Here is a 57,671-nt window from a genome sequence, read left to right as displayed (position 1 = left end):
TATTCATGCGAAAACAGAGATTTATATGTAACATATATTTTTGGTGCAAGCGGAACAGGAAAAACAAGAAGTATATATCAAAGGCACAATGCCAAAGACATTTGCAGAATAACAAATTACCGAGCAGGTAAAGGAATCAATTTTGATGGATATACAAATCAGGAGGTTTTGGTGTTTGAGGAATTTAATTCACAGATTCCCATTGAAGAAATGCTGAACTACCTTGATATCTATCATCTTAACCTGCCCGCAAGATATAACGACAGAACTGCGTGTTATCAGACAGTGTATATTACATCAAATATTCCTCTTTGGGAGCAATACAAGAATGTACAAAAAGACAGACCTGAAACCTGGAATGCATTTTTAAGAAGAATACACAAAGTTTTGGAATATAAAAAAGACGGAACGATTATTGAAGGGAGTGCTGACTTATGGACAATAACGAAAAATTCCTGATTCAAAGAAAAACAAGACTAAGATATCAGTGGTTACGATTTAAAACGGGATTATATGGCATACTTACCGATTGGCTTAAAGCTGCAGTTGCAGGATTATATATACTGCTCGTTATTTTGTTTTGGAATTTCAAAGAAAAATTCATATACATAAATGATGTAGATATATTTGGTGCAGCCAATAAGATAACAATTGAATTAGTATTCCCGTTTATATTTATAGGGCTATTTGTAGTCTTAATTGTTTTCCTTGGCACACCATTTGGAGCAAAGGAAATAAATGAAGGATTACTTAGAACGGGCCTTATAAATCACGCAGGTGAAACGCCTCTCCTAATCAGAAGAAGTTTTGATAAGGCAGCAAGTAAAACGTTGATGGAATTTGAATCCAATGGCATTCCTCTATGCGATTGGGAAAACAATAAAGAAAGCATTGAGGCAATTTTAAATGTATATATTGATGAAATTATGCAAGGTAAGAAAAGAAACAGGATTATATTAAAAACTGTTTCCGGCAATATTCAGATTCCATGGGCTGTATATTGGAATGATGAATTTTTAAGTCATAAAGATTTTGAAATAGTTTTAGGGAAAAGTTTGCTTGAAGATGTAAAAGTCGATCTTAACAAAATCCCCCATATTTTAATAGGCGGATCCACAGGATCAGGAAAAAGTTTTCTGCTTAAACACTTGCTTTTACAATGTATTAAAAAGGGTGCCGAGGTTCATATTGCAGACTTTAAAGGTGGCGTTGACTTTTGCAAAATATGGCGTGAAAAGTGCATATTTATTACGGACAAGAACAAGCTTTTAGAAGATTTGGATAGCTTGATATATGAACTGGAAAAAAGAAAGAAAATACTAAGTGACGCCTCGTATTCAAATATCAGCGAACTGAATAAAATGCAGTACGATTCTGATAAATTAAAACGCATTATATTTGCTTGCGATGAGATAGCAGAACTTTTGAATAAGACAGGACTATCTAAAGAAGATAAGGAGTTTATTTCACAAATTGAAAATAAGCTTGCCATTATTGCAAGACAGGGCAGAGCCTTTGGAATACATCTTATCCTTGCTACACAGAGGCCTGATGCAAATATTTTACCAGGACAAATTCGAAATAATATCGATTTCAGAGTATGTGGCAGAGCAGACACTGTATTATCACAAATTATACTTGATAACACAAAAGCAGCAGACGAAATTCCCAAGCACACACAAGGCAGATTTATTACTCATGACGGAAAGGTATTCCAAGGATACATGTATGATGAATCGACAATCTAACTGATATCTGTAGTCGGCGAAAGGAGCGCCGATATGGCAGAAAAGAAAATAAAAATACCACAATATGAAATTGAAGCTTTAGCTCGCTGTTTTCTTCCTGACATATTGGCGTTCTATGAATCCGAGAAAGGTCAGAAAGAATCAGACGAGTTGGAAGAAGCAAAGCAAAAAGAGGTAGCCGGATGACTACCTCTTAAATCTTTTTATAAAGAAAAAACAAATCCGAATGTTTCTCCTATAAGGAAAAAGTTCGGATTTGCTTTCTTTGGTGAGCCATCGGCGATTCGAACGCCGGACAACTTGATTAAAAGTCAAGTGCTCTACCGACTGAGCTAATGGCCCATATTGAGTTGTTAGAAAATTGGCTGGGATGGCTGGGCTCGAACCAGCGAAATGCAGGAGTCAAAGTCCTGTGCCTTACCACTTGGCTACATCCCAACATCTTCAGTTATTTTCCGTGGTCGAATTTATCATTTGTTTTTAAAAATGGGGTGGATAGTCGGCTTCGAACCGACGACCCCCAGGACCACAATCTGGTGCTCTAACCAACTGAGCTATACCCACCATATAAAGTGGCGCGCCTGAAGAGATTCGAACTCCTGGCCTACTGCTTAGAAGGCAGTTGCTCTATCCAACTGAGCTACAGGCGCACAATGTGGAGCGGGTGATGGGAATCGAACCCACGCAATCAGCTTGGAAGGCTGAGATTCTACCATTGAACTACACCCGCTTATGAGGCGCTCAATAAAATCGACTATATTATAATAACAACATTTCCCTATTTTGTCAAGAGTTTTTTTGAAATTTTTAAAAAAATTTTTACTTAACTATTATTAACCGATTTTTTATATATTATTCAGGTTAAAATTAGTTAGGAATTAGTTTCAAATGCGAAGTTCGAAATGCGAAATGATGGTACGCAAAAGATGCTATACAGCCTTTTGCGGTTGCTTGTTTCATTTAACATTAAATCTATTGGAATTATTTTAATTGTTGCGAATATAGAGATGCAATTGCCGTATGGCATAATTGCATTTCCTTCATTCCTAACTTCGCATTTCGAACTTCGCATTTGAAAGAAGCTTCGCATTTTAAGTTTACTAATTCTCTTTATTTAATCGATTTCTTGCCTTTGCCCTCAAATCACTATTTAATATTTTCTTTCTGAGTCTTATAGATTCAGGGGTAATTTCAACAAGTTCGTCATCTGCAATAAACTCTAAGCATTGCTCTAAACTTAAAACATCGTGAGGAGTCAGTCTTAAAGCGTCATCGGAGCCTGATGCACGGGTATTTGTAAGTTGCTTTTTCTTGCATACATTTAAGACTATATCTTCGCTTTTCGCATTTTCCCCTACAACCATACCTTCATATACTTTGACACCGGGACCGATAAAGAGCCTTCCTCGACCTTGTGCATTATAAAGACCATAGGTAATACTTTCCCCATCTTCCCAAGCAATAATAGAACCTCTTTGTCTGCCCTGTATTTCGCCTTTATGTTCCTCATATCCTATTAAAATTGAGTTCATAACTCCATTACCCTTAGTATCGGTTAAAAACTCATTACGATAGCCTATAAGGCCTCGTGACGGGATTTTAAATTCTATTCTTGTATAACCACTTGCATTAGCGTGCATATTTATCATTTCGCCTTTTCGGGAGCCTAATTTTTCAATAACACTTCCGACAAATTCTTCCGGCACATCAACAATAAGATGCTCAACAGGTTCACACAAAACGCCTTTTTTCTCTTTCATAATAATAACAGGTTTTGAAACCTGAAACTCAAAGCCTTCTCTTCTCATTGTTTCAATTAAAATAGAAAGATGAAGTTCCCCTCTACCTGAAACTTTGAAAGAATCAGCACTGTCAGTTTCCTCTACTCTTAAACTAACATTTGTTTCGGTTTCTTTAAATAATCTGTCTCTTAAATGACGGGAGGTGACATAAGTCCCCTCTCTTCCAGCAAAAGGACTGTTATTAACAATAAAGTTCATAGAAATAGTAGGCTCATCAACCTCTATTACAGGAAGTGGATCAATATTATTTAAAGAGCATAAAGTTTCTCCTATATTAAAATCTCCAAGCCCTGCAATACAAACAATTTCGCCTGCTGATGCAGATTCAGTTTCAGTCTTTTTAAGACCTGAATAAGTGTATATTCTTCCTGCCTTTGCGTTTTTAACCGTACCATCTTTTTTTACTATGGCTATTTGCTCGTTTACTTTAATTTTACCTCGTTTGATTTTACCTACTGCGATTTTACCCACATATTCATCATAGTCGATATTTGATACAAGCATCTGAAAATCTTCGTCACTCTTTCCTGAAGGTGCCGGAACATAATCAATTATAGTATCAAAAAGAGGTTTTAAATTGTCATTTTCTTTTTCATAATCAAAGGTAGCAAAGCCCTCTCTCGAAGACGCATAGATAACAGGGAATTCAAGCTGTTCATCAGTTGCGTCAAGGTCAATGAATAAATCAATTATCTCATCTATAACCTCGTTAGGTCTTGCATCTTTTTTATCAATTTTATTAACAACAACAATGGGTTTCAAATCAAGTTCGAGTGCTTTTTTTAACACAAAACGTGTCTGAGGCATTGCACCTTCAAAAGCATCAACTAAAAGAACTACACCCTCAACCATACCCAAAACACGTTCAACTTCGCCTCCGAAATCGGCATGGCCCGGAGTGTCAACTATATTAATTTTATAATCTTTATAAACAACAGATGTATTTTTAGAAAGAATGGTAATCCCTCTTTCTCTTTCTAAGTCATTAGAATCCATTACCCTGTCTTCCACCTGTTCGTTTACTCTGAATGTTCCGCTTTGCTTTAACATTTCGTCAACCAAAGTAGTTTTACCATGGTCAACATGCGCAATTATGGCAATATTTCTTAATTTTAAATCACTCATTTAAAATCCTCACTCTCAAAATTATCCTGTGTCATATAACACAGGATAACTTTAAAATCGTTTTTAATTATTCTTCAGTTGTTTCTTCAACTGTTTCTTCAACTGCTTCTTCAGTTGCTTCTTCAACTGTTTCTGCAGGTTCTTCTTTAAGAAGTGCTCTTATGCTAAGAGAAATCTTTTTAGCTTCCATATCGATTTCAATAATTTTTGCTTCAACTTCGTCTCCGACATTAAGAACGTCTGCAACCTTTTCAATTCTCTTATTGGAAATCTGAGAAATGTGAATAAGTCCGTCAACAAAAGGAATGATTTCAGCAAAAGCACCAAATGGAACAAGTCTTACGATTTTACATTTTATAACATCGTCAACCTTGAAATCTTTTTCGATTTTAACCCATGGATTGTCTTCTGCTTTTTTAAAGCCTAAAGAAATCTTTTTCTTTTCATTATCTATTTCTTTAACAAAAACTGTAATCTTATCGCCTAATGCTACAACTTCTGATGGGTGTTTAATTCTTCCCCATGACAATTCGGAAATATGAACTAAACCGTCAACTCCGCCTAAATCAACGAATGCGCCGAAGTTAGTAAGAGATTTAACTATACCTTCATATACTTTGCCTTCAGAAACTTCAGCCCAGAATGCTTCCTGTACTTTCTTTCTTTCTTCGTCAAGAACAGCTTTGATAGAGCCGATTGCTCTTCTTTTTCTTTCATCAAATTCAATGATTTTTAAAGATACTTCAGTATTAAGAAGTAAATTCTTGTCATCGCTCATTCTTTCAGTTGCAAGAGAATTAGGAACAAAAATTTTACAAGAGTTAACGCTGACGGTAACACCGCCTTTATTAACATCAATAACCTTACCTGTAAGGATTTCTTTAGATTCAAATGCAGCTCTTAAAATTTCAGAATTTTTGTGAGAGTCAACTTTCTTTTTAGAAAGTAAAACTGTTCCTTCCACATCATTCTTTTTAATAACCATTGCTTCTATTTCATCGCCCACTTTAAAATGTTCTTCAGGCTTAAATTGCGAATCATCTGATAAATTATCAAGTGAAATAACCCCTACTCCTTTATATCCGGGAATGTTGATATTAACTTCATTTGAAGACACTCTGTCAACAGTTCCTTTAATAATTTGACCACTATGTAGTGATGAATTTAAATAGTTTTCCAACATATCGGCAAAATTTTCTTCGCCCATTGGCATTATTTTTTCTTCTGACATAATATTCAGAACCTCCTTTATAATATACGCAGGCGTTGAAGCACCTGCAGTAATTGCAATTTTTTTATTTTTAAAAAGGCTTACGTCAAGCTGTTCCTTAGTTTCAATCATATACGTATCATCAAGCACTTCTTTGCACTTAAGATAAAGTTCATTAGAATTGGAACTGTTCTTACCGCCGACAACAATCATAACATCTGCTTCTTTTGCAAGAAGAACTGCTTCTGACTGCCTTTCGTATGTCGCATTACATATTGTATCAAAAACCTCTATAGTTTTACAAGTGTTTTTTAAAAATTTAACATAATTGTAAAATTTCTGTTTATTAATTGTAGTTTGTGCAACTACACATAAATTATCTTTATCTTTAAAAATATTTTCTAATTCTTCGTAATTTTCCTCATAAATAACTATTGCTTTTTCATCGCACCAACCGTTAATCCCAATGACTTCAGGATGATTTTTTTTGCCGACTAACACAATAGTTTTCCCTTTTTCGAAATTTTCTTTAACTATATTATGAATTTTCTTAACAAAGGGACAGGTTAAATCTACATATTCAATATTATTTTTATCAAAATAATCATAAACTTTTTTTGATACACCATGTGCACGGATAATAACAAGACTTCCTTTTTCAATCTCGTCAAGACTTTCTGCGACATTGACACCATTCTTTTTTAAGTCTTCTACAACTTGTTCATTATGAATAATAGGCCCGTAAGTCACAATTTTTTTATTATTTTTTTGTGCTAATTCATAAGTTTTTTCTACCGCTCTTTTTACGCCGAAACAGAACCCAGCCGTCTTTGCTAATTTAACACTCAAAAATAACACCGCCTTCTTGTCACACTAAATTATATAATACATAAAAATAAGCATTTTGTCAATAGTAATATTAGCAAATAATGAATATTTTCGACATTTTTTGCATAATTATAAATTCTATAAATTTCTAATTTTTACATTGTTTTTCTTGACTTAAGAAAAAAACTTTGATATAATAACTCTATATTGTGCCGGTGTGATGGAATTGGCAGACGTAGTGGACTCAAAATCCACCGGTGGCGACACCGTGCCGGTTCGAGTCCGGCCACCGGCACCAAAACAAAAAAATCCTGTCGTAAGATGGGATTTTTTTGTTTTGTATTCTTCATTATTCATTTTTCTGACAGGATTTTTTAATGAATAATTAATAATTGTATTTCGTTGTAACCAATGATATAATTTCATCAATTACTTTTCTCATCAACCTTCTTATTAACATATTCCCCGTAAACAGTATAAATTACTGCCATTAAAGGTACTCCTAAAAGTATTCCAAAAATACCGAACAGTCCGCCTCCTAAAGTTACTGCCAAAAGCACCCAGAATCCGCTTATTCCGATAGCACTTCCGACCACTCTCGGATAGATAATATTTCCTTCAAATTGCTGAAGAACAACTATAAATACAACAAACCATATTGCCATCATAGGATTTTCAAGAAGAATTAAAAGAGCACAGGGAATTGTTCCGACTATTGCTCCAATAACAGGAACAATGCTTGATATACCTATAATAACACTGATAAGAGGAGCATAAGGCATTTTAAATATACTCATTCCTATATAGCACAATATACCAAGAATAACCGCTTCGCTAAGTTGCCCTCCTACAAATGAACGGAATATTTTGTTTGCTCTTCTGAAAACATCAATAACACCTGTTGAAAAATTCTCTTTTGTATGAGCACGAAGAATCTTTTTTAAGATTCTTACAAGTTTTTCCTTAGATAAAAGCATATACACGGAAAATACAAAACCGATAAACACATCAAATACACTTGATGTTACAGTTTTTGTGACACTGAATATTTTAGGAAGTGCAGTATTTAAAAACTGAGTCGTATTTGTTATAATAAGATCAAAATTTTCAATTACCTTATTCCATAACTCCTCTGTTATTTTATGTTCCAAAGTAAGACCGTAAAAGAACTCACTCACAGAATTTACATAAGCAGGAATACTGCTTGTAAGAGTTTTAATACTTTCTTCAAGTCTTGGTGATATGAATTTTACGATTATAAACAGTATCAGAAAAAAAGTAAGGTAAGAAAGTATAACGCATACAGGTCTTCTTAGTTTTTTCCATTTTTCCTTTATATTTACAAATACTTTCTTTTCGTAAAATCTTAAAAACAGATTTATGATAAATGCTAAAATTCCACCTATAATAAGAGGCGCTATGACTTTAAAGAAAGAAGAAACATACCCTGAAAAAGTCGTCAGATTATTTACTATAAAATACAAAACTATAGCGTAGGATACAATAATTATTGGTTTTTTGATGTTATCCGTTTTCATATTTTTGCCTCCTTAATATTTCGTACATTACTACCGAGCCTGCCACCGATGCATTTAAAGATTCTATGCCGTCTTCCATAGGAATTATAATCTTTTTATCGCAACATTCTATTAAATCCCTATCCATTCCCGAAGCCTCGTTTCCTATTATAAAAGCAACATTTCCCTCAAAATTTTCTTTATATAAATTTACTGAATCGCTGTCAAGCAATGTTGCGCAAACTGAGAAACCTTTACTTTTTAAAAATGCAATATCTTCTTTTAAAGAGGAAGATAAATAAATATTAAGATTAAAAAGCGAACTCATAGAACTTCTTACAGTTTTTGAATTATAAAGATCTACACATTCAGAGTCTAAAATTACATTGTTAAACCCTGTTGCTTTCGCGGTCCTTAAAATTGCGCCTAAATTGCCCGGATCCTGAAGCCTGTTTAGTATAACTGTATTACAAGGTGTTATCTCCTCTATATTTTTTATATCAGTTTTAAAAATCGCCATAATTCCTTGCGGAGAAACTGTTTCGGAAAGTTTTTTAAAAATGGTTTCGGTAACCTCATAAGTTTTATATGGAAAATCTTTTTTATAAAAACTTTCGGATACTATTATGTATGAAGGTTCTCTGAATTTTATCGCATCGAAAACAAGCCTTTCTCCCTCGCAGATAAAAAGCCCTTCCTGTTTACGAAATTTCTTTATTTTAAGAGAATTTGTAAATTTTATTATTTTATTATTTACACTTTCTATTCTTTCCATAATAATTCTCTTTATTAACTCTTAAATATAATATCAGTTTCGTTTATATAGCCTGTAAGTTCTGAAAGCCATTTAGGCATAACATCGCAATCTATCTTAAAAACGTTACCGCTAAACGATGCAACTTTCATAAATCCGTTGTCATTATCATAAAACTCAGCTTCATCACAGTATGGTAATACTTTCATAAGTGCTTCAAAACGCTTTTCAAATCTGCGTACAACATCCTCTAAAGGAATACCGTGCCTTCCTTTCATAACACGATTTTGAATTCTTACAATGCTTTCTTCTGCAGTATTTAAACCTACATAAAACATTCGGATATAAAATCCAAGTTCTTTGGCACGCTTAATTCTTGCTTCAACTCCATATCCCGACAATGTACTTTCCTGAGTAAAAGATATTCCTTTTTCAAGGCAATCATCTATCATACCGAGTGCTGTTTTTGCTCCCTCTATTTTTCCTTTTTTGTTATCGTAGGTTATTTTATCAACATCGATAATAACACCTAAGTCAATACTTTCTTTCTTTACTCCTGTGAAACTGCTCTTGCCCACTCCATTTACGCCGGCAATAATTGTATATATTTTCATTTTATTTCACCCTCTTACGCAAACACTATATTTTGCTAATTTTATAGTACCACATATAAATTAAAATATCAATAAATTTATATAAAACTCCCTGAATAAATATCGGCTTTTAAAAGAGGACAGGAAAATTGTTCAGATTGAACGAAAGCAAGTTTTAATGAATAATGAATAATGAATGATGAATAATTGTGGTATAAATTCCTTGCGGAATTTATGAAATTAAAAAACGCAAAACACCGTATGGTATGTTTTGCGTCCTTAACGTTTGCCTTTTAAGGCAAACATATCACGTGCGTAAGCACATATCACATTTACGAAGTAAATATATCACGTTCCCGCAAGGGAACATATCACTGTTTGACCAAATGTCAAACCAGGAAAAATTATCCGTAGTTGTAAACAACCGAACTCTAAAAAGCCTGAAATTTTAGGCAGATTTTTCTAAAACAAATCACGGCTATATCTTTTTATATGCCGGATTTGTTTTAGGAAAAAGAAAAAGCAAGGCTTCCCTTGCTTTTTCGTTCTGTCAAAATTTCAGGCTTTTTAGAGTTCGGTTGCTTCCCAAAGACCATTTATATATGTCGCTCCTAATGCTCTGTCATAAAGTCCGTAACCCGGTCTTCCTGTTTCTCCCCAAATCATTCTGCCATGGTCAGGACGGATAAAACCGTCAAAACCGTTTGTTTTTAGAATTTTAACTATTTTTTTGATATCTAAGGAACCGTAAGCACCAAAATGTGCAGTTTCTTCGAAACTTCCGTCCTCATAGTTCTTAACGTTTCTTATGTGCATAAAGTGAATTCTTCCCTGTTTGGAATACTTATCAACAAGATGAGGGATATCGTTAAAGTTACAGCATCCCAAAGAACCTGTGCAGAATGTTAGACCATTATATTCATGGTCATATAATTTTAAGAAACGGTCTAAATTCTTTTCGCATGTAATAATACGAGGAAGTCCGAAAATAGGATACGGAGGATCATCAGGATGGATTGCCATTTTTACATCTGATTCTATTGCAACAGGCATAATCGCATCAAGGAAATATTTTAAATTATCAAACATATCCTCTTCGGTAACATTTTTATATTCATCAAAAAGATTTTTAAGGTCTTCTTTTTTATAACTTGAATCCCAGCCCGGCAATGCTAATTCCCCTGTTAGCGGATCCATTTTTTCTAACTGGTCTTTATAATAAACAAGTGCATTTGAACCGTCAAACAACTCTTTATCAAGTTGCGTTCTTGTCCAGTCAAAAACAGGCATAAAATTATAGCAGATACATTTTATCCCTGCTTTTCCAAGCCTTCTTATATTTTCTTTGTAATTTTCAATGTACCTGTCTCTTGTAGGTTTGCCAAGTTTAACATCTTCATGTACGGGAACACTTTCGATTACATCAAATTTAAGACCTGCATCTTCAACAGTTTTCTTAAGTTCCAAAATTCTTTCTTCCGGCCATACTTCCCCAACCGGCACATCGTAAACTGCAGTTACGATAGATTCCATATTAGGTATCTGCCTGATGTACTCTATTTTAACAGGGTCATCATAGCCATACCAGCGAAATGACATTTTCATGGTTTTTACTCCTTTTATTCTTTTCTTTTTATATATTGTTTAGGCGGAACGCCTACAATATTTTTAAATGTTCTTATAAAATGTGAGTAATCGTTAAAACCGCATTTTTCACAGGTATCTTTAACGTCAAACCCATCATTTAAAAACTTTTTTGCCTCTGCAATTCTTCTTAAAGTTATGTAGTTTACAACAGTTGTGCCTGTATGCTTTTTAAAAATTCTGCAAAGGTGGTTTTTTGATATAAAATGCTTCTTTGAAAGTTCGTCAAGATTTATATTGGAAAATAAATTGTCATTTATATAAGAAACAACTGATTCAACAACTGCGTTGCTTGTATAAGAAGACTCAGTATCTCCTCCTTTTGAACTTAATAAATACCTGTTTATAAGAACAACTGCTTTTATAGCATTTAGGTTTGATATTATATCGTCACCAAGTTCATCACTCTTTTTAAAGGAATTAAATATATCAATAAGTTCCATCGCCTGCTCATTGGTAAGAGAAACCTGCCTTTTAAAATTAATACGGTCATAAAAACACGCAGAAAGATCAGTCGAAGATGTGGAATTTAACAGAAGAAATCTCGGATGCAGTTTGAAAACATATCTTTCACAAAAAGCACCCTGTTTTTCCAAAAGTTTATGAATTTCAAACTGGTTAACAACAAGCATATCATTTCTGTTAGCAGAAAACATGGAATCTCCGATAAGAAATTCCTGAGAGTTGCTAAGACACAAAAAAACCTCGCAACAATCGTGAATATGCATATTTTTAACTTGCTCTTCCTTATTCGAATAAAAGACAGCAAAAGTTTTGGAATTGACACATTCATCCGTTCCGTCCTGCATAAGTTTATCAAAATATTTAGGCATACTGCTGTCTCCTTTCGCTTTTTTTACATTCATTTTATCACAGGGTCTTTAAAATTTCAATAATGCAATTTTCATAATCAAAATATGCAATATTTTTGTATAAAAATAGCAAGACTTTGCGTAAATAATATTGTATAATTATGTCAAAGGATGAGATGTAAAAAAACTCAGACCATCAAAATAAAAACGAATTATAAAGAAAAGGTGATTTAAAATGAAAAAAGTTGTTACTTTTGGCGAAATCATGTTAAGACTTAAAAGTCCGGGTATGGAAAGATTTTTCCAGTCTCCAAGTTTAGAAGCGACTTTCGGAGGGGGAGAAGCAAACGTTTGCGTATCTTTGGCTAACTACGGTATGGAAACAGGATTTATTACTGCTTTACCTAAAAATGATATTGCAAATGCATGTATAAGAGAATTAAGAGGTTTTGGCGTTGATACATCTTCTATCGTATTCAATGACGGAAGAGTTGGTATTTATTTCTTAGAATCAGGCGCTAACCAAAGACCTTCAAAAGTTATCTACGACAGAGCAAATTCTTCAATCGCTATCGCAAAAGAAGATGAAATTGACTTTGTTAAAGCATTCCAGGGTGCTACATGGTTCCACATTACAGGTATTACACCTGCTATTTCAGAATCAGCATCGGTTCTTGCACTTAAATCAGTTAAAACCGCTAAAGAACTTGGCATCACAGTTTCTTGTGACTTAAACTACCGTAAAAACTTATGGAAATACGGAAAAGAAGCAAAAGAAGTTATGAGAGAACTTACAAAATATGTTGATGTTATTATTGCCAACGAAGAAGACTGCCAGAAATCACTTGGAATTGAAAACAATTCTCATGTTGAAGGCGGCGTTTTAGATACTAAAAAATATGAAGAATTAGCAAAAGAAGTTTTAAGACAGTTCCCTGATACAAAGAAAATTGCTATTACTTTAAGAGAATCAAAATCTGCTACACATAACGACTGGTCAGCATGTATCTACAACGGAAAAGAATTCTATGTTTCTAAAAAATATGAAATTAAGAATATTATTGACCGTGTAGGCGGCGGTGACAGTTTTGCAGCTGGTCTTATCTATGGTTTAAATAACTACGAAAAAGATTCAGATGCTTTAGAATTTGCAGTTGCTGCAAGTTGCTTAAAACACTCAATTTTAGGTGACTACAACAGAGTATCAGTTTCCGAAGTTACATCTTTAATGGGTGGCGACGGTTCAGGAAGAGTTCAAAGATAATATAAATATTGCCCGATGTCAAAAAAGACATCGGGCAATTTTATTGCTACGCAGTTATATTGTCATTGCAGGCAGTTTTATTTTTTGATTTTTCTTTTATCTTCATATTCAAAAGCCCCAAAACTGATACTGAAAGTGCGCCTATTGCATCAATTATAATATCGTGCATTGTATCTTTAAGGGCATTGTTTCCAATTAAAAGAGTTCCGTCTTCCAGTCTGAATTTCTGCATATTAAGTCCAAATAAACTGTCCCCCATAAATTCATATATTTCCCAGATTGCTCCTACTGCCATTGCAAAGCAAAAGGCAAAAAGACAGATAAAATAAGGATTAAGTTCCACTCTTACCCGTTCTGAATCGTTAAGTATTGCAACCAAAGTAAAACCAAATGCTCCAAGCATCGCACCGCTGAAACAATGAAGAATATCATCCCAATGAGGAATGAGATAATAAAACTGACGCACTTCGCCTAAATATATCGCACAGTATAAAAACACAAAATATGCAATTGACATAGAGTTTGGAAGTTCAAACGAAAATCTCTTCTCAAGTACGCTCGGAAGTCCTATAACGACTGTTCCCAAACAGCACTGAATAAGCATCAGTATGTAATCACTTCTTATATGTACACCTTCACTCGTAGTTTGAGAAGATGTTGTAACAATCTTATAAACTGAATATATGATTGACAACAATAGAATTAAATAAACAATAATTCCTATTCTCTTTCTCCAATTTGTTTTCACATTTTCACATCCATTCAATAAAAGAATAACTGTCCATAATCTGAAAAAATTTAGCAAGGCGTTCATAAACCGGTTGTGCCTTATCGCCAAACTTTTCTTCGACTAATTTACCAATTTCCCCTATATCCCTTATACCATCTGAACATAAAATTGCAAAACTCCCAAGTTCATCAAGATGAATATAACTTTTTTTTGGTTTGTTAAACAGTTTTTGGAAAATCTTATTAACAAATCCTTTATTTTCTATTTCCAAAGTAACTATATCGTCTTTTATTGTAAAGCCGATGTGTGAATTTAACATCGGCTTTTTATCAAGATAATTTTCTTTTTTCATATTTCTTATTTTCTTTTCTTAAAGAGTGAGAATTTAAGCAGACTTAAAATAATGAGTCCGAAAACAACAAGACTTAATACGGTTGATGCCCATGAAGGCAACGAAAGAAGTCCTGAAATATTTATAAGTCCGTCAATTCCTGCCACTGCTAAAAGTGCAAGTATAATTCCGACAATACCTTCCCCTGCTATCATACCCGAACAGAACAGGATACCATCGTTTACAATTTCTTTTTTAACCTTTTCTTCTTTTTTCATCTTATCAAAGAATAATCTTACAAGGCCACCAACCATAATACAAGCATTAAGCTGAACAGGAAGGTAAATACCAATAGCAAAAGGAAGAACAGGAATGCCAAGCATTTCTATAACTATTGAGATAAATACTCCTATAAATACCAGTGTCCATGGAAGGTCTGCATTCATAACACCTTCGATAATCATTTTCATTAAAGTAGCCTGAGGTGCGGCAAGTTCTTCTGAGCCAAATCCCCATGCAGCATCAAGAAGATATAATGTTCCGCCTATTGCAAGAGCCGAAGCAACAACACCGATTATTTCACCTATTTGCTGTTTCTTAGGTGTTGCACCAAGTAAGAAACCTGTTTTTAAATCCTGAGATGTATCCCCTGAAATTGCGGCAACAATACAGATAATTGAGCCAATAGCAATTGCAGCCTGCATACCATGCGCACCAACATCGCCTGTAACTTTTAAAATAAGTGTTGATATTAAAAGTGTGGCAATTGCCATTCCTGAAACAGGGTTGTTACTGCTTCCGACAAGCCCAACCATTCTTGAAGAAACTGTTGCAAAGAAAAATCCGAACACGACAACAATTATCGCACCTACAATTGATACAGGGATTGCAGGAACAAGCCATACAAGAAGAGTTAACAGAACAATAACAGTTATAACAATTTTCATGCTTAAATCCTGTTCAGTTCTTAATGTTCCGGCGCTGCTTCCCTGTGCCATACCTTTCATAGCGCCTTTAAAAGTAGAAATAATAAGAGGTAAAGATTTAATTAAACTTATAATACCTCCGCATGCAAGCGCTCCTGCGCCGATATAACGGATATATGAAGACCATATAGCACTCGCTCCGCCATCTGCAAACATTTCTCCGATTGATACCGTGCCAGGATATAAAACTATATTTTCACCAAACAATACGATTAACGGAATAATAACAAGCCAGCTTAATACACCGCCCGAGAACATATAAGAAGAAATACGAGGTCCGCAAATATAACCTACACTCATAACAGCAGGGTAAACTTGAGTTCCTATTTCTCCTGCAAATCCTTTTACTCTTAGCGATATTTCTCCCGGAACTGCTTTAAGTCCGTCAATTATAAACTTAAATATTGCAGCAAATCCCATACCTGCAAAAACTGTTGTAGCATTTGCACCGCCTTCTTCACCTGCAAGTAAAACTTCTGCACAGGCTGTACCTTCAGGATAAGGAAGAATATTGTGTTCTTTAACTATAAGCGCATTTCTTAATGGCACCATGAAAAATACCCCTAAAAGACCGCCAATCAGGGCAATAAGAGTTATTTCTACAATACCGGGCTTATCCATAACACCTTCTGCTGCCCATAAAAATAAAGCAGGCAAAGTAAATATAGCACCTGCGGCAACTGATTCGCCGGCAGAACCTATAGTCTGAACAACATTGCTTTCCAATATGGAATTCTTACGCATTATAACGCGTATAACTCCCATAGCAATTACGGCAGCAGGAATTGAAGCTGAAACTGTCATCCCAACTCTTAGTCCAAGATAAGCATTTGCAGCACCAAAAACAACTGCCAGTAAAATTCCCATTATGATAGAAGTAACCGTAATTTCAGGCGTTACTCTGTCAGCAGGAATATAAGGTTTAAATTCTTTATTCTGCATAAAATAATCCTCTCTCTTTTTTAGTATTATGTTATCTTAGAATATTATACTTTAAATATCTTTAATTTTCAAGTAAAACAGTTAAAAATAAAATCAAAATCTAAAAATTTATCATTATTAATTACTCTTAATACAGTAAGAGTTTCATAGACTTTTTTTGCCTCAATCCACAAAAAAAAAGACCCGGCTAATGCCGGGTCTTTAAAAACTTTGTTTTACCCTTTTACTGCACCTAATGTTAAACCTTTTACAAAGTATTTTTGTATGAAAGGATAAATTAGTAAGAATGGTAATACTGATACGAAAATTGTCGCATTCTTAAGTGCTTCAGGTGTAAATCTGCTTTCTTCAAGGTCGTTTGCGTTCTGACCTGTCATATTAATTAACATATCTCTTAAAATAACCTGTAGAGGATATTTTTCAGCAGTTGTTAAGTAAATTGATGGTAGTAAGAAACTGTTCCACTGACCTCTTATGTAAAATAGTGAAATAGATGCGATAGCAGGTTTTGCAAGAGGAACAAAGATTGATGTTAAAATCTTAAATTCACTTGCACCGTCAACAACCGCTGCTTCATATACTTCATTTGGTATTGTTTCAAAGAAACTTCTCATAACGATAAGGTCATAAGTTGCTATTAAAGAAGGAAGAACAAGTGACCACATTGAGTCTAAAAGTCCAAGTTCTTTAACAAGCAAGAACGAAGGAATCATACCACCTGAGAAGAACATTGTAATTGTTACCATAATCATAAGAGGTTTTCTGAATACAAAGTTTCTTCTTGATAAAGGATAAGCAAAAATAACCGTCATAACAACACTGCAGAATGTACCAACACCTGTATAAATAAGTGTGTTAAGATATGCTCTTGGAATTTTTGGTGTATCAAGAATTTCAAAGTATGCATCAAAGTTAAATCCAACAGGCCAGAATGTAACTGCGCCCTGGTTGATTGCTGCGGTAGAACTTAGTGAAACACAAAGTACATACCAAACAGGATAAAGTGTTATAAATATAAGAACAAGCATTATAAATGCATTTAAATAATCAAAAAGAGTCCATCTGTCAAGTCTGTTCTTTTTGTTATGGAATTCTTTTTCTTCTGCATTCTTTTTAGTAAATAAGCTCACTGTTTCTACCTCCTATTACCATAAACTTGTTTCATTAATCTTCTTACTAAGTGTATTAGAACAAATAACGAAGAATAACGCAACTATTGATTCAAATAAACTTACTGCAGTAGAGTAACTGTAGTTAGTTTCCAAAATACCTTTTCTGTAAACGAATGTTCCAAAGATATCGGCAACTTCGTAGGTAGCAGCATTGTACAGTAACAATACCTGTTCATAACCTACTCTTATAATGTTACCTGAACTCATAATGAACATAAGAACAACTGTTGGTAAAATAGCAGGTATTGAAACGTGCCAGATTTGTTTTAATCTTGAGCAACCATCAATTCTGGCAGCTTCATAAAGTGATGGGTCAACACCGCCAAGAGCAGCAATATAAATAACTGCACCACTACCGAAACCATGCCATATATGTATAAGAATATATACAGTTCTGAACCATTCAGGTTTAATCATAAAGTAAACCGCTTCTCCGCCTAAGGCAACGATAAGTTTGTTTATAATACCTGAACTTGGAGATAACATATCAATTGCCATCGAACAAACAACAACCATTGATAAAAGCGAAGGCAGATATGTAATAGTCTGTGTCAGTTTCTTAAATTTAATATTCTTTACTTCATTTAAGAAAAGAGCAAATATAATCGGTACAGGGAATGAGAATAAAAGTATATATGAACCGAGCGTAAATGTATTTCTAAGAAGCGGCCAGAAGTCCCCTGAAGTGAAGAACATCTGGAAGTTATAGTACCATGGATCTTCCCATGGGCTTCCGAAGATACCTAAAAATATACCATAGTCTTTAAAAGCAATTGTCACCCCGTACATCGGTCCGTATCTGAATATGATGTAAAAAATTAAACCGGGAAGTGCCAACAGTATAAGCTGCCAGTCATCAAGAACTCTTCTAGCAAAAGATTTCTTATTCATGACAACTGTTGTAGAAGTTTTTACCATTTTTTTGTCCCCCTTATTTTAGTCGACTGAAAAATCGTCATATTTGATGTTATCATTATAGTTGAAAACATTCCACTTGTAAACAAAATATTTTCACAGCCATCAAAAAAAATCTTCATTTTATAAAATAACCGTCCTAAACCCCTTTGCTTATGGTTTTTTTGGAGTTGTGGATTTTTTTAAGTTTGTAGATTTTTTTTATAATTTTTTGTAAAATTTCAGCCACTTTTAATAATTTCTACTTTTAATATATCACAATATACCAAAAATGTCAAATACATTATTCAAAATACAATTTATATGGAATAAAGTAAATAGATTACCATGCTTTATCGTCCATAGTGTTAAATACTTTATCCATATATTCGATACTTTTTTCAACAAGTATTTTTGTAATTCTTTCGCCTTTTTCTTTACTGCCAAGTGATGGTTTGCCCCATACTCCCGTATCACTTAATTTAACAAGCGATACATAATTTAAAAAATCTCTCGGATAAGGCGGAATAAAATCCGCTTCTTTGATTTTGTCTTTTTTAACACTATCTTCCTTTAAATAAAGCATAAGAGATGTTTCATATTCACATGCATGGAGGTTGTCGGAACACTCTAAAACTTCAAGCATTTCTTTTGTTCCGAAAAACTGAAGAAAATCTATTTTTGCAACCTTAAGCCCGTCATACATAGCGTTAAGTTCCCTGATAGCAGGCGTTGCAACAAATATTCCTCCATGACCGAGTACAACTGCAACTTTTGTAAATCCCTGATCTTTTAAACAGAGAACTATATCCTGAATAACTTTATAAAAAGTATCGGGTTTCATCCACACACTGCCTTTTTTACCTTTATGCTCATAGCAGGTGCTTATCGGCAAAGTCGGAAGAAGGTATGCTCCTGTTTTTTTTGCAATAAGTTTTGATATTTCAGTTGCAACAGTATAGTCTGTGCACATAGGCAGATGAGGTCCGTGCTGTTCCGTTGAGCCTATAGGCAAAATGGCAAGGTCGGAAGATTCATTTACTATATCGTCTGCCGTTTTTGTAAAATCAAGCATTAGAAAAACTCCTTTATATTTTATTTATCCTTTATTATAAATCATTTTTTCTATTCTTACAATAATTTCTTACAATTTTCACAACAAAATGTGTAAAAATATAACATTTTTCTCTGATTTGAAAATTGACTTTACATTTACAAAGTGATATAATAAACTGAGCAATGGGCGCTCGGGAGTCGAACACCTTATGGTTTAAAATTATAAATTTCGCTTAATCCTGTAGAAATTCCTGCGAATATACGTAAGTATTATCCTTGAAATTTCTTTGACTTAAACAAAATTTCTCAATTTTAAACTCTTCGACCTTAAACGCAGGGAAATTTCTAAGATTTTTAATGCGAAGGACGATGTCAGGCTAACGCCTTACGAGGGCGCCAAGTTAAAAAGGTTAAAATTTAACAAGTTTAAGGCATAAGGGGTTTTGGCTCCCGAGTGCCCAAGGGGGATTTAAAATGGAAATTGCACAAATTATTGCAGTATTAATTTTTATTGTTATGTTCCTTGCCATTGTAAGTGATAAGATTGAAAGGCATATTGTTACACTTGTATGCGGCTTACTTATGCTTGTTCTGGTTTTTGGAATATGTATGAAAAGTTTTCCTGCAATATGGGACACTCTTAATTTAAAAAGTTTCTTTACTGCTCATTTCTGGTATGCAAACGGCGAAAGTGCCGGAGTATCAGCAGGGATTAACTGGGAAACAATTGTATTTATTGCCGGTATGATGGTTATGGTAGAAGGAATGGGCGAATCAGGATTTTTCCGTTGGCTGTGCTTAGGTCTTGCCAAAATTGTTAAATACAAAACTTTACCTTTATTTATAACCTTTATGGTAATGTCAACCATACTTGCAATGTTTATTGACAGTATTACAGTTATTTTATTCTTAGCATCTGCTACTTTAGAACTTGCCAAGATACTGAAATTTAAACCTGCTCCTCTTATTATCGCAGAAATATTCTGTGCAAATCTTGGAGGAAGCGCTACAATGTGCGGGGATCCTCCGAATATAATAATCGGAACATCTTTGGGTTACAGTTTCTTTGATTTTATAACCAACACAGGTCTTATAGTTTTAATATGCGTACCTTTTATTATTTTGTACTTTTGCCTTATATTCAGAAAATATATGAAAACATCATCTTCTGACAGCAGTAATGCAAGTCTTAATGCAAAGGATGCAATAAAAAACAAAAAAGATTTCATAATCAGTGTAATTATTTTCTTAACAGCAGTTGTGATGCTTGTAACTCACTCTATGACAGGACTTACAGTTTCAACAATCGGAGTTTTTGTAACAATCGCTACCCTTATCTTTGCAGGTAAGAAAACAATGATTATTCTTAAAAAAGTTGATTATAAAACTTTGCTTTTCTTCATAGGATTATTTATAGTTGTAGGTGGTTTAGAGCAGACTCATGTTCTTGAACTTATAGCAGAATATATTAAAATATTAAGCGGAAACAGCAAATACCTGCTTATTATAATTATTATATGGCTTTCAGGACTTGCAAGTGCATTTGTAGATAACATACCATTTGCAGCAACAATGATTCCTGTTATACGTACACTTTCACTTTCATCAGGAGTTTCACTTGATACACTTGCATGGTCGCTTTCAATGGGTACGGATATCGGAGGATGTGCAACACCAATCGGCGCATCTGCAAACGTTGTCGGAATTTCTGCCGCGGCACAGGAAGGTCATTTTATAGGTTGGGGTAAATTCTGCAAATATTCAGTACCTGCCACAGTAATTGTACTTTTAATATCAACAGTATTTATTTGTGTAAGATATATATAAAGGAGTTTAATTTATGGATAAACAACTTATTATTTCAATAGGCAGAGAATTTGGCAGCGCCGGTCACGCTATTGCGGAGGAACTTTCTAAAAGATTTGATATTCCGCTTTTTGACCACAACTTACTTGACAGTATGGCAGAAGAATTCGGAATTGATGAACACGAATTTCACAAGTTTGACGAAAGACCAAAGTTTTCTTTATTTACAAGAAAAATTAACGGCCACTCAACATCAATGCAGGAACACCTTGTAAATATGCAATTTAAATTTTTGCAAAAAAAAGCAGATAACGGAGAATCTTTTGTTATAGTAGGAAGATGCGCAGAACATCATCTTTCGCATAATAAAAACATGGTAACTATTTTCATTTTGGGAAATAAAGAAGAAAAAGTCAAAAGAATTATGGAAATATATAACTTGAACGAAAAAGAAGCCGAAGCATTAAGAAAGAGAAAAGACTTTGCAAGAAAAACCTATCATAACAACCACTGCAAAGGTAAATGGGGAGATTCAAGAAACTATCATATTTCTATCAATTCAAGTATTCTCGGACTTGAAAAAACCATTGACTTTTTAGAAAGTTACATAAAAGAAAGATCTGAACTTAATTAAAAGGATTGTTCGTTTTAAACTTAAATGGACGCAAAAGGGTCTGTCCCTTTTGCGTCCATTTTAATTCATTAACAAAATCTACAAATGTATTCATTGCAAGTTATTATTTCCTTTAAATATACATATTAAAAGTTTTATCAAGCATTTTGTCGTAATTAAATCTTCCCTCTATTGCTTTTATTGCATTCTCAGACATTCTTTCATACATATCTTTATCATTCATTAAAGTATTTATAGCGTTTGCCATTTGCTCATTGTCAGGATAATCAACAATTATTCCGCAGTCGGTATCAGGATTTACTATATCTGAATTTCCTCCTACATTTGTTGCAACAAGAGGCAACTTTTTGGATAACGCTTCAAGCATTGCAAAAGATAATGCCTCCAGGCAACTTGCAGAGTTAACAAAAAGGTCACAACCTGATAAGATATTATCGGTATCTTTTCTGAATCCTAACTGTAAAATAGTATCCGAAAGCCCCTCGTTTTTAATTTTTTCAGTTATTTCGTCCCACAGTTCCCCGTCGCCCACAATTAAAACTTTAAAGGGAACTGTTGCAATTTCTTTTAATTTTTTTATTGAATCAACTAAAAACGGAAGTCCTTTTGCAAAATGATATCTTGCAAGTGTAACTATTAAAAACTCGTCTTTAAGACCAAGTTCTTCTCTTATAGTAGAATTAGTTTCTTCCTTATCAATAGTCATCGCATTAAAAATAACTTCAATTTTTTCTTTCTTAACTCCGTTTCCTATAAGAAGTTCTTTACCATGATTACATACTGAAATTATTTTATGATTAAAAGGAGTCATAAATTTATTTGTTATTTTCCATAAAAAGTTAGTTTTTATAGTTAAGTGTGAGGTGAAAACAACCTTTGTTTTTTTATAGAATAATTTTGATAAAAGAGCAATGTAATTTTCTCTCGGATACTGAGCATGGACAACGTCGATCTCATTTTCCTTTAAATACTTTGCAAGTTTTTTTGCTGCTTTAATATCAAAAGGGTGCTTCATTTCAAACTGAAAACAAGGCACATTTTCCTCTTTCATTTGTGAAAGCAAAAGCCCCTCTTCATTGTAAGCAAAAAAACATTCACACTTTTTATCCTTATATGCTTTAACTAAATTATACACATATTTTTCAGTTCCTGCTTTTCCTGCATGATTTATAAGATATAAAACTTTCATTTTATTCTTCCTTTCTTTTGTTTTCCATATTTTTATTTTAACAAAATATTAAATATTTTTCAAGTAGTATTCACAAACCTTGATTTTTATGTTATAATATTTTCATATTTAAAAAATTTACAAAAAAGTTAAGGTGACAGCATATGAAAAAGACATCAAAAATACTTATTTTAGCATTGATTTTAAATTTTGCCCTTTCAGTAAGCGGCTTTTCAAAAACAGTTTATGAAGATACAGTAAGTTCATATATATCAAAGGGTATTTTACGAACGAATATTAAAAAACTCACTTCATCGGGTTGGCTTAACATTAATTATATAACGGTTGACTTAAACGAAGAAGGTGTGGGTCTTAAAATATTATCTGAAACCGACCCTAAAATCAAATCTACCGTACTGGATTTTGCAAAAGCCGAAGATGGTGTAGTTGCCGCCATCAATGCAGACTTTTTTACAACTTATACATCTACTGCATCTTCTGAGGGAATGATGATTAAAGACGGTGTTCTTGTTACAACTCCGTCAAACGACCCATCGTATGCAACTTTTACATTAGATAATGATTTTGTTGCAGGCTTTTCTCATTTTACGTTTGATATAATGGTGACTTCAAAAAGAACCAACGATTCAAGCAAAATATTATTCTATAATAAAAACGCAGACCCAATGTATTTAAAACTCTATGATTCTTCATTCGGAGAAAAAACTCCCGGCTCTATGAATGACGGATACGAGGTTGTAGTAGAAGACGGTATTGTTACCGAAGTGCTTTCCAACAAAGAAGGGGTTGCCATTCCAAAAAACGGATATGTTCTTCATAATTCTTTAAGGCACTCTTTATTCTTATCCCAGAACTTTAATGTGGGCGACGAAGTAGAACTTTCTTTTAGCGTTTCTCCCGATATAGAAAACATAAAAGAAGCTGTAGGCGGAGGAACTATTCTTTTAAAGGACGGAGAAATTGCGGATTTTACATTATCTGATTCTTTAGCGCCTATGACTGCAATCGGAGCAGATAAAACAGGCAAAAAACTTATTCTTTTTACTGTTGACGGAAGGCAGACATACAGTCGCGGAATGACTTTTTCTGAAATTGCATCCTTTTTAAAAGATTTAGGATGTGAAAACGCAATGAGTTTTGACGGAGGCGGTTCAACCACAATGGTTGCCTCAATGGACGGGGAAGAAATTAAAAATATAAATCTTCAGTCATCATTTAGAAAAGTTATAAATGCAATAGGAATTACTGCCGAACGTAAAAAGAGTGACTTTTACGGTATGGAAATTTCTTTATCCTCCGACAAAGCATTTAAGGGCGAACCTGTTGAAATTTATATTGACAAAGCATACGATGAATATGGAAATCACTATACAGTAGATTTTAACAATGTTAAATTTTCTTCTGATAAAAAGGGAAAATTTGATAAAAACATTTTCTATCCTGAAGAATCGGGAGAAGTTACTTTGTATGCTTCATATAAAGGCGTAAAAAAAGGCAAAACAATTACTGTATATAATGAGCCTCAAAAAATTAAATGTTCGGTTTCTTCATTTGAGATTACTGACAAGCCCCAAAAAGTTTCCTTTTATCTTGCAGACAGTGAAGGATATTCAACTTACCTTTCAAGTGAAGATATGAAATTTTCGTTTGAAGGTGCAAAAGGATATTTTAAAGACGATTCTTTAATTTTAACAAAACTTAGCGAGGGCGAAATTACGGCAACCTATAAAGACCTTTCAATTACAATTCCTGTCGGAAAAGAACCGACGGCAGAGGAAGAAAAAGATATATTTGAAAGAACAACCGATGCTGACGGCTTTAACTACTCGGTTTTTGGTATAAATAATCACGGCGACACTTTATTTTCAAATTATATAACAACCAAGCGTAATATAATTGCAAACGAATGTGATTTTTCGGCATTTAAAGTTATTCCCGAAGACGTTGCATCTCCTGTTATAAGAGTTTCAAATTACGGAAGAGAAGATACAGAACATTCTTTGTTTTTAAAACTTGACAACTCTAAAGGCAGTATCGTTTCAACAAAAGGCGAACAATGGGACTGGCTTTTAAATGTATTTAAAAAAGGGGTAACCCAAAAGAATGTGTTTATAAATATGCCTCTTGATATTTCAAAACATAAAGACAAAGAAGAACTTAAAATTTTAACTGATATTTTAAAGAAAAATCTTAAAGATAAAAACATATTTATTATAACTTACGCAGACGATAACACCTATACTGTAAGCGAAGGAATAAGATATATAACAGTTTCGGATATTCCGGAGTTTTCTTACAAAGATCCTAAAGGAACTTTAGAAAAGTTAAAATATGCAAAATTCACGATAGTTGGTGAAGAAGTATATTTTGAGTTTGCTTCTTTAATATAGTTTTTACTTGACTAAAAAAGCATTATTATATAATATAATTATATAATATAATTATATAAACTTTTTAAATAAAGGAAATTATTATGAACGAAAACAAAATTGTTAAAACAGCCACCGTTGTTTTAATTATCAATGTGTTATCAAGAGGTCTGGCTCTTATTGCCAACAGTCTTATAACCTCAAAAATAGGTGTAAACGATTTAAGCAGTGCCTATTCTTATGCGCTTTCTTTAAGTAATATAATAACAACTATTATAGGTACAACCCTTACCACATCAGTTATACCTATTTATACCGATTTAAGAGAAAATCACACGTTAAAACGGGCAAACTACTTTATAAACAATACCATTTCATTTACTGCTGTAATATCACTTTTTCTGATATTTTCAGGGCAACTTTTAGCACCCCGCATTTTAACAATATCACAAAGCGGAGATGTAAGTTTTGGTATTTTTGCGATAAGGATTTTAATTATATCGGTTATATTTATTTCGATGTATTATATTTTCAGCAGTTTACTTCAGGCAAACGATAAATTCTATCTTGCAGCAGCAGTCAGTTTGCCAAGCAGTATTGTAAGCATTTTATACCTTACTACAATATCCGAAAAATATGGTGCATACGGACTTACTTTTTCAACGCTTTTAGGCTTTTTCCTGCAGGCAGCCTTTTTGATTCCTGCACTTAAAAATACAGGGTTTAAATTCAAACTAAGTTTTGACTTTAAGAATGAAGATATGCTAAAAATCTTCAAAGTTGTTGCACCTGTTATCGTCGGAGTTTGTGCATATCAGGTAAATATGCTTACAAATAACTCTATCGCATTTTCTTATGACTCTGACAGATACATAGTGCTTAATAATGCTCAGAATTTAGGTATTCAGATTGTTATGACGATTGTTCTTGCAATCGCTTCGGTAGTTTATCCTAAACTTTCTTTAGATGCAGCAAGAGATGATAATAAAACATTTTCCGAAAATCTTATCACTACATTAAATGGTATGATTCTTCTTCTTGTTCCCCTGTCCTTTGCTTTTTATATTTTCTCTTATGAAATAATGGATTTAATTTACGGATACGGGAAATTTACCGAAGAATTTTTAATTCTTGGCTCAGACGTTTTTAAAATGTACTCTTTCGCATTTTTAGGAATAGGATTTAAGGAAATTACCGACCGTGCATTCTATGCGGTAAAAAACACTAAAACCAGTGCTTATAACGGTGTTGTAATAATGGTTTCAAATATTTTACTTAGTATAATTTTAGTAAAATATATGGGGCTTTCAGGTATTGCAACTGCGTACTCTTTAGCATCGATAATCGGTGGTATAAACATTTTAATACTTTTTAAAGCAAAAACAAAAAAACTTTTCATAAAACCTTTATTTGTTACGCTTGTAAAATCGCTTATAGCATGTATTGTTATGGCATTTGCAGTTAATTTTATAAAAAATATCGGTTTTGGGGAAGGTAAAATAAATTTAATTTTAAAACTTGGAGCATCGGGAGTATGCGGTGTACTCGTTTATGCCCTTATGCTTATTGTTTTAAAGACCAAAGAAATAACCAAATTTTTAAAGAGAGGTAATTAATTATGATTATTGACCAAAAAGGAAAACTATTCGGAAAAATCAACATTATTGACCTTGCAATTATAGTTGTTATTATTGCAGTTGTCGGAATATTAGGATTTAAATTCTTAGCACCTTCACAAGGCGGTCAGGACGCTCAGGGTGTATGCGAAGTTAAATATTATATTGAAGAAGTATCTGATTTTGTTTCACAAAAAGTGGATATAGGCGACAAACTTATGGACGAAGCAAAAAATGTAAGTCTTGGCGTTGTTACAAATGTTGAAATTTCTGATGCAGTATCTTACGGAACTGACGCAGAAGGAAAATGGGTTAAATCTTCTAAACCTGATTGCAAATCAATGATAATAACAAGTGAAGTCAATGCTACTAAATTTGACCATGGTATGATAGTAGGCGCATCAAAATATTACGTAGGACATACCTTTGTTTTACTTGCCGGGGAAGCAAAACTTTACTTAAGAGTTTATGATATAAATTTTAAATAAACGCTTCGGTCACTCTGAGGCAAAGATTTAACAGGAGATATTATGTTTAAAGAAAGTATTATTGGCAAACTTTTTTATTTTGTTTTGTCACTTTTTAGTACATTTAAATACAGTTTTATCTATACTTTCCTTTCTTCTTTTAAAAATGCATTTGCGAAGGTATTTTACGGGAGCATTATATACAAATTCTTTTACCATGAAGATAAAATTCAGTATTTTTGCGAAAAATCTTTAGTTTTTAAATTTATTGATAAGATTATAATTTCCGTAGTTTCTTCGATATCTAATGTATATAAAAGCTTAAAAAAGATTAATAAGGGCAGTATAAATAATTTAATCTATAATTTTTTAAACAGAAATTCATATTTAAGATTTCAGAATATTCTTGCAGTTTTAATTGTGATTATGGTTTGTGTGCCTGGTAACAGATGGAATAACCTCTATGGGCTTATAATTGCCATGTTTGTTTTATTCCTTTATTTTGCTGTTCTTATATCAGGGAAAAACTTTTCAATAAGAATTGCAAAGTTTGACTTTTTTATGATTATATTTATGCTCTCAACTTTACTTGCTGTTATAATATCAAATGCAGTTGGTGACAGTATAAGAGTATTTATGTTCTTTGTTACCTCATTTATATTTATGTTCGTTATATGGGGAAGTATCAAAAAAGAAGAAGATTTAAACAAGTTTGTGGGAATTATCTCAATCGGTCTTATACTGACATCTCTTTATTGTATATATCAAGGTATTGTTGGCGTTGAAATAGACGTAAGGCTTACTGACCTTAATGCAAATCAGGGAATGCCGGGCAGAGCATATTCAACATTTGAAAACCCGAATAACTACGCGGAATACCTTGTTATGTTTATGCCTTTTATGGCAGCATTTGCGCTAAACCAGAAAGATAAAAAGAAAAAAGCACTATGGCTTATAATGCTTTTAGTTCCGTTTATGGCACTTTTATATACTTATTCGCGTTCATGCTGGGTATCATTTGCCATTTCTGTAGTGGTATTTATAGCATTTTATAACTATAAACTTATTCCTTTGATTGCACTTTTAGGGATAATAGCAATACCATTTTTACCTGAGTCTATTCTTAACAGAATTCTTACTATAGGAAGTATGAAAGATACTTCAAATCAGTATAGAATTCTTATATGGGAAGGTGCCTTAAAAATGCTTAAAGGCAACTTTGTAACAGGAATAGGGTTAGGCCCCCAAGCTTACTCGCTTCTGTATCCGAGTTTTGCGCACGCAAGTGCAGTTTTAGCACCACACTCTCATATGCTTTTTATGGAAGTGCTGGTTGAAATGGGGTTACTCGGTTTTATCTCATTTATGATTTTCTGGGTAATTACCTTAAAAAGACTTATAACTGTCAGAATAAGACATACACTTTCACCTGAGATTAAAAATTACGTTTGCGCATCCCTTGCATCTTTTACAGGAATTATATTCGTAAGCGGTGTAGAATATATATGGTTCTATCCAAGAACAATGTTTATGTTTTTTACAATGGCAGGTATTATTCTGGCTACTCTTAATATATCAAGAAAACAAAAGCACAAGATATAAGAAAGGTTAAAAACAAATGAAAATTCTTCACATGATAAGCGGTGGGGACAGCGGAGGTGCAAAAACTCATGTTTTTGCACTTTTAGATGCATTAAAAAAATATGCTGATGTTAAAATTATCTGTCTTACACCCGGTATTTTCTATCAGGAAATATTAAAAAAAGATATTGATACTGTTTTAATCGAGCAGAAAAACAGGGGCGATTTGTCAATTATTTCAAAAATATCCGATATAATTGAAAAAGAGGGATTTGACCTTCTTCACATTCATGGGGCTAGGGCTAATTTTGTGTCCTCTCTTTTAAAAAGAAAAATTAAAATCCCCATTGTTTCAACTGTTCACAGTGATTATAAACTTGATTTTACCGAAGGTTTTTATAAAAAATATGTGTTCACTCTTTTAAACCAGATAGCATTAAAAGATATGGACTACTATATCGGTGTGTCAAACAACTTTAAAAATATGCTGATACAAAGAGGTTTTTCTCCCAATAAAATCTTTACTGTTTATAACGGTATGGATTTTAAAAAACCTCATAGTTTTATTTCAAAAAAAGAATTTTTGGAAAAATATAATATACCTTATGAAGAAAACACAACTTATGTTGGAATCATAGGCAGATTTGATTTGGTTAAAGGTCATAAAATCTTTATAGAAGGAGCAAAACACGCACTTTCTCAAAATAATAATTTAAGATTTTTACTTGCAGGAGAAGGTCCTCTTCTTTCTGATTTAAAAAAGCAGGCAGAGGAATATAACATTTCAGACAAAGTACATTTTGTAGGCTTTTTAGATAACATTTATGATTTCATAAATGCAATAGATATAAATACTCTTACCTCACTTAGTGAAAGTTTCCCTTATGTTCTTTTAGAGGGTGCTAAACTTAAAAAACCGACCGTTAGTTCAGATGTCGGAGGTATTTCAGACCTTATAGAAAATGGTGAAAACGGATTTTTGTTTGAAAATGGAAACGGTAAAGATTTTGCCGATAAAGTCTTAACCCTTGCAGAAAATAAACTTATGCAATTAAAATTCGGGGAAAATCTCTTTAACAAAGCAACCAATGAATTTTCAAACGATAATCTTGCAAAATCTCATATAAAAATATATGAAAGAATTTTAAAAGACTTTTATGATAACAAAAAATATGACATCGTTTTGTCAGGATATTACGGATTTAACAACAGCGGTGACGATGCGCTTCTTACAGCAATTATAAATAATTTAAGAGTATATAAAGAAGATGTAAGAATTCTTACTCTTTCAAAAAATCCTAAGCAAACAAAAAGATTATTTAAAGTTGATGCTATAAACAGATTTAATCCGTTTATAATTTATAAAAGCCTTAAAAAATCAAAACTGTTTTTAAATGGCGGAGGTACTTTAATTCACGATGCAACAAGCAGCCATTCTCTTTATTATTATTTGTATCTTATGAACCTTGCAAAAAAACTTAACCTTAAACTTGTAGTTTATGCAAACGGAATTGGTCCGTTTAAAGAAAAAAACGAAAAAATTTCAGCACTTGTTACGAAAAAAGCAGACCTTATAACTTTAAGAGATGAACTTTCCAAAAAAGAATTAAGAAGAATAGGAGTAGATAAAAAAGAAGTGTTTGTTACTGCCGATCCTGCAATAACTTTAGATGCCTGTTCGGATATTGAAACTTTAAAACTTATTAAGGAAAACAATATCAATGAAAACGGAAAATATATGGCAGTATCAGTAAGAGGCTGGAATAAAAACGATAAACTCTTTGAAGCAAAAATTGCCGAAATCTGCGACTATGTTTATGAAAAATATAATATTGAAACGATATTTATTACAATGCGTCCGAGTGAAGACCTTTTAATATCACAAAACATATTACAAAGAATGTCCCATAAAGGTTATATAATAAAAGACGAACAATCAGCTGAAAAACTGATGGGCATAATATCAAAATGCGAACTTGTTATCGGAATGCGTCTTCATTCTTTAATATATGCAACAACAATGTGTGTTCCTCTTATCGGTATTATTTACGATCCTAAAATAAAAGGATTTTTAGACTATATAAAACAGGATATGCTTGTTGATGCAGAAAATATTGACTCTTCATATTTAAGGGAAATGATAGAAAAAATTATAGATAACAAAGATGAGATAAGAAAAAATCTTGTTACTTATAAAGAAGAACTTTCTAAAAAAGCACTGTCAAATGCTGAGATGACGATAAAACTTCTTGAAGAAAGTTAGAAATAAGTAAAATAAGGACCTCGTTTAATCAAAACGAGGTCCTTATTTTATGATTTATGCTTTTTTTGCTGTTACTTTTTTTATTATAAGAAGTGTTACAACCAAGATAATAATACTTATCGGAAGTGTTATTAACCAGTTAGGAATAAAACCTGTTATAATATATCCGACAAACGAAATTCCTGCAACTAAAAGCGCATAAGGAAGTTGAGTGGATACGTGATTAATATGATTACACTGTGCACCTGCTGATGCCATAATTGTAGTATCAGAAATTGGTGAGCAGTGGTCTCCGCATACAGCACCTGCTAAACATGCAGAAATACCGATAACAAGCATTGAAGCATCAGATGCAAATACAGCTGTAACAATCGGGATTAAGATACCGAATGTACCCCATGATGTTCCTGTTGCAAAAGCAAGTGCAACTGCAACTAAGAAGATAATAGCAGGAAGGAATATTGTAAGTCCTTCTGCTGCACCTTCCATTAACTCTGCAACATAAGTATCAGCACCAAGTGAACCTGTAAGACCGCTTAGAGTCCATGCAAATGTTAAGATAAGTATTGCAGGAACCATTGCGCAAAATCCTTTTGGCACACAATCCATTGCCTCTTTAAATGAAATAACTCCTCTTAAGGTTAAGTATATAATTGTTACAACCAGTGCAATTAAAGCACCCCATGAAAGCGCAACTGAAGCATCACATCCTGCGAATGCATCAACAAAAGATGTTCCGCTAAAAAATCCGCCCGAATAAAGCATTCCAAGAATACAGCATCCGATTAATACAAGTACAGGTATTACAAGGTCAAATATTTTGCCTTTTGATGAAACTTCTTCTCCGTCAACTTTTTCATATCCGCCTTCGCCTGAGAAAATATCTCCGTTTTGGGCATTTATTTCGTGCTTTCTCATTGGACCGAAATCCAGTTTCAAAAGACATATTGTTATAATCATAACGATTGTAAGAAGTGAATAGAAGTTATAAGGAATAGCACTTATAAATAATTCCAGACCATTTCTTCCTTCAACAACCCCTGAAACAGCAGCAGCCCAAGAAGAAATCGGCGCTATCATACAAATAGGAGCAGCAGTTGCATCAATTATGTAAGCAAGTTTTGCTCTTGAAATCTTATGTGAATCAGCAACAGGACGCATAACCGAACCAACAGTTAAGCAGTTAAAATAGTCGTCAACGAAAATAAGTACGCCAAGTGCAAAAGTAGCAAGTTGCGCTCCTACTTTAGTTTTAACATGAGCCTGTGCCCATTTGCCAAAAGCGATAGACCCACCTGCTTTGTTAATCAGTGCAACCATAATGCCTAAAAGAACAAGGAAAATTAAAATCCCTACGTTCCACTCGTCAGCAAGACTTGCAATAAATCCGTCACTTAAAATTGTATTAAGTGTTCCGACAGGATTTAAATTTGCACATAAAAGTCCGCCTGCAACGATACCGATAAATAGCGAAGAATAAACTTCTTTGGTAATAAGAGCAAGTCCGATGGCTATAATCGGTGGGACAAGTGCCATAAATGTACCTGCGTATCTGCTTGTTGCCTCCATATCTCCATTATTAACGATGGCACACAAAAAGCCAAAAATACCAAGAGCGACTGCCCCTAAAATCGCTCCTAAAATGTGTTTTCTTTTCATTTGTTTCTCCCCTTTTTTATTTTTCTTAAGTTTTTATAATATTACTTAAGTTTTCAATTATATCGTTAACCTCCATATCTATCTGCCTTGATAACTCAAATAAGAACTCATATGTTTCCTCATCTTCCATTAATATCATACCAAGATGCCTAACTCCTCTTACAAAAGAAGGATTAAAATCTTTCAAGTCTTTTTTGTAAAGCGGACATACAGTTCTTCCTCTGGGGTCAACTATTACTTTTAAATCTCCCTCAACTGTTATATAAGGAAACAATGGAAAAATTCTGCAGGATAACGGTCTTTCATTTCTTTTGCAATAAGGTTTACAATAAAGAATGGCAGCTTTTTTTCCTGCATATTCAAGGTCAGTTTTTTCCACTTTAAAATTGTCCTTACCTAAAAACATCTCTTCTTCATAAGGAAAAAGGTACATTCCAAGTTCCTCGCCATCTGTATCAACACAGCATGCATTGGAACAAAGAGCACCGCAATCAGTTTTTAAGGGAGTTCTTTTATTTAATTTTTTATATAAGTATTTATAATCTAACATATTTTTTTGTTTTAAAACCCCGAATGAAATTCGGGGTTTTACTGTTTTTTATTTATTATTCTTTTCCTTTTTAAATGCTACCCAAGTAGGTGCGGCAATAAATATTGAAGAATATGTTCCGGCAAGCAGACCGATTATAAGTGCAAGTGAGAAATCTTTAATCGCATCTACACCTAAGAAATAAAGTAAAACAATTGTAACTAAAGTTGTTATAGATGTATTTATTGAACGTGTGATTGTCTGATTTACTGATTTATTTGCAATTTCAGCATAAGTTTCTTTTCTTGCAAATTTAATATTTTCTCTTATACGGTCAAACACAACGATTGTATCATTGATTGAGTAACCGATAATAGTAAGAACTGCGGCAATAAATGCAACATTTAAAGGCATTCTGAAAATCATATATGCAGAAACAATAATAGCTACATCATGGATAAGCGCAATAATTGCTGCCATACCTGATAAAAATTCAAATCTTATTGTGATATAGATAAGCATTAAGATAACTGCTATAACACAGGCAACAACTGCAGTCTGAGTAAGTTCCTTACCGATTGTAGGAGATACGGTATCAACTGATAATCTCTGACCGTCTTCTAAAGTATATTTTGTTTTGATTGCGTTCCATAGACTTTCTGACTGCTCAGTTGTAAGAGTCTGAGATTTAATTGTCATCTGGTTTTCATTAGTTATAGACTGCTGTACAGCAGATGCCTTAAATCCTAAAGTATCGTTAAATAACTGTTCGATTTCTGCTTTTTCAACAGTTTTTCCAAAATCAACAACGATTTCAGTACCGCCTGCGAAATCAATGTCAAGAACAAATCCGCCGCATGTAATACCAACGATAATTGCGGTAATGATAATAAGTGCAGGAAGAATAAAGAAACGCCATTTTTTAGTACAAATATCTAAATTAAACATTTATTTTTCCTCCTTTACTTTCTTTGTAGATAATCCGTATAATGCAGGATTTTTAACATTTAAGTCAAAGATTGCTTTAAGTAAGAATCTTGTTATTACAACTGCAGTAAATAAACTTACTACAATACCAATTCCTAAAGTAAATGCAAAACCTTTGATTGTTCCTGTACCGAATATATAAAGTACAACTGCAATGATAATTGTTGTAATGTTAGCATCCATAACTGCAGATAACGCTCTGTTAAAGCCTGCTTTCATAGCAGCACCTGTTGTTTTGCCAAGTTTTAATTCATCTTTGATTCTTTCAAAGATAATAACGTTAGCATCAACAGCCATACCGATTGAAAGGATAATACCTGCGATACCAGGTAAACTTAAGTTTGCTCTTGTTGCAACCATTACAAGTAAAACGATTACTACATATGCAGCAAGAGAAATACTTGCTACAAGACCCGGTAGTCTGTAAATAATAATCATAAATAACATTACAAGTAAGATACCGATAATTGCTGCTAAAATACTTGTTGATAACGCGTTATCCCCAAGAACAGGACCTGCACTTCTTCTTTCAACATCTTTAAGTTTGAAAGGAAGCTGACCTTCTTTGATTGTAGTAGCAAGGTTTTTAGCAGTTTCTGCAGTAAAGTCACCTGTGATAACTGCACTGTCAGAATTAATAGGTTCATCTACTCTTGGTGAAGAATAAACTTCATCGTCAAGCATAATTGAAATAAAGTTTTCGCCTTCAGGTTTCTGACTCATTCTTGTTGTTGCATCAAAGAATGCAGCCTGAGCGTCAGCGTTAAGTTTTAATTCAACATAATGCTGATTTGCACCATTTTCACTAATAGGACCGTAAGTTGCAGAAGCATCTTTAACATTTTTTCCTGTTAAAACAACATTACCTTCCGAGTCAACAAATTTAAGTTCTGCAGTAGCACCTAAAACTTTAATCGCTTCATCAGGATTTGTAATAGTTGGGATTTCAACTAAAACTCTGTTGTCACCCTGTTTGGAAACTGTTGCTTCTGTAAATCCAAGATTGTCAAGTCGTTTATACATAATATCAACGACTGTACTCATCTGTTCATCGTCAGGAGTAGCATCCTGAGCTTCATATACTATAACGGAACCTCCCGATAAGTCAAAACCTAATCTTATTCCGTTATCTTCATCAAACACACTGTAAAATTTATATGGTATGTTTAACGCGGTAAGTGATAATCCGTTAATCGCAATATAGCCAAACAATACTATAAGCAATACGACAATCACAATTTTAGAAATGCTTTTAGCCATCTCATTCCCTCCTAATATTGTTCATTACTAAATTATACCTAAAAAATACAAATAAGTCAATAATATTTCATTATTTATGCTCCGAATTATTTACTTTTGGATACTTCCAGCCTGAGCAGTGCTTTTTTAAGTTTGATTTCAGCAATTTTTGATGTTTTATCACTGTTTAATTTATTTTGTGCTTTCTCTTTTGCAACTTTGGCACGTTCTACATCTATATCCTCTGCGAATTCAAATGTTGTAGCAACAATTCTTGCCTCGCCGTCTGATACGCTTATAAATCCGCCTGCACATGCTCCGTATTTTTCGCCGTTTTCATCCTTTATTTTGACTTTTCCGATTTCAATAGGCGCAACGTAATCTGCATGATTTTTTAAAATGCATACATCTCCGGAAATTGTTCTTGCAACAACGCTAAGAACATTATTATCGTATTCAATTCCGTCAAGTGTTACTATTTTAAGATTGAAAGTTTCCATTTAAACCGCCCCTTATAAAGTTTTTGCTTTTTCAACTGCTTCGTCTATTGTTCCTACAAAAAGGAAAGCAGATTCGGGCAAATCGTCATGTTTACCTTCAATGATTTCTTTAAATCCTCTTACAGTTTCTTTTACGGGAACATATTTACCCTGATAGCCTGTAAACTGTTCTGCAACTGTAAACGGCTGAGATAAAAATCTCTGGATTTTTCTTGCGCGGTTTACGGTAAGTTTATCTTCATCAGACAACTCGTCCATACCCATAATAGCAATAATATCCTGAAGTTCTTTATATCTTTGCAAAATTCTCTGGACTTCTCTTGCAACTTCATAATGCTCAATTCCCACAATGTCAGGTGACAGTATTCTTGAAGTTGACTCCAGCGGGTCAACAGCAGGATAAATACCAAGCGATGCAATACTTCTTGATAAAACGGTTGTTGCATCAAGATGTGCAAACGTTGTTGCAGGAGCAGGGTCAGTAAGGTCATCTGCAGGCACATAAACTGCCTGAACTGAAGTTATAGAGCCTTTTTTTGTAGATGTTATTCTTTCCTGTAAGGCTCCCATTTCAGTTGCCAGAGTCGGCTGATAACCAACGGCTGACGGCATACGTCCAAGTAACGCTGACACTTCACTTCCTGCCTGCGTAAATCTGAATATATTATCTATAAATAAAAGCACATCCTGACCTTCTTTGTCACGGAAGTATTCAGCCATAGTAAGACCTGAAAGAGCAACTCTCATTCTTGCTCCGGGTGGTTCGTTCATCTGACCGTAAACAAGCGCAGTTTTATCTATAACTCCTGATTCTTTCATTTCATAGTAAAGGTCATTTCCCTCACGGGTTCTTTCTCCTACACCCGTAAAAACTGACAATCCGCCATGCTGTTTTGCGACATTATTTATAAGTTCCTGAATAAGTACTGTTTTACCAACGCCTGCACCACCGAAAAGACCTATTTTACCTCCTTTTGCGTAAGGGGCAATTAAATCAACAACTTTAATACCTGTTTCTAAGATTTCAGTTGTGCTGTTCTGCTCATCATAACTTGGAGCAGGACGATGAATGTCCCATCTTTCCTTAACTTCAGGCATTGGCAGATTATCAATAGGATCGCCAAGAAGATTAAATACTCTTCCCAAAGTTCCCTCTCCGACAGGAACAGTTATACCTCTGCCTGTATCAACTGCTTTTATCCCTCTTTTAAGACCGCCTGTGGAGCTCATTGCTATACACCTTACCACAGAGTCGCCAAGATGCTGGGCTACTTCGCAGACTATTTTACCCTCATCGCTTTCTATTTCAATAGCATTTAGTAAATTCGGTAAGCATCCGTCTTCAAACTCTATATCAAGTACAGGGCCTATAACCTGAATAACGGTGCCAATATTTTTTTCTGCCATTATTTTAAATTTCCTCCTTATAAAAGTTATTTAAACTTTTTTTATACCGTTTCAGCGCCTGACACAATTTCAGTAATTTCCTGAGTAATTGCCGCCTGCCTTGCACGGTTATATTTTAAAGTTAAGTCGTCAATCATTTCAGCTGCATTTTTAGATGCTGATTCCATCGATGTTCGCCTTGCTGCATGTTCACTGGCTTGAGACTGACAAATTGCAAAGTAAATAACACCACTTACATACTGAGGTACTATTTTATCAAAAACTGTGTCATAAGACGGCTCATATATTGTAAGTTGTTTTCTTTTTGGTTTATCGCCTTCCATATTTGAAAGCGGAAGAATTTCCTCGCAAACTGCTTCCTGATTAAGCATTGAAACAAACTTTGAATATACAATTAAAAGCCTGTCAAACTCGCCTTTTCTAAAAGCGAAAGATAATGCTCCTCCAATGTCATAACAACGGGGGATATTAACATCCGAAACCACAGGATAAAGGTCTGAGAAGATTTCTGCTCCCTGCTTTTTGTAATACTCAAAAGCCTTTTTTCCTACAGGAAGGACTACACAGTCTTTACCATCCATAATTTCTTTTGCTTTTTTAAAGACATTTATATTGTATCCTCCTGCAAGACCTCTGTCCCCTCCGACAACTATAACACAGGTTTTTTTAATCTCTCTTTTTTTCATATAAACTGATGAAAAATTGGTTGCATTTCTCTTTATGGAATCCAAAGTGCCTTTTAAAATATCAAAAAACGGTTTTGTCGTTTCCGCCTTTATTTTTGCATGACGGAGTTTAGAGGTAGCAACAAGTTCCATTGCTTTTGTAATCTGGCCCGTGTTTTCTACGCTTTTTATTCTGTTTTTAATATCTTTCGTGGATGTTCCTGCCATAAGATATTACTCCTTAATGTAGTGTAATGAATAATGAATTATGAAAAATGAATAATTAAGGAATAAATGCTTCGCATTTTAAAAAAGAAAAATCGCTCTGCGATTTTCAACCGCAATTATTCATTATTCTTTATTAATTTTTCATTAAATTCGTTTTAACGAATTTTCTTGTATTCTTCTATTGCTTCTTTTAACTTTTCTGAAAGTTCTTTTGAAAGGTCGCCTGTTTGTTTAATCTCAGCAAGTATTTCGTTATGATGATTTTTCATAAAGTCAAAAAGGCCACTTTCAAAATCTGCAATTTCACTTACCTTTATATCTGCTAAAAAGTCATTAATTACAGCATAGATAATAACAACCTGCAATTCAACGTCTATAGGGGAATTCCTGTCCTGTTTTAAAACTTCAACTATTCTTTCCCCTTGTGCAAGTCTTTTTTTCGTATCTTCGTCAAGGTCAGAACCAAACTGTGCAAATCCCTGAAGTTCCCTGTACTGAGAATAACTGAGTTTAAGTGACCCTGATACTTTTTTCATTGCTTTAATCTGTGCATTTCCTCCAACCCTCGATACTGATATACCTGGGTTAACAGCAGGCATAATACCACTGTGGAAAAGTTCGGTTTCTAAGAATATCTGACCATCAGTTATGGATATAACATTAGTAGGTATATACGCCGATACATCTCCCGCCTGAGTTTCTATAATAGGAAGTGCAGTAAGAGAACCGCCGCCGTACTCAGGTGCAAGTCTTGCCGCTCTTTCTAGTAATCTTGAATGAAGGTAGAATACATCTCCAGGATATGCTTCTCTTCCCGGTGGTCTTCTTATAAGTAAGGACAGAGCACGGTATGCAACTGCATGTTTTGATAAGTCATCATAAACAACAAGTACATCTTTGCCCTTTTCCATAAAATATTCGCCCATAGCACATCCTGAATATGGTGCTATATATTGAAGGGGTGCAAGTTCGGACGCAGTTGCCGAAACAACTATTGTATAATCCATTGCCCCGTTTTTTTCGAGAGTATCAACAATCTGTGCAACGGTTGACCTTTTCTGACCGATTGCAACATATATGCAAATAACATCTTTTCCTTTTTGGTTTATAATTGTATCGGTTGCTATAACAGTTTTACCTGTCTGCCTGTCACCGATTATAAGTTCTCTCTGACCACGTCCTATAGGAATCATAGAATCGATGGCTTTTATTCCTGTCTGCAAAGGTACACTTACTGATTTTCTTTCTATAATACCCGGAGCATTTGACTCAATCGGTCTTATGTTTTCTGTTTTAATTTCACCTTTTCCGTCAATCGCCTGACCTAATGCATTAACTACTCTTCCGATTAATTCGTCACCTACGGGAACAGACACAACTTTCCCTGTTCTTTTAACGATATCTCCCTCTTTAATACCTTCGTCTGAGCCAAGCATAACGACACTGACAAAATTTTCTTCTAAGTTAAGTGCCATTCCGTACTCGCCGTTAGAAAATTCCAAAAGTTCATTAGCCATACAGTCAGAAAGGCCGTGAACTCTGGAAATTCCGTCACCAATAGAAATAACGTATCCTGTTTCGGAAAGTGTAATTTGATCTTTGTAATTTTTTATCTGGTCTTTTATAATTTTACTTATTTCTTCAGGCTTTATATGCATCTTCCTCACCCTTTCTATAAAGTACTGTTTTTAATTTTACAGGCAATTTCATTAAGACTTTTCCTTATACTGCCGTCATACATTCTGTTTTTGAATTTTAAGATAACACCGCCAATAATGCTTTTATCAACTTTGTTTGTTAAATGCACATTCTTTTTAGTTATCTTTTCTATCTTTTCTCTTAAACTTGAAGCCTGCTCATCCGAAAGGGCAACACAGGTTATCGCCTCTACCCTTTCGATATTTCTTTCTTCGTCATAAAGTTTGTTAAAATTTGAAACAACTAAGGAAAACTCATAAAACTTTTTGTTTTCACAAAGAAGTTTTATAAAATTTAAAACATACAAAGAACAGGAAGAAAAAGCCTCATCTATGATACTTAATCTATCCTTAAGAGAAATTGCAGGAGTATCAAGAAGATTTTTATACTCCTTATTTTCTTTTATGACAGTATCAATAACTAAAAGTTCTTCTAATACTTCTTTGGTTATATTCTCTTCTTTGCAAAGGTCGTATAACGCCCCTGCGTATTTTTTTGAAAAATCACTCATGAAGCATCACCTATTTCATCTATAAATTCGTTAATAAGCTGTTCATGGTCTTTTTCGTTTATATCTTTTTTAATAATCTTTGTTGCAATAGATATGGCAATATCAGAAACCTCGCCTTTAATATCCGACAATGCGGCTTTTTTCTGATTCTCAATCTCTTTGTCTGCTCTCTCTAAAATGTCAGCAGCTTTTTTGTTCGCATCTTTTATAATTTCTTCTTCTTTAAGCTGAGCATTTTTAACAGCAGTCTTTATAATAGAGTCCGCTTCGGCTTTTGCTTCCGAAAGTTTTAATACGTACTCGCATTTTAGATTTTCAGCATCTTTTTTTGCAATTTCTGCAGAGGAAATAGACTTCTCAATCTCTTCCTGCCTTTTATCCATTATAGCCTTAACAGGCTTAAACAAGAATTTTTTCATAGCAAAAAAGAGGATAAGAAGATTTCCCCATGTCATAATCATTGTCCATACATCTATGGTAACAAAGGATAAAAATTCATCCATGATTTATACCTTTCCTTTAACAGTATCCGATTTCTTTTTTCGGATTTTTGCTCGTTAATTAAAGATTCTTATATTACAGTCCTAACATTCCTATAAATGGGTTTGCGTAAAGTAATATAAGTGCTACAACCAAACCGTAAATACCTGTTGATTCTGCGACAGCACATCCAAACAGCATTGTAGATGTAATATCACTTTTTGCTTCTGGTTGACGTCCAACTGCTTCAGCTGCTTTGCCTGCAGCAAAACCCTGACCTATACCGGGTCCTATACCTGCAATCATTGCTAATCCTGCTCCAATTGCTGAAGCTGCTAATACTATTGTTTTTGCTAATAATGCGTCCATAACTATTTCTCCTTTTTATGTTTATTATATTAGTTATCCGATACACCGGATACGTATACCATTGTTAACATACATATTATATATGCTTGTAAGAAACTTCCGAATAAATCAAAATAAATAGACAAAAGCGCAGGAATACCTAACTGTAAAAAAGGTATATGGCTTATAAAGTAATTCGGAATAAAACTTAAAATTATACTGCTTATACCTGCCAGCCCGCTGTATACCAAAGAAGTTATAACCATACCGGCAGCAATATTCCCGAAATGACGGAAAGATATTGAAATAGGGTTTGCTATTTCACTTACTAAATTTAAAGGTAATATAAATGGTACAGGTTCGGCAAAGCCTTTTAACCAACCGCCTACACCGTTAAGCCTTATTGAATTTATTTGCACCATAAAAAATGTTAAAACTGCCCAGGCAAGTGTTGTGCTTAAATCAGCAGTATAAGGTCTTAACCCTAAAAGGCTGGATAAACTTCCCATAATTGACATTGTGAATAATGCTCCGATGTAAGGAGCAAAACTTTCATATCTTTTGCCCATTGTTTCCCCTACAAGATTATAAAGCATTCCAACTATTTTTTCTGCTGCAACCTGCCTTTTCTTAACAGGTTTAACTCTTAAATCTCTTGTAAAGAAGATACATAAAAGAATTATTGCTATCATTATTATCCACTGGTTGACAATAGTTTCGGTAATTTTTATTCCGCCAAGCAAAGGAATTTCAAATATTATCTTCGGACCGTTCAACTTTATCCCCCTTCCTGCTATTTATGAAATTTAAAACTGTGATTACTATTCTGGGAAAAACAAAAGGTATTGCAGTTGCAAGATAATTAAAATACCTTGGAGTTTTAATTGCAATAATAATAGATACGGCAACTAAAATCATTCTTAAAAAGTAAGTTCCGCTTATATATTTTTTTGCACTGTCTTCTCCTTTTTCAACTGCCTGTGATACACAGTATGCCAAAATCAGAAAGTTAAGAACACATACCGCATCTCCAAGCAGCGCTCCTAAGATTACTTGAATGGAAAAGTATCCGCAAAGAAAAAATATTAAAACCATAAATAAAGAAAGAAGAAAAACTCCTATCGCCATATTTCTGACTTCTTTTAATAAATTCTTTTCAATCATAAATCTTCACCGCTATTTAGTTTTTGTGATATTCTTAATAAATGTTATCATACTGTAAAATCCTGATATAGCTCCAAGAACTATGGCAATAACCATTACAAAATCAGGAAAACCTAACTTATCAGTTGCAAGTCTGCCAAGAATAATACAAAGTATTATAGGAGATAAAACAGATATGCTTACCTGCGAAAAGGCGGCAAGTGCTTTTAGGATATCATTATTCTTTCCCATAATATTTTTCTATTATGGCATCGCATATTCTCTTAGAAGCAAACCCGTCACCATAAGGATTAACTGCTTTTGCCATTTTCTCGTAACTTTCTTTACTTTCAAGTAAGTCTTCTGCCATTTTTATTATTTCGTCTTTGTTAACACCTGCAATTTTAACAGTTCCCGCTTTAACCGCTTCAGGTCTTTCAGTTTCGTTTCTTAAAACTAAAACAGGTTTTCCCAGTGATGGTGCTTCCTCCTGAAGTCCGCCTGAGTCAGTCATAATCATATATGATTTATTCATAAGATTATGTAATTCACAAACGTCAACAGGATCTATTAAGTGAACATTTTTAATATTTCCAAGATGTTTATTTGCAGTTTCCCTTACAACAGGATTTAAATGCATAGGATAGATTATTTCAACCTCATCCTGATATTTATTTGCAATAAAGTTAAGAGCCATGCATATATTGTTAAGACCTTCGCCTAAGTTTTCTCTTCTGTGTGCAGTAACAACAATAACTTTTTTTGAAAAATCAACTTTATTTATAGCATCAGTTTCAAAAACATAATCTTCTTTAACAGTTGTTTTAAGAGCATCTATAACGGTATTACCTGTTATATAAATATCATCTTCGCATACATTTTCTTTAAGTAAATTTTCTTTATTGTTTATTGTCGGTGCAAAGTGCATATCGGAAATTGCACCTGTAAGTTTCCTGTTCATTTCTTCAGGGAATGGAGAATACTTATCATAAGTTCTAAGCCCTGCTTCAACGTGTCCGACGCTTACCTGATTATAAAAAGCGGCAAGAGCACCGGCAAAAGTTGTGGAAGTATCCCCGTGAACCAAAACAATGTCAGGTTTTGCTTCTTTTATAACATCGTCAAGCCCCTTTGTTGCCCTTAATGTTATATCGGTAAGAGTCTGCCTGTCTTTCATAATATTTAAGTCAAAATCAGGTGTTATATCAAATATCTTAAGAACCTGATCAAGCATCTGCCTGTGCTGTGCAGTAACTGCTACAATACTCTCCAGTTCTTCTCTTTTTTCAATCTCTTTAACTAAAGGTGCCATTTTAATCGCTTCAGGTCTTGTTCCGAATACGGTCATAACTTTAATTTTCTTCATTTTTTTCTTCACTTCCTGTTTCATCAAGTTTATTCATATATTGTTTTTCAACGCTTCTGTGAGAAGCATATAATTTAATACATACCGAGAATATTAACATTGTAATTATAAGCACTATTGCACGGTTAATTCCTTTTGAAATAAGGATAATAGCAGTTATTGATAAAAGCGCACTGAAGGTAGACATAACAGACACTGTTTCTTTATGGGTAAGCCCTGAGTCAACCAGTCTGTGATGAAGATGCCCTCTGTCAGCACTCATAATTCCTTTATGCCTGTAAACTCTTCTTATAATTGCAAAAGATGTATCAAATATCGGAAGAGCAAGAACTATTATAGGAACAATAAAACTCATTGCAGAATATCCCTGCAAGAAAGTTTCAATCGATAAAGTAGCAAGTATATATCCTAAGAAAAGTGCACCTGAATCTCCCATAAATATTTTTGCAGGGTGGCTGTTAAAAGGTAAAAATCCCATACATGCTCCCGCAACAGCTACAAAAAGAACTGCCATATCAAATCTTTTTGTTATAATACAGATAAACACAAGTGCCAGAGCCGAAATTCCCGAAATACTTGCAGCAAGACCGTCAAGCCCATCAATAAGATTTACGGCATTTGTAACACCTATTATCCATATAAATGTCACTGCTATTGAAAAAATATTTATCAGATAAGGATTGTCAAAAGATGATAAAATCCCGTTAAATGCATTTATTTTTACTCCGAATGCAATAACGATAACTGCAGCAGCACATTGCCCCATAAGTTTTAAAAACGGATTAAGTGAATATTTATCGTCAAGTACTCCTATTCCTACTATAACTAAAGAGCCAATAAGTATTCCTATAAGCCTTTTATCAATAACAGGTGTAAAACATGCAACGCTTACCACAAAGCCAAGATATATTGCTGTTCCTCCCCAGCGGGGAATAGGTCTTTTATGCATTCTTCTTTCGTCTTTGGGAATATCTACTGCATTCATTTTAAAGGCAAGTACTCTTACAATAGGAACTAATGCAAAAGTAACAAGATATGCCAAAGCGAAACTGAAAATCAAATTATAATCAATCATTTTTATCTCCTGTAATTCTTTAAAACCTTTTAAAGTTTATCAACAAAACCTAATTTTCTGTAAACTTTCTTTATAGTTTTACTTGCTATATATGATGCCCTTTCAGCGCCTTCTTTATAAACTGATTGTAAATAATCTTTATTTTTAAGATAGTCGTAATATCTTTCTCTTACAGGTGTAAGTTCATCGATTACACATTCTGCAACCTTTGTTTTAAATTCGCCGTATCCTGAAGAAGAAAATTCGTTTTCAATCTCATCAAAAGATTTCCCGGTAAATGCACTCATAATGCTCATAAGGTTTTCAATTCCTTCTTTACCTTCGCCTCTTCTTACTTCACTGCCTGAATCGGTAACTGCTCTTTTGAATTTTCTAAGTATTACATCAGGTTCGTCAATAACTGAAATGAAAGAATTAACATTATCGTCAGACTTTGACATCTTCTTTAAAGGATCAGATAAAGATGTTATCTTAGCGCCGATTTTAGGAATATACGGTTCAGGAACGGTAAACATTTCCCCGAACTGATGATTAAACCTTTCGGCTAAATTTCTTGTAAGTTCCAAATGCTGTTTCTGGTCAATTCCGACAGGCACTAAATCCGCCTGATATAATAAAATATCCGCTGCCATTAAAACAGGATAGGTAAATAGACCTACTCCAATATTGGCATCCTGCTTATTTTTAGTTTTATCTTTAAACTGAGTCATTCTTGAAAGTTCGCCCATATATGTTATTGTGTTAAGCGCCCAGGAAAGTTCAGCATGCTCGTGAACATGGGACTGGAAAAACAATGTGCTTTTTTTCGGGTCAAGTCCGCATGCAAGATAAAGAGCCAAAAATTCCATACATCTTTGCCTTAACTTTACAGGGTCCTGCTTAACTGTGATAGCATGAAGGTCAACTATCATATAAAGGCAATTAAAATCTTCCTGCATTTTAGTCCAGTTTTTAACTGCGCCTATATAATTTCCTATAGTCATAACTCCTGACGGCTGAACACCGCTTAATATAGTTTTCTTCTTTTCCAATTTATTCATTCCTTTTTTATAATTCTTTTAAAACCTCTGCAAGTATTTTAATTCCTTTAACAATGCTTTCATCGTCCATAGTTGAATAGTTAAGTCTAAATGAACTTGTTTTTTCATCTACGTCGGTCATAAAGTTACAACCCGGAACAAAAGCAACTTTCCTTTTTATAGATTCTTTTACAATTTCCGCAGTATCAACATCTTTATTTATTGTGCAGTAAATAAAGAGCCCGCCCTCAGGTCTTGTGTATGTAACAAAAGACGGAAATTCTTCATCCATAGTTCTTAACATAAGTTCGCATTTTTTCTTATACACATTTCTGCATTTTTCAATATGTGCGTCAAAGTCGTATAAAGAAAGCCACTCGTCAGCAAGAATTTGTGAAAAAATATTTGTATGAACATCATTAACCTGTTTTAGTACAACCATTTTTTCAATAAGTTTCTCACTTGCACAAGAAAAACCAAGTCTTAATCCGGGAGATAACACTTTAGAGAAAGAACCACAGTATAAAACTGTATCCCCCTCCTCGTCAAGAGATTTAATGGTAGGAACATCTTCCCCTTTAAATCTTAATTCTCCGTAAGGATTATCTTCTATAATAATAACATTATGTTTTTTGCATATTCTAAGTATTTCATTTCTTTTTTCTTTAGATGTAGTAATCCCCATAGGATTTTGGAAAGTAGGGATAATATATAAAATTTTGATATTTTTATTTTCTTCTAAAGTTTTATCTAAAATTTCAGTATCAAGCCCGTCTTCAGAAAGAGGAATACCGTAAAGTTTTGCTTCATAAGTACGAAAACAGTTAAGTGCACCTATAAAACTCGGAGTTTCGCAGGCAACACCGTCGCCAGGGTTTATAATGGCTTTAGTACCAAGGTCAATCCCCTGCTGTCCGCCTGTTGTTATTATAACTTTATCGCCCGTTTTATAAATATTCTGGTCTTCAAGCCTGTTTGTAACTTTTTGAACCAGTGGGGCATATCCCTCAGTTACACTGTATTGCAAACACTTTGAAGGATTTTCCAAAAGCACTCTTGAAGCAATTTCCTTAAGTTCATTTGCAGGAAATGTATCAGGCGAAGGGTTGCCGCCTGCAAACGAAATAATTGCAGGATCACCCATCAGTTTAAACATTTCTCTTATTGCCGAACCTTTTACTCCATCCATTCTTGTCGCAAAGTTCATTTCCATATATATAACCTTCTTTTTGTTAAAATTTATTCATTCTATATTTTACCATAAAAAACTTAACTTGACAATATTTTTATTATAATTTAATATATAAATATAATATTTTATAAGGAGAAATTTATATGAGGGTTATATTAGATGCATTCGGGGGAGATAATTCGCCTCTTGAAATCATAAAAGGAGCAGAACTGGCTCTTAAAGCAAAAGAAAATATTGAAGTTATCCTTTGCGGCGATGAAATGAAAATCAAAGAGATAATGGAAAAAGAAAATATATCAGATAAAAATATTTATATTCATCATTGCAGTGAGAAAATTGAAGGGGACGATGACCCGATAAAAGCAGTTAAAGAGAAAAAGGATTCTTCTGTAATTGTCGGTCTTAACTTATTAAAAGAAGATAAGGGCGATGTGTTCATAAGTGCAGGCAACACAGGAGCAGTATTTACTGCTGCCAATCTTATTGTAAAGAGGATAAAAGGCGTAAAAAGGTCGGCACTTGCTATATATCTTCCAAGCGAAAAGGGACCTAAACTTATGTTGGACGCGGGCGCTAATGTCACTCTTTCTCCTGAGTACATAAATCAACTTGCAGTCATGGGTTCAGTTTATTTTGAAACAGACAAAAATGTTAAAAATCCAAGTGTAAGTCTTATAAATATCGGTGCAGAAGAAACTAAAGGTACTGAAAATTTAGTTTCGGCATATAATCTACTAAAGAACAATAATTTAATAAACTTTAAAGGGAATTGTGAGCCAAGATATATTCTCTCAGGAGATTATGACGTTTATGTTTGTGACGGTTTTACAGGAAATATTATCTTAAAAACCGTAGAGGGTGTTTCCAAAACACTTATGAAAGGCATTAAAAACATAATGTTAAAATCTGTTCTTACCAAAATATGCTCTTTGGGACTAAAAAAAGGACTTTACGAATTTAAAAAACAGTTTGACTATAAAGAATATGGTGCAACACCTATTTTAGGGCTTAGAAAACCCGTTATGAAAGCACATGGTTCATCTGACAGACGTGCGATTATGAACGCAATTATAAACTGTCAAACCTTTGTAGAATCGGATATAATCAAAAATATTGAAGAAAAACTTGCAAATGAATAAAAAAGTATTGACAATATATGACTTTTATAATAATATATGTATGATAAATTTGGAAGTATAATATTTTTGGGGGTGAAAATATGACTGAAAGAGTTAAAGAACTTATTGCTGAACAATTAGGTTTACAACCTGAAGATATAAGACCGGAATGTTCATTTGTTGATGATCTTGGAGCAGATTCCTTAGATTTAGTTGAACTTCTTATGGCTTTCTCAGACGAATTTGATATTGAAATTGATGACGAAGAAGCAGAAAATATCGTTACAGTTGCTGATGTACTTGAAGCATTAAGAGAAAACGAGTAATCAGAAGACGTAAAAACTGCCCGGACCGTGCAAATGAAAAATATATAAATAAAATTGTAGGGCAAGGACTTGCTCTTGTCTTAATAGGTATAAATCACAAAGTGATTTATGAAATTTAATCATTTGCACTTTGAACGAAAAAAACCACTCGACGTACTTAGTACGCCTTCGGGCTTACGGGAACAAACTTAAAAAGTTTGTTCCTTTTTTTCGTCCAATCCGAACAATTTTTCCTGTCTTCTGAAGTGTTTGCCCTTATGGTCAAACAGTGATATGTTATCTTACGATAACGTTATATATTTGCTTTGCAAATGTGATATGTGCTTTGCACGTGATATGTTTGTTAAAACAAACGTTAAGGACGCAAAACATGCCATACGGCGTTTTGCGTTTTTTATATAATGAAATAAAAAAGGGCAAAATTGCTGTATAGCATAATTTTGCCTTCCTTCATTCCTCATTCCTATTTCCTAATTCCTCATTAACTAAAACTCGATTTTCCCGATAAAATTCCTTTTATCGCTTTCCCCTTTTACAAGAGTTTTTTCATTATCTGAAAATGCAAAAACCGATAGTTCATCGCTTTCCATTATTTCTGCGATATAATCAATCTGAAAAGTTTTAATTTTACCAAAAAATCCCCCTAAAGCCTCTTCCATAAACGTTGTATAATGCTTGTTATTGACATGTCCGTTTGAGTCAATATGGTTTTTATTCGGTATAATCTTCATTTTAAATTCTGCATTTTCAAAGTCTCTTAACCTTTGGACTTTATCAGAAAAATTTACCTTATCGCAAAAATCCATTTTGGGAAAAACATCTGCTCCGATAACAAGTTTTCTCTCTGTTCTGTCTATAGTAAGCCAGTTAGCAGTTCCCTTTATAACCTCTTTACCGTCTTTAGTTAAAATAAGATATTCTCTTTGAAAGTTAAGTTTTGTAGGTTTAAGAGGCCATGTTCTTATAATATATGTTTCGCAAGGATTTATCTGATTTAAAACCTGATATTTAATTCTTGAAATTATCCAGTACAGATTTTTTTCACTCATTGTTTCTTCGCCCACACCGATTATTTCGCCATGAGCTGTTGCACTTTTCTCAAAAACATCAAGAATGTAAAAAGGACGGACATTTCCCTTATTATCAAAACATTCACTTGAAAAATTAAATTCATTTTCGTAAATCATATTAACCTCTCAGTTCAGCCATTTCAAGTATCAGTCTTTCAGTTTTTTCCCAGCCAAGACATGGGTCAGTTATAGATTTTCCGTAAATTCCTTCCCCGATTTTCTGGGAACCGTCTTCAATATAACTTTCAATCATAAATCCTTTTACAAGTTTTTTAATATCAGAAGAATGCCTTGTAGAGTGAAGCACTTCTTTTGCAATTCTAATCTGCTCTAAGTATTGTTTGCCTGAATTTGAGTGGTTTGTATCAACTATTAAAGCAGGGTTTGAAAGCCCCGATTTATTATAAATCTCTGACAAGAAAATAAGGTCTTCATAATGATAGTTAGGAAGAGCATTCCCATGCTTATTAACATATCCTCTCAGTATTGCATGAGCGTATGGATTGCCTTCGGTGTGCACTTCATCTCCCCTGTAAATAAAGGTGTGCCTGTGCTGTGCGGCAGTTATTGAATTCATCATAACCGAAATATCGCCACTGGTCGGGTTTTTCATACCGACAGGAATGTCAAGTCCGCTTGCTGTAAGACGATGTTGTTGATTTTCAACCGACCTTGCACCTACTGCAACATAACATAAAAGGTCGTTTAAATATCTGTCATTTTCAGGATAAAGCATCTCGTCAGCACAGGAAAATCCCGTTTCTCTAAGCGCCCTTAAATGCAGTTCTCTTATTGTTACAAGCCCCTTATACATATCAGGTTTATTCTCAGGGTCAGGCTGATGGAGCATTCCTTTATACCCGTCGCCTGTTGTTCTCGGTTTATTGGTATATATTCTGGGTATTATAAAAATACTGTCTTTAACTTTTTCATAAACATTTCTCAGTCTTAAAATATAATCTATAACACTGTCCTCATGGTCTGCAGAACAAGGACCGATTATTAAGATAAGTTTATCGCTTTTTCCTGAAAAAATATCTTTTAGTTCCTGTGCTCTTTTTCCGATAATTTGTTTTTCTTCTTCCCTGAGAGGATAAAGCGCTTTAACCTCATCAGGAGATGGTAATTTTCTTTCAAAAATCATACCCATTTTGTTTTTTGCCTTCTTTCGTTTTCTTCATCTTTTTAATTTGTCGCCTTGTAAGGCTCTGACATAATAAAAAATATACTGCTGTGCAAATCCGCTGTACTTTCCGAAATTAAGTTCAGTATAATCGTGAATTTCCTTTGGTTTAAGATTATATAACCCCTCCATAGCCTTTTTAATCCACGTATCAACAGGGAATGCTTCTGATTTTAACAGGGAAAATAAAAGCACACAGTCTGCCACTTTATCCCCTACACCTTTTATTTTTAAAAGTTCACGTTTTGCATCCAAATATGGTAGATTAATAAGTTTTTCATAAGTTATATTCCCGCTGTATACATTAAAAATTGCATCAATGATATATTTATCCCTGTAACCTATTTTAAGAGGTGCTAAATCAGTTTCATCTATATCCTTTAATCTTTCGCAAGTAGGAAATGTATAATAACTTTTGCCTTTATATATAATTTCTTCTCCGAATAGTAAACAAAGATGTTCAACTGCTTTTTTTATTTTAGGAATATTATTCTGCTGGGAAATAATAAAGGAAATCAGGCACTCAAAAAAGTCCTGATTTAAAATCCTTATTCCGCCCCCGAACTCTATTGCTTCTTTTATAACTTTATCTTTTATAAGTTCTTTTTTTATTTTTTTATAATCTCTTTCTAAATCTAAAAAATGTACCCAGTAATTTAAAAATTCATCTTTAGTGACATTTTCAACTATAATATCGCCCGCTTCTTCGTAGAACTCTGCGACTTTACCGTTTGAAACGCCAAAAAAATGACCGTTCTCCTCATTGAACCTGAAACACTGACCACAATCAAAAGTTGATAAAAGAGAAAAATCCTGAGGATCTTTTATTATAATTTTATCCTCTGAAAACAGATATTCCACTTCTAAACATCCTCCAGTTTTTTAGTTGCCTTTTCAAACTCCCCATTCAAAAAATAACTTGATTTTAAAACAGTGTCTTTCGGTGCTTCCTCTTTTTTCCCGGCATTATTGTAATCAAAACTTTTTATAAATTCCGAGATATCCTTTTCGTATTTTTCAAACTTTTTAAACTGTGCCTTATTTATTTTATCTATTATTCTTACAAATTCTTTTTCAGAAAGTTTCTTTCTTGCAGCATATAACACGCTTTCATAGTGAGGCATACAAAATCCGCCGCCGTTTGACACCTTATCCAAAAACTCCTCGTCCTTTTTTACCATAAAAATAAATGTATCAATATATCGTAAAAAATGGCGTTCTACCTTTGAGCAGATTGCGCAATCGTGATTGAACGCGGCAATATCGAAAATAAACTCATCAATCTTATTTGAATCCTTTTTAAAAAGTTTCTTTTTCGGTTTGAAGTCTTTATATAAAGCCTCTTTTACCTTTTTAAAATGAGATTCTAAAATAAGGGATAATGCCAATGCTTTAGGCAGGGCATTTACTTCCTTGATATGCTTTTTGCAAAAACCTTTTTCGTTAGTTATTTTTCTGTAATCAGGCTCCATCATAGCAGGACCTACGGCATATCTTATCTCTTCTTTTTCAAGCCTGTCATAAAGTTTGCAAAAAGGACAAAAACATTCCTCCGAAAACACTTCATTTACAGGAATTGTATATATTTCTTCTTTCATTTTCATTCACCTGCCCTCTAATGATTATATCGTATTTTAATAAAAAACTCAACATTAAATTGAACTTTTATTAGTTTTGTTATATACTAAAATATGGTGATTAAAATGAATTTAAAAAGACTTTATATTGAAATAACAAATATATGCAATTTAAACTGCAGTTTTTGCTCTCCTGTGAAGCGTGAAAAACGATTTATGACCTTAAATGAGATTGAACATATTTTGAAAGAATTTAATGATTTTAAATGTCATATATATCCTCATATAAAGGGCGAACCGCTTTGCCACCCTGAATTTTACCAGATTGTTTCTTTATTTTCAAAGTATGAAAAACCTCTCAATATTACAACAAACGGAGTTCTTATTTCAAAATATACCGATATATTATTAAATGGTGCAAGACAAGTCAATATTTCTGTCCATTCGCTTTTAGACGGTCAGATTAAAGAAACTGACAAATATCTAAATGACATTATTTTATTTGGTATTTTAGCAAAAGAAAGAAAAAAACCTAATGTAAGTTACAGACTATGGACAGAAAGTGAAAATGAAAGTATAAGAAACGAAAGTATGAATATAATTAAAATAATTTCAGATGCGTTTGGAGTTGACATTAAGGAAGAAATTAAAAAAGGAAGAAACGCCATAAAACTCTCCGAGAATGTATATATAAGCCTTATGAATAAATTTTCCTGGCCTGATATAAATGACAAAAGTATAAGAACTTCGGGAAACTGTCTTGGAGCAAAAGAAATGCTCGGCATACTTGCTGATGGAACGGTTGTCCCCTGTTGCCTTGATGCAGACGGTGTTATAAATTTAGGAAATATATTTAAAGAAAGTATTATTGATATTTTAAAAAGCGAACGATTTTTAAAATTAAACGAAGGATTTTTGGGAGGAAAATTATCTGAGCCTTTATGCCAAAAATGCACGTTTTATAATTCGAGAAAAGGCAATTGAACTAGGAATTAGGAGTTAGGAATTAGGAATTAGGAATTAGGAATAAAGGAATAAATTCCTTGCGGAATTTATGAATGAACACGGGTCGTCGAGGACGCCGACCCCTACAATGTATAAATAATTGTAACGATAAATGAAACAAGAAACCGCAAAAGGCTGTATAGCATCTTTTGCGTACATTTATTCCTAATTCCTAATTCCTAACTCCTAATTTAAAAAAGGTGAGTATTACTCACCTTTTTTTATTAGATCTCTGATTTCTGTAAGAAGTTCAACCTCTTTAGAAATTTCAGGTTCTATAACCTCTTCGATAACTTCCTCTTCTTTTGGCTCTCTCTTAATCTTTGCAATAAATTTAATAAGAAGAAATAAGACAAAAGCAGTTATTAAGAAATTAAATATTGCCTGAACTAAAAGTCCATATGTAATTTCCGCTTCGCCGATTTTTATAGAAAGTCCTGAGAAGTCTTTCCCACCCATTAAAATACCGATTAAAGGCATAAAGATATCTTTTACCAAAGATGATGTAACAGCATTAAAAGCAGTACCAATCATTAAACCTATTGCCAGTTCAATCATATTGCCCTTAACGGCAAATTCTTTGAATTCTTTTAAAAATTTTTTCATAAGTACACCCCTCTATATTTAATTTTTTTTTAAATTATTTTATTCCCATCCATTTTTGGAAAAAGAGTTTTATTACGTCAAAAATATTTCTGTGCTTAACAGTATCTTTGGCAACTATGTCAACCTCGCCCATCACACCGTCACCCTTTTTGATACGCATAACTCCTATTTTCTGACCTTTTTCAACAGGTGCTTTTATATCCTTATCCATTTCAATTTCTTTTGTTATCTCGCCTTTTTCATTTTTATTGTCAAGTATAACAAAATCGTTTTTTGCAACACCCATAACCGTTTCTTCTTTTCCTTTTATTACAGATGTTTCTTTTATATCTTCGCCCTGTTTAATTTTACCCTTTAGCACAAAATTATTAAAACCATAGTTAAATAAATCTTTTGCTTCGCTAAATCTTATATCCGACGTAGGACCGCCAAGAACAACGGCAACAAGACCTAAATCGCCTCTTTTTGCAGTAGCTGATAAACAATGCATTGCATTTGTTGTAAATCCGGTTTTCAAACCTGTAGTTCCGTCATAGCCCGTGTTTATTGCAGGACTTAAAAGTTTATTTGTATTTGCAAGAGCAAATTCGCCGCCTCTTAGAGAATCCATCCATATAGTTGTATATTTTGTTATATCGGGATGTTTTGAAATAAGTTCTCTTGACATAGTCGCAACATCTCTTGCAGTAGAATATTCAGGTTCACTTTCCTCAGGAAGCCCGTTTGGATTGGCAAAATGAGTATTTTTCATTCCAAGTTCCTCAGCCTTTTTATTCATAAGATTGACAAACTCTTCAACTGTTCCCGATACATGCTCAGCAATAGCAACTGCCGCATCGTTTCCCGATGCAACCATAAGTGCTTTTAGCATATCGTCAACCGACATCTGTTCCCCAACTTCAAGATAAACCTGAGAACCACCCATTTCTTCCGCATTTTCACTTGCTGTTATTAAATCATCATATTTAATTTTACCTGCATCTATTTGTTCCATAAGTAAAAGTGCAGTCATAACTTTGGTAACAGATGCAATTTCCCTTTTTTCATCTGCATTTTTTTCAAAAAGCACTGTACCTGAGGTTTCTTCCATCAAAATAACACTTTTTGATTCGATACGGGAAAGTTCTTTCGAGGATACACTTACTCCCCCAAGTAATAACGATATTATTAGTACTGACAAAACTAATCTTTTCATAAAAAATCTCCAATCTGTCTTACTTCAATTCTTAAGTGCCTTCGGATGTGCATTTTTATAAATCTTAATAATCCTGCTGTTTGCAAAATTATTGTAAATCTGAGTTGTGGAAATATCTGCATGGCCCAGCATTTCCTGAATGGATTTTAAGTCTGCTCCGTTCTGAATTAGGTGTGCTGCGAATGAGTGCCTTAGTGTGTTAGGCGTAATTTCTTTTTTTATCTTCGCCTTCTTTGCATACTCTTTTATGATTTTCCAAAACCCCTGCCTTGAAATTGGATTTCCTTCACTGTTTATAAATATATATTTTTCGCGTTTAAACATATCTTTATACTTTTTAAGATACACTTTTAAAATATCAACAGCTTCGTCATGAAGAGGAATAACTCTTTTTTTATCCTTTTTGTCACAGGTAATATATCCCATTTTAATGTTTATACTGTCAGTTTTAAGGCTGATAAGTTCCGAAACTCTTATCCCTGTCGCATATAAAACTTCAAGCATTGCTTTATCACGAAGCCCCTTAAAACTTGTTATGTCAGGCTGAGAAAAAAGTTTATCAATCTCTTTACCCGTAAGTATTCCGGGAATTTTTCTTGCATTCTTTTCGTACTTTAAATCTTCGGCAGGATTTTTATCAATTATTTTATTATCATAAAGATATAGGTAAAATGCTCGCAATGATGCAATATTTCTTGAAATTGTCGAAGATGCCTTTCCCGATTCTTTCAAATAAGAAAGATAATCTAAAACTGTTTTCTTAGTTGCTTTTATGTAACTTTTCTTTTCTTTTTTAAGATAGTCAAAGTAGAGTGTTATATCTCTTTTATATGACAATAAAGTATTTTCACTTAGTTTCTTTTCCTCGCACAAAAAATCTATAAACGAGGATAATTCCTTTTCCATAATAATGCCTCTTTTTTTATTACTCCTCTTTTGGCTGTCAGACGCCCTAAGAGGGACTTTTCCATTGTAAGACAAAATTCGACTTTTGTCAAGTATTATGTCAACTATTTATAATTTATTTTATTAAAATTCTGTATTTATAAAAAACCACTTTAAAAGATTTGATGTAAAATATCCTTCCATAAGTGAGTAGATGATAACAACAACACCTATAGCGAAAAATATTCCCAGATAAAAAAGAAGATAGTATTTAAAATTTACTTTAAAGCGTATTTTCCCCGATACCATTCCTATCAGAGTTTTGGATAAAGATATACTGTAATTTGATATAAAAAATATTGCCGGAATTAAAATGGCAGACTGAACAAAAAATAAGAAAATTGCACATAAAATTCCGTTTGAATAGTTACTTACTAAAAAGCAGGTAATAAGTCCTGAAATAAATCCTTTTTTAATAATCAGGAAAAATACAACAGGTATTCCTATAACCGTAAAACCTAAAAGCCATATTAAAAAAACAGTTTGAAAAGAGGAAGAAAGCGAGTTTTTGAAAATTTCAAGATTATTTCCTGAACCTTCTTTGTAAATTTCCTTTGCATCTGAAAAGAATTCGTAAAGTATTCCTATCTCTTCCTTGGAATAACTATTGTAAATATACGCACCTCCGATAATCCCCAAAGAAAAGAGAACTGTTAATACTATGTAAGAAACCATATTTAAACATATATGTTCTCTTATTTTATCCGAAAGTATTCTTAACATATTTTTCATCCTTTCATAAATCAGAACCTTATGAAAAACCAGTGAACTAAAGTTCGAGTTTTTCTAAGGACCTTGTTGTGTTAGTTCACAATAACCTACATAATATTATGTAAAGAGAATAAAAAATATGCCACAAGTTAATGTACTATCATTTTAAAGAGCAGTATGGTAATATCGGGGTGTTTATATTTTAAATGAAATCGCTCTCTCCATTCACGATGAAATTAAATCCGTCTTTATATCCCGACAAAGTCGGATTTCATCACGAAGTGATTTCATCTTCATTAGCAGATTTATTCCGTCACAAGACGGATTTAGTTGAAAAAAGACTATTCTTTAGCGGAGTGTTCTAAAGGACAGTAAAAAAATAAGCGGTGTAACCACAGCGGTTGCGCCGCTTAGTCCTTTTTTACGCACTTTTTTCATTTCGTATTTCATCCATTAAAGATAACAATTCTTTTTCATCAGGTATGCTTATCAACCCAACAGCCGTAAAGTAAATATCTATTTTAACTCTGCGGTGTTTGAATTTTTCGTCAGGATT

53 protein-coding genes and 6 tRNA genes (1 of these 59 running past the window's edge) are annotated in these 57,671 nt (G+C 33.5%); 14 read left to right on the top strand and 45 right to left on the bottom strand.

Features of this window, described 5'->3' with window-relative positions:
- Positions 1–459: the 3' end of a viral replication protein gene (locus tag E7419_05080; protein ID MBE7014560.1), read on the top strand. Its footprint begins 504 nt before the window's first position; 459 of the gene's 963 nt are visible here — the last part of the coding sequence; its start codon lies off the left edge, out of view; it ends in the stop codon at positions 457–459.
- Entirely contained in the window at positions 435–1,748 is a 1,314-nt protein-coding gene (locus E7419_05075) for a DUF87 domain-containing protein (protein MBE7014559.1), read from the top strand. The genes E7419_05080 and E7419_05075 overlap by 25 nt, the downstream gene beginning before the upstream one ends.
- 266 nt (positions 1,749–2,014) lie before the next feature.
- Here E7419_05075 and E7419_05070 read toward each other — a convergent pair.
- The 7 genes from E7419_05070 to E7419_05040 form a co-directional block, all read right to left on the bottom strand.
- Positions 2,015–2,090 (bottom strand) — tRNA-Lys (locus E7419_05070).
- Positions 2,091–2,110: 20 nt separating this feature from the next.
- A tRNA-Gln gene (locus E7419_05065) sits at positions 2,111–2,186 on the bottom strand.
- 49 nt (positions 2,187–2,235) lie between these two features.
- Positions 2,236–2,312: transfer RNA gene (locus E7419_05060), tRNA-His, on the bottom strand.
- Between the two features lie 9 nt (positions 2,313–2,321).
- A tRNA-Arg gene (locus E7419_05055) sits at positions 2,322–2,398 on the bottom strand.
- 6 nt (positions 2,399–2,404) lie between these two features.
- Positions 2,405–2,478: transfer RNA gene (locus E7419_05050), tRNA-Gly, on the bottom strand.
- 370 nt (positions 2,479–2,848) lie between these two features.
- The gene (typA, locus tag E7419_05045; GenBank protein ID MBE7014558.1) at positions 2,849–4,675 is read right to left on the bottom strand and encodes a translational GTPase TypA; all 1,827 of its coding nucleotides are present in this window, start codon (positions 4,673–4,675) and stop codon (positions 2,849–2,851) included.
- 67 nt (positions 4,676–4,742) lie between these two features.
- On the bottom strand, positions 4,743–6,743 hold the full coding sequence (locus E7419_05040) for a bifunctional 4-hydroxy-3-methylbut-2-enyl diphosphate reductase/30S ribosomal protein S1 (protein MBE7014557.1): 2,001 nt from the start codon (positions 6,741–6,743) through the stop codon (positions 4,743–4,745).
- A 181-nt stretch (positions 6,744–6,924) separates the two neighbouring features.
- Between E7419_05040 and E7419_05035 the strand changes: the two genes are divergently transcribed.
- Positions 6,925–7,011: transfer RNA gene (locus tag E7419_05035), tRNA-Leu, on the top strand.
- Positions 7,012–7,138: 127 nt separating this feature from the next.
- On the opposite strand, the gene E7419_05030 is transcribed toward E7419_05035, so the two are convergent.
- From E7419_05030 to E7419_05010, 5 genes are all read right to left on the bottom strand, one after another.
- Positions 7,139–8,251 carry an AI-2E family transporter gene (locus tag E7419_05030; GenBank protein MBE7014556.1) on the bottom strand — a complete coding sequence of 371 codons (1,113 nt, stop codon included), beginning with the start codon at positions 8,249–8,251 and terminating at the stop codon, positions 7,139–7,141.
- A complete protein-coding gene (locus E7419_05025) occupies positions 8,238–9,005 on the bottom strand; it encodes an RNA methyltransferase (protein ID MBE7014555.1) in 768 nt (255 codons plus the stop codon). Before E7419_05025 ends, E7419_05030 begins: the two co-directional genes overlap by 14 nt.
- A 14-nt stretch (positions 9,006–9,019) precedes the next feature.
- Complete coding sequence (locus E7419_05020; GenBank protein MBE7014554.1) at positions 9,020–9,598, bottom strand: hypothetical protein; 579 nt, start codon at positions 9,596–9,598, stop codon at positions 9,020–9,022.
- Between the two features lie 546 nt (positions 9,599–10,144).
- Positions 10,145–11,182 (bottom strand): mannonate dehydratase, encoded by a 1,038-nt coding sequence (gene uxuA, locus E7419_05015; protein MBE7014553.1) that lies wholly within the window; start codon positions 11,180–11,182, stop codon positions 10,145–10,147.
- A 14-nt stretch (positions 11,183–11,196) separates the two neighbouring features.
- A complete protein-coding gene (locus tag E7419_05010; protein ID MBE7014552.1) occupies positions 11,197–12,087 on the bottom strand; it encodes a helix-turn-helix transcriptional regulator in 891 nt (296 codons plus the stop codon).
- 181 nt (positions 12,088–12,268) lie between these two features.
- On the opposite strand from E7419_05010, the gene E7419_05005 reads away from it, so the two are divergent.
- Positions 12,269–13,297, top strand: a complete 1,029-nt coding sequence (locus E7419_05005; protein MBE7014551.1) for a sugar kinase — start codon at positions 12,269–12,271, stop codon at positions 13,295–13,297.
- Positions 13,298–13,343: 46 nt separating this feature from the next.
- Here E7419_05005 and E7419_05000 read toward each other — a convergent pair whose 3' ends face one another.
- From E7419_05000 to E7419_04975, 6 genes are all read right to left on the bottom strand, one after another.
- Positions 13,344–14,045 (bottom strand): hypothetical protein, encoded by a 702-nt coding sequence (locus E7419_05000; protein ID MBE7014550.1) that lies wholly within the window; start codon positions 14,043–14,045, stop codon positions 13,344–13,346.
- A gap of 4 nt (positions 14,046–14,049) precedes the next feature.
- Positions 14,050–14,379 carry a PqqD family protein gene (locus tag E7419_04995; protein MBE7014549.1) on the bottom strand — a complete coding sequence of 110 codons (330 nt, stop codon included), beginning with the start codon at positions 14,377–14,379 and terminating at the stop codon, positions 14,050–14,052.
- Positions 14,380–14,384: 5 nt separating this feature from the next.
- Positions 14,385–16,286, bottom strand: coding sequence for an oligopeptide transporter, OPT family (locus E7419_04990; protein ID MBE7014548.1), 1,902 nt, complete (start codon positions 16,284–16,286; stop codon positions 14,385–14,387).
- Between the two features lie 215 nt (positions 16,287–16,501).
- The gene (locus E7419_04985; GenBank protein ID MBE7014547.1) at positions 16,502–17,314 is read right to left on the bottom strand and encodes a carbohydrate ABC transporter permease; all 813 of its coding nucleotides are present in this window, start codon (positions 17,312–17,314) and stop codon (positions 16,502–16,504) included.
- Between the two features lie 117 nt (positions 17,315–17,431).
- Positions 17,432–18,376: a sugar ABC transporter permease gene (locus tag E7419_04980; protein ID MBE7014546.1), complete on the bottom strand. Its 945-nt coding sequence runs from the start codon at positions 18,374–18,376 to the stop codon at positions 17,432–17,434.
- Positions 18,377–18,695: 319 nt separating this feature from the next.
- Positions 18,696–19,427, bottom strand: coding sequence for a creatininase family protein (locus E7419_04975; protein ID MBE7014545.1), 732 nt, complete (start codon positions 19,425–19,427; stop codon positions 18,696–18,698).
- Between the two features lie 455 nt (positions 19,428–19,882).
- Between E7419_04975 and E7419_04970 the strand changes: the two genes are divergently transcribed.
- Positions 19,883–21,235 (top strand): citrate transporter, encoded by a 1,353-nt coding sequence (locus tag E7419_04970; GenBank protein ID MBE7014544.1) that lies wholly within the window; start codon positions 19,883–19,885, stop codon positions 21,233–21,235.
- Between the two features lie 13 nt (positions 21,236–21,248).
- A complete protein-coding gene (locus E7419_04965; protein ID MBE7014543.1) occupies positions 21,249–21,848 on the top strand; it encodes a cytidylate kinase-like family protein in 600 nt (199 codons plus the stop codon).
- A 112-nt stretch (positions 21,849–21,960) separates the two neighbouring features.
- Here the strand turns inward: E7419_04965 and E7419_04960 are convergent, their stop codons facing one another.
- Entirely contained in the window at positions 21,961–23,037 is a 1,077-nt protein-coding gene (locus tag E7419_04960; protein ID MBE7014542.1) for a glycosyltransferase, read from the bottom strand.
- Positions 23,038–23,180: 143 nt separating this feature from the next.
- Here E7419_04960 and E7419_04955 point away from each other — a divergent pair, with 143 nt between their 5' ends.
- The 5 genes from E7419_04955 (at position 23,181) to csaB (ending at position 31,333) form a co-directional block, all read left to right on the top strand.
- Positions 23,181–25,427, top strand: coding sequence for a phosphodiester glycosidase family protein (locus tag E7419_04955; GenBank protein ID MBE7014541.1), 2,247 nt, complete (start codon positions 23,181–23,183; stop codon positions 25,425–25,427).
- An 83-nt stretch (positions 25,428–25,510) separates the two neighbouring features.
- Positions 25,511–27,022 (top strand): polysaccharide biosynthesis protein, encoded by a 1,512-nt coding sequence (locus E7419_04950; protein MBE7014540.1) that lies wholly within the window; start codon positions 25,511–25,513, stop codon positions 27,020–27,022.
- A 2-nt stretch (positions 27,023–27,024) separates the two neighbouring features.
- Positions 27,025–27,510 (top strand): DUF4330 domain-containing protein, encoded by a 486-nt coding sequence (locus tag E7419_04945; protein ID MBE7014539.1) that lies wholly within the window; start codon positions 27,025–27,027, stop codon positions 27,508–27,510.
- A gap of 42 nt (positions 27,511–27,552) precedes the next feature.
- Positions 27,553–29,091, top strand: coding sequence for a hypothetical protein (locus tag E7419_04940; GenBank protein ID MBE7014538.1), 1,539 nt, complete (start codon positions 27,553–27,555; stop codon positions 29,089–29,091).
- Positions 29,092–29,107: 16 nt separating this feature from the next.
- Positions 29,108–31,333, top strand: coding sequence for a polysaccharide pyruvyl transferase CsaB (gene csaB, locus E7419_04935; GenBank protein ID MBE7014537.1), 2,226 nt, complete (start codon positions 29,108–29,110; stop codon positions 31,331–31,333).
- Between the two features lie 54 nt (positions 31,334–31,387).
- On the opposite strand, the gene E7419_04930 is transcribed toward csaB, so the two are convergent.
- The 18 genes from E7419_04930 to E7419_04845 form a co-directional block, all read right to left on the bottom strand.
- A complete protein-coding gene (locus tag E7419_04930; protein MBE7014536.1) occupies positions 31,388–32,992 on the bottom strand; it encodes a Na+/H+ antiporter NhaC family protein in 1,605 nt (534 codons plus the stop codon).
- 25 nt (positions 32,993–33,017) lie between these two features.
- The gene (locus E7419_04925) at positions 33,018–33,542 is read right to left on the bottom strand and encodes a hypothetical protein (GenBank protein MBE7014535.1); all 525 of its coding nucleotides are present in this window, start codon (positions 33,540–33,542) and stop codon (positions 33,018–33,020) included.
- 48 nt (positions 33,543–33,590) lie between these two features.
- Positions 33,591–34,469, bottom strand: a complete 879-nt coding sequence (secF, locus tag E7419_04920; protein ID MBE7014534.1) for a protein translocase subunit SecF — start codon at positions 34,467–34,469, stop codon at positions 33,591–33,593.
- The gene (secD, locus tag E7419_04915; protein MBE7014533.1) at positions 34,470–35,768 is read right to left on the bottom strand and encodes a protein translocase subunit SecD; all 1,299 of its coding nucleotides are present in this window, start codon (positions 35,766–35,768) and stop codon (positions 34,470–34,472) included. It abuts the gene before it with no gap.
- Positions 35,769–35,854: 86 nt separating this feature from the next.
- A complete protein-coding gene (gene atpC, locus E7419_04910; GenBank protein ID MBE7014532.1) occupies positions 35,855–36,247 on the bottom strand; it encodes an ATP synthase F1 subunit epsilon in 393 nt (130 codons plus the stop codon).
- Between the two features lie 12 nt (positions 36,248–36,259).
- A complete protein-coding gene (gene atpD, locus E7419_04905; protein ID MBE7014531.1) occupies positions 36,260–37,654 on the bottom strand; it encodes a F0F1 ATP synthase subunit beta in 1,395 nt (464 codons plus the stop codon).
- A gap of 41 nt (positions 37,655–37,695) precedes the next feature.
- Positions 37,696–38,547 carry an ATP synthase F1 subunit gamma gene (gene atpG / locus E7419_04900; GenBank protein MBE7014530.1) on the bottom strand — a complete coding sequence of 284 codons (852 nt, stop codon included), beginning with the start codon at positions 38,545–38,547 and terminating at the stop codon, positions 37,696–37,698.
- Between the two features lie 155 nt (positions 38,548–38,702).
- Positions 38,703–40,205 (bottom strand): F0F1 ATP synthase subunit alpha, encoded by a 1,503-nt coding sequence (locus E7419_04895; GenBank protein MBE7014529.1) that lies wholly within the window; start codon positions 40,203–40,205, stop codon positions 38,703–38,705.
- Positions 40,206–40,219: 14 nt separating this feature from the next.
- Positions 40,220–40,756 carry a F0F1 ATP synthase subunit delta gene (locus E7419_04890; protein MBE7014528.1) on the bottom strand — a complete coding sequence of 179 codons (537 nt, stop codon included), beginning with the start codon at positions 40,754–40,756 and terminating at the stop codon, positions 40,220–40,222.
- A complete protein-coding gene (gene atpF, locus E7419_04885; protein MBE7014527.1) occupies positions 40,753–41,259 on the bottom strand; it encodes a F0F1 ATP synthase subunit B in 507 nt (168 codons plus the stop codon). The genes E7419_04890 and atpF overlap by 4 nt, the downstream gene beginning before the upstream one ends.
- 73 nt (positions 41,260–41,332) lie before the next feature.
- Positions 41,333–41,605: an ATP synthase F0 subunit C gene (atpE, locus tag E7419_04880; GenBank protein ID MBE7014526.1), complete on the bottom strand. Its 273-nt coding sequence runs from the start codon at positions 41,603–41,605 to the stop codon at positions 41,333–41,335.
- Between the two features lie 29 nt (positions 41,606–41,634).
- Positions 41,635–42,360 (bottom strand): F0F1 ATP synthase subunit A, encoded by a 726-nt coding sequence (locus tag E7419_04875; GenBank protein MBE7014525.1) that lies wholly within the window; start codon positions 42,358–42,360, stop codon positions 41,635–41,637.
- Positions 42,335–42,748, bottom strand: coding sequence for an ATP synthase subunit I (locus E7419_04870; protein ID MBE7014524.1), 414 nt, complete (start codon positions 42,746–42,748; stop codon positions 42,335–42,337). Before E7419_04870 ends, E7419_04875 begins: the two co-directional genes overlap by 26 nt.
- A gap of 12 nt (positions 42,749–42,760) precedes the next feature.
- Complete coding sequence (locus tag E7419_04865) at positions 42,761–42,979, bottom strand: AtpZ/AtpI family protein (protein MBE7014523.1); 219 nt, start codon at positions 42,977–42,979, stop codon at positions 42,761–42,763.
- Positions 42,966–44,093: a UDP-N-acetylglucosamine 2-epimerase (non-hydrolyzing) gene (locus E7419_04860; GenBank protein ID MBE7014522.1), complete on the bottom strand. Its 1,128-nt coding sequence runs from the start codon at positions 44,091–44,093 to the stop codon at positions 42,966–42,968. The genes E7419_04865 and E7419_04860 overlap by 14 nt, the downstream gene beginning before the upstream one ends.
- Positions 44,080–45,168, bottom strand: coding sequence for an undecaprenyl/decaprenyl-phosphate alpha-N-acetylglucosaminyl 1-phosphate transferase (locus tag E7419_04855; protein ID MBE7014521.1), 1,089 nt, complete (start codon positions 45,166–45,168; stop codon positions 44,080–44,082). Before E7419_04855 ends, E7419_04860 begins: the two co-directional genes overlap by 14 nt.
- A gap of 29 nt (positions 45,169–45,197) precedes the next feature.
- Complete coding sequence (gene trpS, locus E7419_04850; GenBank protein MBE7014520.1) at positions 45,198–46,208, bottom strand: tryptophan--tRNA ligase; 1,011 nt, start codon at positions 46,206–46,208, stop codon at positions 45,198–45,200.
- A 7-nt stretch (positions 46,209–46,215) separates the two neighbouring features.
- On the bottom strand, positions 46,216–47,400 hold the full coding sequence (locus E7419_04845) for a PLP-dependent aminotransferase family protein (GenBank protein MBE7014519.1): 1,185 nt from the start codon (positions 47,398–47,400) through the stop codon (positions 46,216–46,218).
- Positions 47,401–47,522: 122 nt separating this feature from the next.
- Between E7419_04845 and plsX the strand changes: the two genes are divergently transcribed.
- Both plsX and acpP read left to right on the top strand, forming a co-directional pair.
- The gene (gene plsX / locus E7419_04840) at positions 47,523–48,518 is read left to right on the top strand and encodes a phosphate acyltransferase PlsX (protein MBE7014518.1); all 996 of its coding nucleotides are present in this window, start codon (positions 47,523–47,525) and stop codon (positions 48,516–48,518) included.
- Between the two features lie 80 nt (positions 48,519–48,598).
- Positions 48,599–48,823: an acyl carrier protein gene (gene acpP, locus E7419_04835; GenBank protein MBE7014517.1), complete on the top strand. Its 225-nt coding sequence runs from the start codon at positions 48,599–48,601 to the stop codon at positions 48,821–48,823.
- A gap of 485 nt (positions 48,824–49,308) precedes the next feature.
- Here the strand turns inward: acpP and E7419_04830 are convergent, their stop codons facing one another.
- From E7419_04830 to E7419_04815, 4 genes are read right to left on the bottom strand one after another with little or no spacing between them, the layout of a single operon-like run.
- Positions 49,309–50,010 carry a hypothetical protein gene (locus E7419_04830; GenBank protein MBE7014516.1) on the bottom strand — a complete coding sequence of 234 codons (702 nt, stop codon included), beginning with the start codon at positions 50,008–50,010 and terminating at the stop codon, positions 49,309–49,311.
- 1 nt (position 50,011) lies between these two features.
- The gene (locus E7419_04825; protein ID MBE7014515.1) at positions 50,012–51,043 is read right to left on the bottom strand and encodes a 3-deoxy-7-phosphoheptulonate synthase; all 1,032 of its coding nucleotides are present in this window, start codon (positions 51,041–51,043) and stop codon (positions 50,012–50,014) included.
- Positions 51,044–51,070: 27 nt separating this feature from the next.
- On the bottom strand, positions 51,071–51,937 hold the full coding sequence (locus E7419_04820; protein ID MBE7014514.1) for a DNA-3-methyladenine glycosylase 2 family protein: 867 nt from the start codon (positions 51,935–51,937) through the stop codon (positions 51,071–51,073).
- A gap of 2 nt (positions 51,938–51,939) precedes the next feature.
- Positions 51,940–52,674 (bottom strand): hypothetical protein, encoded by a 735-nt coding sequence (locus E7419_04815; GenBank protein MBE7014513.1) that lies wholly within the window; start codon positions 52,672–52,674, stop codon positions 51,940–51,942.
- Positions 52,675–52,767: 93 nt separating this feature from the next.
- On the opposite strand from E7419_04815, the gene E7419_04810 reads away from it, so the two are divergent.
- Positions 52,768–53,637: a radical SAM protein gene (locus E7419_04810; GenBank protein ID MBE7014512.1), complete on the top strand. Its 870-nt coding sequence runs from the start codon at positions 52,768–52,770 to the stop codon at positions 53,635–53,637.
- Positions 53,638–53,865: 228 nt separating this feature from the next.
- Here E7419_04810 and mscL read toward each other — a convergent pair whose 3' ends face one another.
- The 4 genes from mscL to spoIIM all read right to left on the bottom strand — a co-directional run bounded on the left by mscL (position 53,866) and on the right by spoIIM (position 57,136).
- Positions 53,866–54,264: a large conductance mechanosensitive channel protein MscL gene (gene mscL, locus E7419_04805; GenBank protein ID MBE7014511.1), complete on the bottom strand. Its 399-nt coding sequence runs from the start codon at positions 54,262–54,264 to the stop codon at positions 53,866–53,868.
- Between the two features lie 34 nt (positions 54,265–54,298).
- A complete protein-coding gene (locus E7419_04800) occupies positions 54,299–55,459 on the bottom strand; it encodes a D-alanyl-D-alanine carboxypeptidase (GenBank protein MBE7014510.1) in 1,161 nt (386 codons plus the stop codon).
- 24 nt (positions 55,460–55,483) lie between these two features.
- A complete protein-coding gene (xerD, locus tag E7419_04795; GenBank protein ID MBE7014509.1) occupies positions 55,484–56,365 on the bottom strand; it encodes a site-specific tyrosine recombinase XerD in 882 nt (293 codons plus the stop codon).
- Between the two features lie 123 nt (positions 56,366–56,488).
- The gene (spoIIM, locus tag E7419_04790) at positions 56,489–57,136 is read right to left on the bottom strand and encodes a stage II sporulation protein M (protein ID MBE7014508.1); all 648 of its coding nucleotides are present in this window, start codon (positions 57,134–57,136) and stop codon (positions 56,489–56,491) included.
- Positions 57,137–57,671: the final 535 nt, after the last annotated feature.

The sequence above is a fragment of the Oscillospiraceae bacterium genome (assembly GCA_015068525.1).
In the GTDB taxonomy this organism is placed as follows: domain Bacteria; phylum Bacillota; class Clostridia; order UMGS1840; family HGM11507; genus SIG450.
Note: the sequence above shows the minus strand (reverse complement) of the source record. Positions and strands in the feature narration are given on the sequence as shown.

Excerpts from the sequence above, each read along its gene's own strand:
- E7419_04890 (MBE7014528.1), bottom strand. The coding sequence starts at position 40,756 with ATGAGTGATTTTTCAAAAAAATACGCAGGGGCGTTATACGACCTTTGC.
- E7419_04985 (MBE7014547.1), bottom strand. The coding sequence starts at position 17,314 with ATGCTTGTTCTTATATTTATAACACTTTATCCTGTTTGGTATGTACTT.
- E7419_05030 (MBE7014556.1), bottom strand. The coding sequence starts at position 8,251 with ATGAAAACGGATAACATCAAAAAACCAATAATTATTGTATCCTACGCT.
- secF (MBE7014534.1), bottom strand. The coding sequence starts at position 34,469 with ATGTTTAATTTAGATATTTGTACTAAAAAATGGCGTTTCTTTATTCTT.
- E7419_04990 (MBE7014548.1), bottom strand. The coding sequence starts at position 16,286 with ATGCAGAATAAAGAATTTAAACCTTATATTCCTGCTGACAGAGTAACG.
- E7419_04940 (MBE7014538.1), top strand. The coding sequence starts at position 27,553 with ATGTTTAAAGAAAGTATTATTGGCAAACTTTTTTATTTTGTTTTGTCA.
- E7419_04865 (MBE7014523.1), bottom strand. The coding sequence starts at position 42,979 with ATGGGAAAGAATAATGATATCCTAAAAGCACTTGCCGCCTTTTCGCAG.
- E7419_04930 (MBE7014536.1), bottom strand. The coding sequence starts at position 32,992 with ATGAAAAGAAAACACATTTTAGGAGCGATTTTAGGGGCAGTCGCTCTT.
- E7419_05005 (MBE7014551.1), top strand. The coding sequence starts at position 12,269 with ATGAAAAAAGTTGTTACTTTTGGCGAAATCATGTTAAGACTTAAAAGT.
- atpC (MBE7014532.1), bottom strand. The coding sequence starts at position 36,247 with ATGGAAACTTTCAATCTTAAAATAGTAACACTTGACGGAATTGAATAC.
- E7419_04830 (MBE7014516.1), bottom strand. The coding sequence starts at position 50,010 with ATGATTTACGAAAATGAATTTAATTTTTCAAGTGAATGTTTTGATAAT.
- E7419_05010 (MBE7014552.1), bottom strand. The coding sequence starts at position 12,087 with ATGAATGTAAAAAAAGCGAAAGGAGACAGCAGTATGCCTAAATATTTT.
- E7419_04945 (MBE7014539.1), top strand. The coding sequence starts at position 27,025 with ATGATTATTGACCAAAAAGGAAAACTATTCGGAAAAATCAACATTATT.
- E7419_04960 (MBE7014542.1), bottom strand. The coding sequence starts at position 23,037 with ATGAAAGTTTTATATCTTATAAATCATGCAGGAAAAGCAGGAACTGAA.
- E7419_04860 (MBE7014522.1), bottom strand. The coding sequence starts at position 44,093 with ATGAAGAAAATTAAAGTTATGACCGTATTCGGAACAAGACCTGAAGCG.
- secD (MBE7014533.1), bottom strand. The coding sequence starts at position 35,768 with ATGGCTAAAAGCATTTCTAAAATTGTGATTGTCGTATTGCTTATAGTA.
- atpG (MBE7014530.1), bottom strand. The coding sequence starts at position 38,547 with ATGGCAGGAACATCCACGAAAGATATTAAAAACAGAATAAAAAGCGTA.
- E7419_04965 (MBE7014543.1), top strand. The coding sequence starts at position 21,249 with ATGGATAAACAACTTATTATTTCAATAGGCAGAGAATTTGGCAGCGCC.
- csaB (MBE7014537.1), top strand. The coding sequence starts at position 29,108 with ATGAAAATTCTTCACATGATAAGCGGTGGGGACAGCGGAGGTGCAAAA.
- atpE (MBE7014526.1), bottom strand. The coding sequence starts at position 41,605 with ATGGACGCATTATTAGCAAAAACAATAGTATTAGCAGCTTCAGCAATT.
- E7419_04950 (MBE7014540.1), top strand. The coding sequence starts at position 25,511 with ATGAACGAAAACAAAATTGTTAAAACAGCCACCGTTGTTTTAATTATC.
- E7419_04800 (MBE7014510.1), bottom strand. The coding sequence starts at position 55,459 with ATGAAAAGATTAGTTTTGTCAGTACTAATAATATCGTTATTACTTGGG.
- E7419_04975 (MBE7014545.1), bottom strand. The coding sequence starts at position 19,427 with ATGCTTGATTTTACAAAAACGGCAGACGATATAGTAAATGAATCTTCC.
- E7419_04955 (MBE7014541.1), top strand. The coding sequence starts at position 23,181 with ATGAAAAAGACATCAAAAATACTTATTTTAGCATTGATTTTAAATTTT.
- E7419_04825 (MBE7014515.1), bottom strand. The coding sequence starts at position 51,043 with ATGGGTATGATTTTTGAAAGAAAATTACCATCTCCTGATGAGGTTAAA.
- E7419_04995 (MBE7014549.1), bottom strand. The coding sequence starts at position 14,379 with ATGAAAAAAGAAAATTATCTTGATAAAAAGCCGATGTTAAATTCACAC.
- atpD (MBE7014531.1), bottom strand. The coding sequence starts at position 37,654 with ATGGCAGAAAAAAATATTGGCACCGTTATTCAGGTTATAGGCCCTGTA.
- E7419_04980 (MBE7014546.1), bottom strand. The coding sequence starts at position 18,376 with ATGGTAAAAACTTCTACAACAGTTGTCATGAATAAGAAATCTTTTGCT.
- E7419_05020 (MBE7014554.1), bottom strand. The coding sequence starts at position 9,598 with ATGAAAATATATACAATTATTGCCGGCGTAAATGGAGTGGGCAAGAGC.
- spoIIM (MBE7014508.1), bottom strand. The coding sequence starts at position 57,136 with ATGAAAAATATGTTAAGAATACTTTCGGATAAAATAAGAGAACATATA.
- plsX (MBE7014518.1), top strand. The coding sequence starts at position 47,523 with ATGAGGGTTATATTAGATGCATTCGGGGGAGATAATTCGCCTCTTGAA.
- E7419_04895 (MBE7014529.1), bottom strand. The coding sequence starts at position 40,205 with ATGCATATAAAGCCTGAAGAAATAAGTAAAATTATAAAAGACCAGATA.
- E7419_04970 (MBE7014544.1), top strand. The coding sequence starts at position 19,883 with ATGGAAATTGCACAAATTATTGCAGTATTAATTTTTATTGTTATGTTC.
- E7419_05025 (MBE7014555.1), bottom strand. The coding sequence starts at position 9,005 with ATGGAAAGAATAGAAAGTGTAAATAATAAAATAATAAAATTTACAAAT.
- E7419_04855 (MBE7014521.1), bottom strand. The coding sequence starts at position 45,168 with ATGATTGATTATAATTTGATTTTCAGTTTCGCTTTGGCATATCTTGTT.
- acpP (MBE7014517.1), top strand. The coding sequence starts at position 48,599 with ATGACTGAAAGAGTTAAAGAACTTATTGCTGAACAATTAGGTTTACAA.
- trpS (MBE7014520.1), bottom strand. The coding sequence starts at position 46,208 with ATGAATAAATTGGAAAAGAAGAAAACTATATTAAGCGGTGTTCAGCCG.
- E7419_04870 (MBE7014524.1), bottom strand. The coding sequence starts at position 42,748 with ATGATTGAAAAGAATTTATTAAAAGAAGTCAGAAATATGGCGATAGGA.
- E7419_05075 (MBE7014559.1), top strand. The coding sequence starts at position 435 with ATGGACAATAACGAAAAATTCCTGATTCAAAGAAAAACAAGACTAAGA.
- typA (MBE7014558.1), bottom strand. The coding sequence starts at position 4,675 with ATGAGTGATTTAAAATTAAGAAATATTGCCATAATTGCGCATGTTGAC.
- mscL (MBE7014511.1), bottom strand. The coding sequence starts at position 54,264 with ATGAAAAAATTTTTAAAAGAATTCAAAGAATTTGCCGTTAAGGGCAAT.
- E7419_04810 (MBE7014512.1), top strand. The coding sequence starts at position 52,768 with ATGGTGATTAAAATGAATTTAAAAAGACTTTATATTGAAATAACAAAT.
- E7419_04845 (MBE7014519.1), bottom strand. The coding sequence starts at position 47,400 with ATGGAAATGAACTTTGCGACAAGAATGGATGGAGTAAAAGGTTCGGCA.
- E7419_04925 (MBE7014535.1), bottom strand. The coding sequence starts at position 33,542 with ATGTTAGATTATAAATACTTATATAAAAAATTAAATAAAAGAACTCCC.
- xerD (MBE7014509.1), bottom strand. The coding sequence starts at position 56,365 with ATGGAAAAGGAATTATCCTCGTTTATAGATTTTTTGTGCGAGGAAAAG.
- uxuA (MBE7014553.1), bottom strand. The coding sequence starts at position 11,182 with ATGAAAATGTCATTTCGCTGGTATGGCTATGATGACCCTGTTAAAATA.
- atpF (MBE7014527.1), bottom strand. The coding sequence starts at position 41,259 with ATGGATGAATTTTTATCCTTTGTTACCATAGATGTATGGACAATGATT.
- E7419_04815 (MBE7014513.1), bottom strand. The coding sequence starts at position 52,674 with ATGAAAGAAGAAATATATACAATTCCTGTAAATGAAGTGTTTTCGGAG.